This window comes from Streptomyces sp. NPDC058674, assembly GCF_042716505.1.
Classification (GTDB): domain Bacteria; phylum Actinomycetota; class Actinomycetes; order Streptomycetales; family Streptomycetaceae; genus Streptomyces.
On sequence record NZ_JBHXSC010000019.1, the window covers coordinates 1 to 56,692 of the forward strand.

Below are 56,692 nucleotides of genomic sequence, written 5' to 3' on the forward strand. Positions count from 1 at the left end.
GCCCGCGGGGCCCTCCCCGGCGCCCCCGGCGCGGCGGCGGGGGGGGGCCCGCGCGCCGCCCCCGCGGCCCCCCCCCCCCCCCGGGGGGGGGGGCCCCCCCCCGGGGGGCCCCCCCCCCCCCGCCGGTAAACGTTTCTGCTGAGACTGGGGCCGGGGCCCGGAGGACTCAGGCGTCCTCGTGCGCCACCGCGCGACGGGCATCCGCGTCCAGGACGCCCCAGCTGATCAGCTGCTCGGTCAGGACCGAGGGCGACTGGTCGTAGATGACGGCGAGGGTGCGCAGGTCGTCCTGGCGGATCGAGAGCACCTTGCCGTTGTAGTCGCCGCGCTGGCTCTGGATGGTCGCGGCGTACCTCTGGAGCGGGCCCGCCTTCTCGGCGGGCACGCCCGCCAGCCGCTCCAGGTCCAGGCGCAGCTTCGGCGGCGGCTCGGCCGCTCCGCCGGGAGTCGTGCCGGGCAGCAGCTCCTGTACCGGAACCCCGTAGAAGTCCGCCAGCTCGGCGAGGCGCTGGACGGTCACGGCACGGTCCCCGCGCTCGTAGGAACCGACCACCACGGCCTTCCACCGGCCCTGGGACTTCTCCTCGACACCGTGGAGGGAAAGGCCCTGCTGGGTGCGGATGGCGCGGAGCTTGGCCCCGAGCTGTTTGGCGTATTCGCTGGACATAACGCTCCCGGACGCTGTGACGCTGTGACGAACATGGACAACGTGCGGCTCCGCCGCGCGGCTGGTAACTCACTGTGAGGTTACGCAGCGTTACTTGGATGCGTCAAGCCGAATGGCCCCCACGCCGCACGCACGAGGGGCCCCGGCAGCCCCGTGCGTGCCCCCGGCGCCGGCCCGGTGTCGGGCCGCCGGGATGCCCCTGGTACGGTGGGAGGCGTACATCAGACGTCCTTTAAGGTCCGTCCCGTGAGGCGGAGAAGGAGGTCCTTTTCATGGACACTCAGCAGCATCCCGATGCCATGCGCCCCGTCCTGGACGCGCAGGACATCGCCCGGGTCCTGACCCGTATCGCCCACGAGATCGTCGAACGCGCCAAGGGCGCCGACGACGTGGTGCTCCTCGGCATTCCCACCCGCGGTGTGTACCTCGCCCGCCGGCTGGCCGCCAAGCTCGAAGAGATCACCGGCACGAAGATCCCGGTCGGCTCGCTCGACATCACCATGTACCGCGACGACCTGCGGCTGAAGCCTGCCCGCGCCATCGGCCGCACCGAGATCCCCGGCGACGACATCGACGGCCGCCTCGTGGTCCTCGTCGACGACGTGCTCTTCTCCGGCCGCACCATCCGCGCGGCCCTCGACGCCCTCGGTGCCATCGGCCGCCCCCGCGCCGTGCAGCTCGCCGTCCTCGTCGACCGCGGCCACCGCGAACTGCCGATCCGCGCCGACTACGTCGGCAAGAACCTCCCCACGTCGCTGCGGGAGACCGTGAAGGTCCAGCTCCAGGAGGAGGACGGCCGAGACGCCGTGCTGCTCGGCCAGCGGACCCCCCAGGCAGCCGGGCAGCAGTAGCCCGTGCCGGTCCGGGCCCCTCCTCGGGGTCCGTGCCGCGGTCCGCCCTGCCCGCACGCCAGCCAGCCCGTCCGCCTGCCTGCCCTCCCGACCTACGGAGCCATCCAGATGAAGCGCCACCTCATCTCGGCCGCCGACCTCACGCGCGACGACGCCGTCCTGATCCTCGACACCGCCGAGGAGATGGCCCGCGTCGCGGACCGGCCGATCAAGAAACTGCCCACCCTGCGCGGCCTCACCGTCGTCAACCTCTTCTTCGAGGACTCCACGCGGACCCGGATCTCCTTCGAGGCGGCCGCCAAGCGGCTCTCCGCGGACGTCATCAACTTCTCCGCCAAGGGCTCCTCCGTTTCCAAGGGCGAATCCCTCAAGGACACGGCGCTGACCCTGGAGGCCATGGGCGCCGACGCGGTCGTCATCCGCCACCACGCCTCCGGCGCCCCCTACCGCCTGGCGACCTCCGGCTGGATCGACTCCGCCGTGGTCAACGCCGGCGACGGCACCCACGAGCACCCCACCCAGGCCCTGCTGGACGCCTTCACCATGCGCCGCCGCCTGGTCGGCCGCGACGCGGGCCTCGGCAAGGACCTGAACGGCCGCCGCATCACCATCGTCGGCGACGTCCTGCACAGCCGGGTGGCCCGCTCCAACGTCCAGCTGCTCCACACCCTGGGTGCCCAGGTGACCGTGGTGGCCCCGCCCACCCTGGTGCCCATCGGCGTCGACAGCTGGCCGTGCGACGTCAGCTACGACCTCGACGAGGTGCTGCCGAAGTCCGATGCGGTGATGATGCTGCGTGTGCAGCGCGAACGCATGAACGCCGCCTTCTTCCCGACCGAGCGCGAGTACTCCCGCCGGTACGGGCTCGACGGCGACCGCATGGCCAAGATGCCCGGGCACGCCATCGTGATGCACCCCGGCCCGATGAACCGCGGCATGGAGATCACCGCCCAGGTCGCCGACTCCGACCGCTGCACGGCCGTCGAACAGGTCGCCAACGGCGTCTCCACCCGGATGGCCGTGCTGTACCTGCTGCTCGGAGGCTCCGAGCCCGCCCTCACCACCACCCCCGCTGCCCGCACCGAGGAGAGCAAGTAAAGATGAGCAAGATCCTGATCCGTGGCGCGAAGGTACTCGGCGGCGAGGCGCAGGACGTCCTGATCGACGGCGAGACCATCGCCGAGGTCGGTACGGGCCTGTCGGCGGACGGCGCGACCGTCATCGAGGCCGAGGGCCGGGTCCTCCTCCCCGGGCTCGTCGACCTCCACACCCACCTGCGCGAGCCCGGCCGCGAGGACAGCGAGACCGTCCTCACCGGCACCCGCGCCGCCGCGAGCGGCGGCTACACCGCCGTCTTCGCCATGGCGAACACCTTCCCCGTCGCCGACACCGCCGGCGTCGTCGAGCAGGTCTGGCGCCTGGGCAAGGAGTCCGGCTACTGCGACGTGCAGCCCATCGGCGCCGTCACCGTCGGCCTGGAGGGCAAGCAGCTCGCCGAGCTGGGCGCCATGCACGACTCCGCCGCCCGCGTCACCGTCTTCTCCGACGACGGCAAGTGCGTGGACGACGCCGTGATCATGCGCCGCGCCCTGGAGTACGTGAAGGCGTTCGGCGGCGTCGTCGCCCAGCACGCCCAGGAGCCCCGCCTCACCGAGGGCGCCCAGATGAACGAGGGCGTCGTCTCCGGCGAGCTCGGTCTCGGCGGCTGGCCGGCCGTCGCCGAGGAGTCGATCATCGCCCGCGACGTGCTGCTCGCCGAGCACGTCGGCTCCCGCGTCCACATCTGCCACCTCTCCACCGCCGGCTCGGTGGAGATCGTCCGCTGGGCCAAGTCCCGCGGCATCGACGTCACCGCCGAGGTCACCCCGCACCACCTCCTGCTCACCGAGGAGCTCGTCCGCTCCTACGACGCGGTCTACAAGGTGAACCCGCCGCTGCGCACCGAGGCCGACGTACTGGCCCTGCGCGAGGCCCTCGCGGACGGCACGATCGACATCGTCGCCACCGACCACGCCCCGCACCCGCACGAGGACAAGGACTGCGAGTGGGCCGCCGCCGCCATGGGCATGGTGGGCCTGGAGACCGCGCTCTCCGTCGTCCAGGAGACGATGGTGGAGACCGGACTGCTCGACTGGGCGGGCGTCGCCCAGCGGATGTCCTTCGCACCGGCGCGCATCGGCGGGCTGGAGAACCACGGCCGTCCCGTCTCGGCAGGTGAACCCGCGAACCTGACCTTGGTCGACACCTCGTACCGTGGTGTCGTGGACCCCGCACGCTTCGCCTCCCGCAGCCGCAACACGCCCTACAGGGGCCGTGAGCTGCCGGGGCGCGTCACTCACACCTTCCTGCGGGGCCGGACAACGGTCGTGGACGGGACGCTGGCGTGACACCTGCAGTAATCCAACTGGCCGCCGAGGCCGCCGAGCGACGGTCGGCGGAGGTGACGGACTGGGGCGCGCGCATCGCGTGGGTCGTCGGCCTGCTCGTCTTCATCGCCTTCGTGTACTGGCTGATGCGGCAGGGCTGGAAATGGCGCGGCGCCCTGCAGAACGATCTGCCGGAGCTGCCCGCCGCCCCCGACGGTCTCCCCGAGCACCGGCTGGCCCTGACCGGCCGGTACCACGGGTCCACCACCGCCGGGCAGTGGCTCGACCGGATCGTCGCCCACGGCCTGGGAGTCCGCAGCCGGGTCGAGCTCACGCTCACCGACGCGGGCCTCGACGTGGTGCGACCCGGAGCCACGGACTTCTTCGTACCGGCCGCGCAGCTGCGCGGCGCCCGCCTCGACAAGGGAATCGCGGGCAAGGTACTCACCGAGGGCGGTCTGCTCGTCGTCACATGGGCGCACGGCGACAGGCTGATCGACTCCGGATTCCGCTCCGACCGCGCGGCCGAGCACGCCGCGTGGGTCGACGGGATCAACGCGTTGACCACACAGAACTCATCCATCACGACGGAAGGCGCCGAACGATGACGACCTCCACCAGGGGAGCAGCCAAAGCTCCCGCCGTACTCGTCCTGGAGGACGGTCGGATCTTCCGCGGCCGCGCCTACGGCGCTGTGGGTGAGACCTTCGGCGAGGCCGTGTTCTCCACCGGAATGACCGGCTACCAGGAGACCCTCACCGACCCGTCGTACCACCGCCAGGTGGTCGTCATGACCGCCCCGCACGTGGGCAACACCGGCGTCAACGACGAGGACCCCGAATCCTCCCGCATCTGGGTGGCCGGGTACGTCGTGCGCGACCCCGCCCGCGTCCCGTCCAACTGGCGCTCGCGGCGCTCGCTGGACGAGGAGCTGGCGCAGCAGGGTGTCGTCGGGATCTCCGGCATCGACACCCGCGCCCTGACCCGCCACCTGCGCGAGCGCGGCGCCATGCGCGTCGGCATCTTCTCCGGCGCGAGCATCGGCGAGGACGCGGCCCTGCTGGCCCGCGTCCAGGACGCCCCGCAGATGAAGGGCGCGGACCTCGCCGCCGAGGTCGCCACCAAGGAGGCGTACGTCGTCCCCGCGATCGGCGAGAAGAAGTTCACGGTCGCCGCCGTGGACCTCGGCATCAAGGGCATGACCCCGCACCGGATGGCCGAGCGCGGCATCGAGGTGCACGTCCTGCCCGCCACCGCCACCGTCGAGGACGTCTACGCGGTCTCCCCGGACGGCGTCTTCTTCTCCAACGGCCCGGGCGACCCGGCCACCGCCGACGGGCCCGTCGCCGTCATGCGGGGCGTGCTGGAGCGCAAGACCCCGCTCTTCGGCATCTGCTTCGGCAACCAGATCCTGGGCCGCGCGCTCGGCTTCGGCACGTACAAGCTGAAGTACGGCCACCGCGGCATCAACCAGCCGGTGCAGGACCGCACCACCGGCAAGGTCGAGATCACCGCGCACAACCACGGCTTCGCCGTGGACGCGCCCCTCGACAAGGTCACCGACACGGCCTACGGCCGCGCCGAGGTCTCCCACGTCTGCCTGAACGACCAGGTCGTCGAAGGCCTCCAGCTGCTCGACCAGCCGGCCTTCTCCGTCCAGTACCACCCCGAGGCGGCTGCCGGCCCGCACGACGCCGCGTACCTCTTCGACCGTTTCACGTCTTTGATGGAAACCGCCCAGATGGAGGCCGAGCGTGCCTAAGCGCACCGATATCCAGTCCGTCCTGGTCATCGGCTCCGGCCCGATCGTCATCGGCCAGGCCGCCGAATTCGACTACTCCGGCACCCAGGCCTGCCGCATCCTCAAGGCCGAGGGCCTGCGGGTCATCCTGGTGAACTCCAACCCCGCGACGATCATGACCGACCCGGAGATCGCCGACGCCACGTACGTCGAGCCGATCACCCCCGAGTTCGTCGAGAAGATCATCGCCAAGGAGCGCCCCGACGCGCTGCTGCCGACCCTGGGCGGCCAGACCGCGCTCAACACCGCGATCTCGATGCACGAGCAGGGCGTGCTGGAGAAGTACGGCGTCGAGCTCATCGGCGCCAACGTCGAGGCCATCAACAAGGGCGAGGACCGCGACCTCTTCAAGGGCGTCGTCGAGGCCGTCAAGGCCAAGATCGGCTACGGCGAGTCCGCCCGCTCCGTCATCTGCCACACCATGGACGACGTCATCGCCGGCGTCGACACCCTCGGCGGCTACCCCGTCGTCGTGCGCCCCTCCTTCACCATGGGCGGCGCCGGCTCCGGCTTCGCGCACGACGAGGAGGAGCTGCGCCGGATCGCCGGCCAGGGCCTCACGCTCTCCCCGACCACCGAGGTGCTCCTGGAGGAGTCCATCCTCGGCTGGAAGGAGTACGAGCTGGAGCTGATGCGCGACACCAAGGACAACGTGGTCGTCGTCTGCTCCATCGAGAACTTCGACCCGATGGGCGTCCACACCGGCGACTCGATCACCGTCGCGCCGGCGATGACGCTCACCGACCGCGAGTACCAGCGGCTGCGCGACATCGGCATCGCGATCATCCGCGAGGTCGGCGTCGACACCGGCGGCTGCAACATCCAGTTCGCGATCGACCCGGCCGACGGCCGCGTCATCGTCATCGAGATGAACCCGCGCGTCTCGCGCTCCTCGGCGCTCGCGTCGAAGGCCACCGGCTTCCCGATCGCCAAGATCGCCGCCAAGCTGGCCATCGGCTACACGCTCGACGAGGTGCCCAACGACATCACCGAGAAGACCCCGGCCTCCTTCGAGCCGTCCCTCGACTACGTCGTCGTCAAGGCCCCGCGCTTCGCCTTCGAGAAGTTCCCGCTCGCCGACGCCACCCTCACCACCACCATGAAGTCGGTGGGCGAGGCCATGGCCATCGGCCGCAACTTCACCGAGGCCCTCCAGAAGGCCCTGCGCTCCCTGGAGAAGAAGGGCTCGCAGTTCACCTTCGTCGGCCCGGTCGGCGACAAGGACGAGCTGCTCGCCACCGCGGTCCGCCCCACCGACGGCCGCATCAACACCGTCATGCAGGCCATCCGCGCCGGCGCCACCCAGGAGGAGGTCTTCGAGTTCACGAAGATCGACCCCTGGTTCGTCGACCAGCTCTTCCTCATCAAGGAGATCGCGGACGAGCTCGCCGCCGCCGAGAAGCTCCACCCCGAGCTCCTCGCCGAGGCCAAGCGCCACGGCTTCTCCGACGTCCAGATCGCCGAGATCCGCGGCCTGCGCGAGGACGTCGTGCGCGAGGTCCGCCACGCGCTGGGCGTCCGCCCGGTCTACAAGACCGTCGACACCTGCGCCGCCGAGTTCGCCGCGAAGACCCCGTACTTCTACTCCTCGTACGACGAGGAGTCCGAGGTCGCCCCGCGCACCAAGCCCGCGGTCATCATCCTGGGCTCCGGCCCGAACCGCATCGGCCAGGGCATCGAGTTCGACTACTCCTGCGTCCACGCCTCCTTCGCGCTGCACGACGCCGGGTACGAGACCGTCATGGTCAACTGCAACCCGGAGACCGTCTCCACCGACTACGACACCTCCGACCGCCTGTACTTCGAGCCGCTGACGCTCGAGGACGTGCTGGAGATCTTCCACGCCGAGTCCCTGGCCGGACCCATCGCCGGCGTCATCGTCCAGCTCGGCGGCCAGACCCCCCTCGGTCTCGCCCAGGCGCTCAAGGACAACGGCGTCCCCGTCGTCGGCACCTCCCCGGAGGCCATCCACGCCGCCGAGGACCGCGGCGCCTTCGGACAGGTCCTCGCCGAGGCCGGCCTGCCGGCCCCCAAGCACGGCACGGCCACGACCTTCACGGGTGCGAAGGCCATCGCGGACGAGATCGGCTACCCGGTCCTGGTGCGCCCGTCCTACGTGCTCGGCGGCCGCGGCATGGAGATCGTCTACGACGAGACCCGGCTGGAGTCCTACATCGCCGAGTCCACCGAGATCTCCCCGACCCGCCCCGTGCTGGTCGACCGCTTCCTCGACGACGCCATCGAGATCGACGTGGACGCCCTCTACGACGGCCACGAGCTCTACCTCGGCGGCGTCATGGAGCACATCGAGGAAGCCGGCATCCACTCCGGCGACTCGGCCTGCGCCCTGCCCCCGATCACCCTCGGCGGCCACGACATCAAGCGCCTGCGCGCCTCCACCGAGGCCATCGCCAAGGGCGTCGGAGTCCGCGGCCTGATCAACATCCAGTTCGCGATGGCGGGGGACATCCTCTACGTGCTGGAGGCCAACCCGCGCGCCTCCCGGACCGTCCCCTTCACCTCGAAGGCGACCGCGGTCCCGCTGGCCAAGGCCGCCGCGCGCATCTCGCTGGGCACCACCATCGCCGAACTGCGCGCGGAGGGCATGCTGCCCAAGACCGGCGACGGCGGCACCCTCCCGCTGGACGCGCCGATCTCCGTCAAGGAGGCCGTGATGCCCTGGTCGCGCTTCCGCGACATCCAGGGCCGCGGCGTCGACACCGTCCTCGGCCCGGAGATGCGCTCCACCGGCGAGGTCATGGGCATCGACTCCGTCTTCGGCACGGCGTACGCCAAGTCGCAGGCCGGCGCCTACGGCCCGCTGCCCACCAAGGGCCGCGCCTTCATCTCCGTCGCCAACCGCGACAAGCGCTCGATGATCTTCCCGGCGCGCGAGCTCGTCGCCCACGGCTTCGAGCTGATGGCCACCGCCGGCACCGCCGAGGTGCTGCGCCGCAACGGCATCAACGCCACCGTGGTGCGCAAGCTCAGCGACGGCGAGGGTCCCAACGGCGAGAAGACCATCGTCCAGCTGATCCACGACGGCCAGGTCGACCTGATCGTCAACACCCCGTACGGAACCGGCGGCCGCCTCGACGGCTACGAGATCCGCACGGCGGCCGTGGCGCGCAGCGTGCCGTGCCTGACCACGGTCCAGGCGCTCGCCGCGGCCGTGCAGGGCATCGAGGCGCTCGGCCACGGCGACGTGGGCGTCCGCTCGCTCCAGGAGCACGCGGAGCACCTGACCGCGGCCCGCGACTAGCAGCCCGTACAGGGGAGGGGGACACCGGATTCGCTGATGCGACGGGTGTCCCCCTCTTCATGAGCGCAGAGGGACCTTCAAGACAGTGACGACGTACCGACTCTTCTTCAACCTGGTCTTCAAGCGGATGGACCCGGAGCGGGCCCACCACGCGGCCTTCCGCTGGATCCGCCTCGCCGCCCGCATCCCCGTGCTGCGGACCTTCCTCGCGGCGTGGCTCGCCCCCCGCCACGAGTCGCTGCGCACCGAGGCCCTGGGCCTGCGGATGCACGGCCCCTTCGGGCTCGCGGCGGGCTTCGACAAGAACGCCGTCGCCATCGACGGCATGTCCATGCTCGGCTTCGACCACGTCGAGATCGGCACGGTCACCGCGCAGCCCCAGCCCGGCAACCCCGCGAAGCGGCTCTTCCGCCTCGTCCCGGACCGCGCGCTGATCAACCGGATGGGCTTCAACAACGAGGGCTCGGCGGCCGTGGCGGAGCGCCTGGCCGCCCGCGAGGCGGTCTTCCGCACGGTCGTCGGCGTCAACATCGGCAAGACGAAGGTCGTGCCCGAGGACGAGGCCGTCGCGGACTACGTCGCCTCGACCGAGCGGCTCGCCCGCCACGCCGACTACCTGGTCGTCAACGTCTCCTCGCCCAACACCCCGGGCCTGCGCAACCTCCAGGCCACCGAGTCGCTGCGCCCGCTCCTGACCGCCGTGCGCGCGGCCGCGGACCGGGTGGTCACCGACCGCCGGGTCCCGCTCCTGGTCAAGATCGCGCCCGATCTGGCCGACGAGGACGTGGACGCGGTCGCGGACCTGGCGCTGGAGCTCGGCCTGGACGGCATCATCGCCACGAACACCACCATCGCTCGGGAGGGCCTCGGCCTGAAGTCCCCGGCCTCGCTGGTGGAGGAGACCGGCGGCCTGTCCGGCGCCCCCGTCAAGGAGCGCTCGCTGGAGGTCCTGCGCCGGCTGTACGCCCGCGTGGGCGACCGGCTCGTGCTGGTCGGCGTCGGCGGCATCGAGAACGCCGAGGACGCCTGGCAGCGAATCCTGGCCGGGGCCACCCTGATCCAGGGCTACAGCGCCTTCATCTACGAGGGCCCCTGCTACGCCCGCGCCATCCACCAGGGCCTGGCCGCACGCCTGGCCGACAGCCCGTACGCCACGCTCGCCGACGCGGTGGGCGCCGAGACCCGGAAGGCCGCTCTGTGAGCACCGTGACCCCCTTCGGCACCCGCCTGCGCACGGCGATGGACGAGCGCGGCCCGCTGTGCGTCGGCATCGACCCGCACGCGGCACTGCTCGACTCCTGGGGCCTGGCGGACGACGTCGCCGGCCTGGAGAGGTTCTCCCGCACAGTCGTGGAGGCGCTGGCCGAGTCGGTGGCGGTCTTCAAGCCCCAGGCGGCCTTCTTCGAGCGCTTCGGGTCGCGCGGCGTCGCCGTGCTGGAGCGGACCGTGGCGGACGCGCGGGCGGCGGGAACCCTGGTCGTGATGGACGCCAAGCGCGGGGACATCGGCTCGACCATGGCGGCGTACGCCTCGGCCTTCCTCGACCCGGCGTCCCCGCTCTTCTCCGACGCGCTGACGGTCTCCCCGTACCTCGGCTACGGCTCGTTGAAGCCCGCCGTCGACCTGGCCCGCGCGTCGGGGGCGGGCCTCTTCGTCCTGGCCCTGACCTCCAACCCGGAAGGCGCGGAGGTCCAGCGCGCGGTCCGCGAGGACGGCCTGACCATCGGGGCGACCATGCTGGCCCACCTGGCCGCGGAGAACGCGGGCGCCGAGCCGATGGGCTCCTTCGGCGCGGTGGTCGGCGCCACGCTCGGCGACCTGTCCTCCTTCGACCTGGACATCAACGGGCCGTTGCTGGCCCCCGGCATCGGCGCCCAGGGCGCCACCGCCGCCGACCTCCCGGCGGTCTTCGGCGCGGCCGTGCGCAACGTGGTGCCGAACGTCTCGCGGGGCGTGCTGAAACACGGCCCGGACACCGCGGCCCTGCGCTCGTCGGCGCGGCGTTTCGCGGACGAGGTCCGCGCGGCCGTCTCGGCCTAGCGGGCCCCGTGTGACCCGTATCACCACCGCGGCGGCCGCCCGCGCCGGCACGGCCGGTCCGGGCGCCGCCCGCGGGCCGCGCTGCTCACGGGCCCGATCGGGCCCGTGCCCGTACGCGGCGGGCCCTGTGCGGGGGTGACCGCGTACGGGAACGCGGCCGTTCGGGGGCGCCGCCGGACGCGGACTTCGCACGGACTGACGAAATTCGAACGGCTTTCGCCGGACAAAACCGGGGTAGTTTGTCCCTGATGTACGGTTCAGTGGAGGCTGACCAGGACTTTTCGTCCGTTCTCGCTGACTGGAGCGGTCATGGCCGCTAGTCTCCGACCAGAGTGAACGCGCAGCGAACGAGTTCCATCGCTGTTCGGGACCTCGCCTGGTGTGGTGCCTCCGTGTTCCCCACCGGTCCGTATCCGACAGTTCGACATCCGAGGTGACGTAGGCGTGGCTCTTCCGCCCCTTACCCCTGAACAGCGCGCAGCCGCGCTCGAAAAGGCCGCCGCGGCTCGCCGGGAGCGGGCCGAGGTGAAGAATCGACTCAAGCACTCCGGCGCCTCGCTCCAAGAGGTCATCAAGACGGGCCAGGAGAACGACGTCATCGGCAAGATGAAGGTCTCCGCCCTGCTGGAGTCCCTGCCTGGCGTGGGCAAGGTGCGCGCCAAGCAGATCATGGAGCGCCTCGGCATCTCCGAGTCCCGGCGTGTTCGAGGTCTCGGCTCCAACCAGATCGCTTCTCTGGAGCGTGAGTTCGGCACTCCTGCCGGCTGACGCACTGCCCGAAGTGCCTCCGGCGTTCTCAGGCAGTCCCGAGAGGCTGGATAATCGCTTTATGGCAGCAGAGGTTCGTCCGCGGCTGACCGTGCTCTCCGGCCCTTCAGGGGTCGGCAAGAGCACGGTCGTCGCGCATATGCGCAAGGTTCACCCCGAGGTGTGGCTCTCGGTGTCGGCCACCACCCGCAAGCCGCGGCCCGGTGAGCGGCACGGGATCCACTACTTCTTCGTCAGTGACGACGAGTTCGACAAGCTGATCGCCAACGGCGAGCTGCTGGAGTGGGCCGAGTTCGCGGGCAACCGCTACGGCACACCGCGCGGCGCGGTGCTGGAACGCCTGGACAGCGGCGAGCCGGTACTGCTGGAGATCGACCTCCAGGGCGCACGGCTCGTCCGCGAGTCGATGTCCGACTCCCAGCTGGTCTTCCTGGCTCCGCCCAGCTGGGACGAGCTGGTCCGCCGGCTCACCGGCCGGGGCACCGAGTCGGCGGATGTCATCGCGCGCAGGCTCGACACCGCCAAGATCGAACTGGCTGCCGAGTCCGAGTTCGACACCACCCTGGTGAACACCTCCGTCGAGGACGTGGCCCGCGAGCTGCTAGCCTTGATGGAAGTTGTCTGATCGTTGATCGATGTTTATGAATCGGTCGATCAATGTTTGATCTTTCACCCATCTTCGGAAGGTAGAGCGTGTCCTCTTCCATCACTGCGCCCGAGGGCATCATCAACCCGCCGATCGACGAGCTGCTCGAGGCTACTGACTCGAAGTACAGCCTCGTGATCTACGCGGCCAAGCGTGCGCGTCAGATCAACGCGTACTACTCGCAGCTCGGTGAGGGCCTGCTCGAGTACGTCGGCCCGCTGGTGGACACCCACGTCCACGAGAAGCCGCTTTCGATCGCGCTGCGCGAGATCAACGCGGGTCTGCTGACCTCCGAGGCCATCGAGGCCCCGGCTCAGTAAGGCACCGAGAATTCTTTTCACCACGGGCCCGGCAGAACATCTGCCGGGCCCGTGGTGTGTCATGGGTGGGTACGGCGATCAGCGCCGAAGGCGTCGGACGGGTCGAAGGGGAGTGCGCGGTGGACAAGCCGAAGGTCGTGCTGGGGGTCAGCGGCGGGATCGCCGCGTACAAGGCGTGCGAGCTGCTGCGCCGACTGACCGAGTCCGGGCACGAGGTGCGCGTGGTGCCCACGGCCGCCTCCCTCCACTTCGTCGGTGAGGCGACCTGGTCCGCCCTCTCCGGGAACCCGGCCTCCACCGAGGTGTGGGAGAGCGTCCACGAGGTCCCGCACGTGCGGATCGGGCAGTCCGCCGACTTGGTCGTGGTCGCTCCGGCCACCGCCGACATGCTCGCCAAGGCCGCCCACGGCCTGGCCGACGACCTCCTGACCAACACCCTGCTCACCGCCCGCTGCCCGGTGGTCTTCGCTCCCGCGATGCACACCGAGATGTGGGAGCACCCCGCCACCCAGGAGAACGTGGCCACGCTCCGGCGCCGCGGGGCCGTCGTCATCGAGCCCGCCGTGGGCCGACTGACCGGCAAGGACACCGGCAAGGGGCGGCTGCCCGACCCCGAGGAGATCTTCGAGGTGTGCCGGCACGTCCTGAGGGGGCGCGGCCGTACCGGCGGCGGGTCCGGACAGGACCTCGCCGGACGGCACGTGGTGGTCAGCGCCGGAGGGACCCGGGAGCCGCTGGACCCCGTCCGCTTCCTCGGCAACCGCTCCTCCGGCAAGCAGGGCTACGCCCTCGCCCGCACCGCCGTGGCACGCGGCGCCCGGGTCACCCTGGTGGCGACGGAGACCGCGTTGGCCGACCCGGCCGGTGTGGACGTCGTACGGGTGGGGACGGCGCTGCAGCTGCGGGAGGCCGTGCTCAAGGCGGCCCCGGACGCGGACGCCGTGGTGATGGCCGCGGCCGTGGCCGACTTCCGCCCCGCCGCGTACGCCGACGGGAAGATCAAGAAGAAGGACGGCCAGGAGCCCGCGCCCGTCGCCCTCGTGCGCAATCCGGACGTCCTCGCGGAGGTCTCGGCCGACCGGGCGCGCGAGGGCCAGGTCGTGGTGGGCTTCGCCGCCGAGACCGACGACGTCCTGGCCAACGGCAGGGCGAAGCTGGCCCGCAAGGGCTGCGACCTCCTGGTGGTCAACGAGGTCGGTGCGTCCAAGACCTTCGGTTCCGAGGAGAACGAGGCGGTCATCCTGGCCTCCGACGGCTCCGAGGTCCAGGTGCCCCACGGTCCCAAGGACGTGCTCTCCGACGTGATCTGGGACCAGGTGGTCCTCCGGCTGGGTGCCCGACGCGCCTGAGCGGAGTGCCTTCTCCTCGTCCGGTCCGTACGCAAGAATGGAGTGCCGCAGGTCACACGGCTCCCACAAGGCGAGACGGGTGGTCCGGCGAACGGTGGCGACCGATAAACTGCATCCGGAACGTGATCGGGCGCAGCCTCCGATGTGGTTCCGCCAATGATCAGCCAGCAGCCGCTGCAACCCCAGGGAGCGTTGTGTCCCGTCGTCTGTTCACCTCGGAGTCTGTGACCGAGGGCCACCCCGACAAGATCGCTGACCAGATCAGCGACACGATCCTCGACGCCCTCCTCACCGAGGACCCCACCTCGCGCGTTGCGGTGGAGACCCTCATCACCACGGGTCTCGTGCACATCGCGGGCGAGGTGACGACGAAGGCCTACGCGCCGATCGCCCAGCTCGTGCGCGACAAGATCCTCGAGATCGGCTACGACTCCTCGAAGAAGGGCTTCGACGGCGCCTCCTGTGGCGTCTCGGTGTCCATCGGCGCCCAGTCCCCGGACATCGCGCAGGGCGTCGACACCGCCTACGAGAAGCGCGTCGAGGGCGACGAGGACGAGCTCGACAAGCAGGGCGCCGGCGACCAGGGCCTGATGTTCGGCTACGCCTGCGACGAGACCCCCGAGCTCATGCCGCTCCCGATCCACCTCGCGCACCGGCTCTCCAAGCGCCTGTCCGAGGTCCGCAAGAACGGGACCATCCCCTACCTGCGCCCCGACGGCAAGACCCAGGTCACCATCGAGTACGACGGCGACAAGGCCGTGCGCCTCGACACCGTGGTGGTGTCCTCGCAGCACGCGTCGGACATCGACCTGGACTCGCTGCTCGCGCCCGACATCCGCGAGTTCGTCGTGGAGCACGTCCTGAACCAGCTGGTCGAGGACGGCATCAAGCTCGACACCGAGGGCTACCGCCTGCTGGTCAACCCGACCGGGCGCTTCGAGATCGGCGGCCCGATGGGCGACGCCGGCCTCACCGGCCGCAAGATCATCATCGACACGTACGGCGGCATGGCCCGTCACGGCGGCGGCGCCTTCTCCGGCAAGGACCCGTCCAAGGTCGACCGCTCCGCCGCCTACGCCATGCGCTGGGTCGCCAAGAACGTCGTCGCGGCCGGACTGGCCTCGCGCTGCGAGGTCCAGGTCGCGTACGCGATCGGCAAGGCCGAGCCCGTCGGCCTGTTCGTGGAGACCTTCGGCACCGCCAAGGTGGACGTCCAGAAGATCGAGGACGCGATCGGCGAGGTCTTCGACCTCCGCCCGGCCGCCATCATCCGCGACCTGGACCTGCTGCGGCCGATCTACGCCCAGACCGCCGCCTACGGCCACTTCGGCCGCGAGCTGCCGGACTTCACCTGGGAGCGCACCGACCGCGTGGACGCGCTGCGCGCGGCCGCGGGCCTGTAGGACCTCCCGCCGAACGGCCCCCGACCACACGGTCCGGGGCCGTTCGCACGTCCGGCCGATCCGTCGGCTGTCAGCGGGGTTTGGTAAGAATGCGGGTGTGAGCAGCGCGAACGATTCCCCGCCGGAGCAGCTCGCGCTGATCCGGGAGATGGTCGCCGAGGCGAAGGCCAAGGCGCCCAAGGCGAAGCCGCGCACCTGGCGCGGGGCCGCCCTCGCGGAGGAGCTGCCCGTCGCCCGCATCCTCGTGAACAAGGGCGTCCTCCACCTCGACCAGCTCTGGGACTACGCCGTCCCGGCCGAACTGTCGGACGCCGCGCAGCCGGGCGTCCGCGTCCGGGTCCGCTTCGGGGCCGGCGCGCACCACGTGCGGGGCGGCCGCAGGGAGGGCGGCGGCCTCATCGACGGGTTCGTCGTCGAGCGCCGGGCCGAGTCCGACTACGAGGGAGCGCTGGCCGCCCTCGCCCAGGTGGTCTCGCCCGAGGTGGTCCTCGCCCCCCGGACGCTGGCCCTCGCACGCGCCGTCGCCGACCGGTACGCCGGCAGCCTCGCCGACGTCCTCCAGCTCGCCCTGCCCCCGCGCAACGCCAGGGCCGAGGCCAAGCCCTCACCGGAGCCGCTGCCGCCGTCCCCCGCGCCCGCGCCGGGCGGCTGGGAGCGGTACGGGTCCGGGCCGGCCTTCCTGCGCGCCCTGGCCGGCGGCGGCACACCGCGCGCGGTGTGGACGGCCCTGCCCGGTCCCGGCTGGGCCGACGAGCTCGCCCGCGCCGTGGCCGCCACCCTCGCCTCCGGCCGCGGGGCCCTCGCCGTCGTCCCCGACGGGCGGACCGCCGCCCGGGTGGACGCGGCGCTCACCGCCCTGCTCGGCGAGGGACGCCACGCCCTGCTCACCGCCGAGTCCGGGCCCGAGAAGCGCTACCGCCAGTGGCTCGCCGTCAGCCGGGGCTCGGTCCGGGCCGTCGTCGGCACCCGGGCCGCGATGTTCGCACCCGTACGGGACCTCGGGCTCGTCGCCGTCTGGGACGACGGGGACTCCAGCCACAGCGACGACCGCGCCCCCTTCCCGCACGTCCGGGAGGTGCTGGAGCTGCGCGCGGTCACCGACGGCTGCGCCTTCCTGGCCGGGAGCACCAGCTGCACCGTCGAGGCCGCGCAGCTCGTCGAGTCGGGCTGGGCGCGGCCGCTGGTCGCGAGCCGCGAGACGGTGCGCGCGTGCGCTCCCCGGATCCGCACCGTGGGCGACGAACTGCTGGCCCGCGACGAGGCGGCCCGCGCCGCGCGGCTGCCGAGCCTGGCGTGGGAGACCGTACGGGAGGGGCTGAAGACCGGGCCCGTGCTCGTCCAGGTGCCGCGCCGGGGGTACGTGCCCCGGCTGGCGTGCGAGCGGTGCCGCACCCCGGCCCGGTGCACGGTCTGCGCGGGCCCGCTGGAGGCCCCCGACGAGCGCGAGCTGCAGTGCGGCTGGTGCGGGCGCGGTGAGCCGTCGTGGCACTGCGAGGAGTGCGGCTCGTTCCGGCTGCGGGCCCAGGTCGTGGGCGCCCGGCGGACCGCCGAGGAGCTGGGGCGGGCCTTCCCGGCCGTGCCCGTACGGACCTCCGGGCGCGACCACGTGCTGGACGAGGTGCCGGACCGGCCGGCGCTGGTGGTGTGCACCCCGGGCGCCGAGCCGGTCGCGGCGGACGCCGGCTACGCGGCGGCGCTGCTGCTGGACGGCTGGGCGATGCTGGGCCGGCCCGACCTGCGGGCCGGCGAGGACGCACTGCGGCGGTGGATCGCGGCCGCCTCGCTGGTCCGGGCGGAGGGACAGGTCGTGGTGGTGGCGGAGCCGACGCTGCGCCCGGTGCAGGCGCTGGTGCGCTGGGACCCGGTCGGCCATGCGGTCCGGGAGCTGGCGGAGCGGGCCCAGCTCGGTTTCCCGCCGGTGTCGCGGATGGCGGCGGTGGCCGGCCGGGGCGAGGCGGTCGAGGCCTTCCTGGCGGGCGCCGGACTGCCGGCGGACGCGGAGGTCCTGGGACCGGTGCCGCTTCCGGGGCGCCGGGGTGAGCCCTCCGCCGGGGAGCGGGCGCTGGTCCGGGTCCCGCCGGGCAGCGGCGCCGCCCTCGCGGCGGCCCTGAAGTCGGCGCAGGCCGCGCGGATGGCGCGGGGCGTCCCGGCGGCGGAGGCGGTCCGGGTCCGGATCGACCCCCTGGACATCGGCTGACCCCCGGCCGGGCCGGGCAGCCGGACGCCCCCGGTCGGGGCGACCGGTCGGTCGTCCGCCGGAGGCGGGTCGTACGGCTCGGAGGAGCGGGCCGGTTCCGTCGGGGGTCGGCGACCCGGCGGCAGGCGCTCCGGATCAGCCGTTGCGCGGGCCGGGGAAGGTCGACGGGCGGGGTGCGGCGCCCACCACGACCTGAGCCTCCTCGCGCAGGGGCTGCGGGGGCGCCGAGCGGGCCGCCGGGACGGTGGGCAGCGGGCCCAGCGTGCGGGTGGCCGTCCCCTCGGACGGCGGCTCCGCGGACTCCGCGCTCTGCGCGCGCCGGGCACCGTACCTGCGGTGCACGGCCTGTTTGGTGACACCGAGCGCCGAGCCGACCGCGTCCCACGAGAAGCCGAGCGAGCGGTCGAAGTCCACCGCGGCGGTGACCAGCGTCTCGACGCTGTCCCGCAGCTCCTGCGCGAGGCGGACGGTGGGCGCGGGCGCCCGCCCGTAGACGACGAAGCCCGTGGAGGGCCCGGAGCGGCGCGGACGGTACACATTGCCGAGCTGGGCGGTGAGCGTACGCAGGGCATCCACCTGACGGCGAACCCGCTCGATGTCCCGCACCAGGAGGTGCAGGCTGGCCCGGGCTTGGGCGTCGTGAGTGGCGTGGTCGGCCATGAAGAAGCCTCTCGAACCGGTGCTGGAGGGCGGATCGGGCCGCAGACACCGTTCACGCGCGGCCCGTTTCGGTCAATCTCTCTTGACCAACGCGTCACCCGACGCCCAGGTCACGCAACGGGGGCGTGTCGGCATATGCGAGGGGCGCGCGCGTGTGCGTACGCCCCCTCGTGACCGCAGGCGGGGGAGGGGGGTGCCGCCCCATAGACTGGTGCGCTGCTGACAGCCGAGATAGCGAGGTAGGACCCAGTGAAGCTCGTCTTCGCAGGCACCCCCGAGGTCGCCGTGCCCGCCCTGGACGCCCTCATCGCCTCCGGGCGGCACGAGGTCGCCGCCGTCGTCACCCGGCCCGACGCACCGGCCGGCCGCGGCCGGCGCCTCGTCGCCAGCCCGGTCGCCGAGCGCGCGGAGGAGGCCGGCATCGAGGTGCTCAAGCCCGTCCGGCCCCGCGATCCGGACTTCCAGGCCCGGCTGCGCGAGATCGACCCCGACTGCTGTCCCGTCGTCGCCTACGGCGCGCTGATTCCCAAGAGCGCCATCGAGATCCCCCGGCACGGCTGGGTCAACCTGCACTTCTCCCTGCTGCCGGCCTGGCGCGGGGCGGCTCCCGTCCAGCACTCGATCATGGCGGGAGACCAGGTCACCGGCGCCTCCACCTTCCAGATCGAGGAGGGCCTGGACTCCGGTCCGGTCTACGGCATCCTGACCGAGGAGATCCGCCCCACCGACACCAGCGGCGACCTGCTGACCCGGCTGGCCTTCGCCGGGTCCGGGCTGCTGGTCGCCACCATGGACGGCATCGAGGACGGGACCCTGCGCGCCGTCGCGCAGCCCCTCGACGGGATCTCGCTCGCACCCAAGATCACCGTGGAGGACGCCCGCATCGACTGGACGGCCCCGGCGATGCGCGCCGACCGCGTGGTGCGCGGCTGCACCCCCGCCCCGGGCGCGTGGACCGTCTTCCGCGGGGAGCGGCTCAAGCTGATCTCCCTGGGCCCGGTGCCCGACCGGACGGACCTGGAGCCGGGGGAGCTGTCCCCCGCCAAGAACAACGTGTACGCGGGCACCGGCTCGCACGCCGTGGAGCTGCTGTGGGTACAGCCCCAGGGCAAGAAGCCGATGCGCGCCGCCGACTGGGCGCGCGGGGTGCGCATCGCCCCCGGCGAGCGGCTCGGCGGGGCCGACGTAGGCTGATCCGTGCGGGCGCGGCCCGCGCGGGCCCGCCCGCCGCCCTCCCGCCCCCTCTCGTCGTACTCGCAGCACTCGTACATCCGGAGCACCTTTCACGTGAGCGAACAGCCCCGCCGTCGTCCCGCCGCCGCAGCAGGCGCCGGAGGCAAGCCGGCCAAGTCGGCCAGGCCGTACCGCCGGCCCCAGAAGGACCCGGTCCGGATGCTGGCCTTCGAGGTGCTGCGGGCGGTGGACGAGCGCGACGCGTACGCCAACCTCGTGCTGCCGCCGCTGCTGCGCAAGGCCCGCCAGGACGAGAGCTTCCAGGCCCGGGACGCGGCGCTCGCCACCGAGCTGGTCTACGGGACGCTGCGCCGCCAGGGCACGTACGACGCCGTCATCAAGGCGTGCGTCGACCGGCCGCTGCGGGAAGTCGACCCGCCGGTGCTCGACGTGCTGTCGCTGGGCGCCCACCAGCTGCTGGGCACCCGCATCCCCACGCACGCCGCGGTCTCGGCCACGGTGGAGCTGGCCCGGGTGGTGCTCGGCGACGGGCGCGCCAAGTTCGTGAACGCCGTGCTCCGGAAGATCTCCGCGCACGACCTCGACGGCTGGCTGGAGCGGGTCGCCCCGCCGTACGAGGATGACGCCGAGGCCCACCTCGCCGTCTACCACTCGCACCCGCGCTGGGTCGTCAGCGCCCTGTGGGACTCGCTGGGCGGCGGCCGCGCGGGCATCGAGGACCTGCTGGAGGCCGACAACGAGCGGCCCGAGGTCACGCTGGTCGCCCGGCCCGGGCGGTCCACCCCGCAGGAGCTGCTGGAGGCGGTGGGCGAGGACTCGGCGCTGCCGGGCCGCTGGTCGCCGTACGCCGTACGGATGGCCGAGGGAGGCGAGCCGGGCGCCCTGGAGGCGGTGCGCGACGGCCGCGCCGGGGTCCAGGACGAGGGCAGCCAGCTCGTGGCGATGGCCCTGGCGGCCGCACCGGTCGAGGGCCGCGACGAGCTGTGGCTGGACGGCTGCGCGGGCCCCGGCGGCAAGGCGGCGCTGCTCGCGGCGCTGGCGGCGCAGCGCGGGGCCTTCCTGCTGGCCTCCGAGAAGCAGCCGCACCGGGCCCGCCTGGTGGAGAAGGCGCTGGCCGGCAACCTCGGTCCGTACCAGGTCATCGCGGCGGACGGCACCCGCCCGCCGTGGCGGCCGGGATCCTTCGACCGCGTCCTGATGGACGTCCCGTGCACGGGACTGGGGGCGCTGCGCCGTCGCCCGGAGGCCCGCTGGCGCCGCCGCCCCGAGGACCTGGAGGGCTTCGGCCCGCTCCAGCGCGGGCTGCTGCGGGAGGCCCTCGCGGCGGTCCGGGTGGGCGGGATCGTGGGGTACGCGACGTGCTCCCCGCACCTGGCGGAGACCCGGGTGGTCGTGGACGACGTCCTCAAGGGCCGCGGTGCGGGGCACGCGCCGGTGTCGGCCGAGCTGGTCGACGCCCGCCCGTACATGGGCGGCGTACCGGCGCTGGGAGACGGCCCGGACGTCCAGCTGTGGCCGCACCTGCACGGCACGGACGCGATGTACCTGGCGCTGCTGCGGCGCACCGCGTAGCACCCGACGGCTGGCGCCCCCTCGAATCCGTAGATCACTTCACATCTTTTACCGGGAGAACCCGTGACCGTGAGCAAGAACATCAACAACCCCGTCGGCATGGGCGGCGGCCAGCGCAAGAAGCTGTCCCGCGCCGAACGGCAGAACAACGGCCCGCACCGCAACCTCGACCGCCAGGGCGCAGCCGACCAGAAGGCGGAGCTGGTGCGCAAGATGCGCGAGAAGGCGGACGCGGCCGAGGACGCCGGGCAGGCGGGCGACGACACCGCACAGAGCTGACGACAGCGCTCAGAGCTGACGCGCGGCCGCCGCAGGGCGGCGCCGCACGGGGCAGGGCGCGGACCGCGACGCGCGGCCCGCGCCCTGCCGCCGTAACGGGTCCCCGCTGCCTGCGGGAGCCGGGAACTCCCGCCGCCGCACCGCGCCGCCGGACGATCACCGGCGGGTCGCCCGTGGGCACGCGGTGTTCCGGACTTCCGGGGTCGTGGCCGGAACCGGGCGGGGGCATGGCACGCTTGGGGGATGGCCGCTCAGATCAACCCCAGCATCCTGTCCGCAGACTTCGCCCGCCTCGCCGAGGAGGCCAGGGCCGTCGAGGGCGCCGACTGGCTGCACGTCGACGTCATGGACAACCACTTCGTCCCGAACCTGACGCTCGGCGTGCCGGTCGTCGAGTCCCTCAGCCGGGCCACGGACATCCCGCTGGACCTGCACCTGATGATCGAGAACCCGGACCGCTGGGCCCCGCAGTACGTGGAGGCCGGCGCCGGCTCCGTCACCTTCCACGCCGAGGCGGCGGCCGCCCCCGTACGGCTGGCGCGGGAGATCAGGGCGAAGGGCGCGCGGGCGTCGATGGCGCTCAAGCCCGCGACGCCGGTCGAGCAGTACGAGGACATCCTCGGCGAGCTCGACATGGTGCTGATCATGACGGTCGAGCCCGGCTTCGGCGGCCAGTCCTTCCTCGACATCATGCTGCCGAAGATCCGCCGCACCCGGGAGCTGATCGCCAAGCACGGCCTGGAGGTGTGGCTCCAGGTGGACGGCGGGGTCTCGGCCTCCACCATCGAGCGCTGCGCCGACGCCGGAGCCGACGTCTTCGTGGCGGGCAGCGCGGTCTACGGGGCGGCCGACCCGGCCGCCGCGGTGCGCACCCTGCGCGAGCAGGCCGGTGCCGCGATCGCCGCTGCGCCGTGGGCTTGCGACCACTGAGGCGAGGGTTGGTGGACCGGTGGTGGACAGCTCGGTGAACGGAAGCCGTCCGGGCTGATCAACGGCCGTCGGATCTGACAGGATGAACGGCGAGTCGAGAGTGTGAACACGACAGTGTGAACAGCAGTGAGGAGAACGCGGTGTCTGCAATGTCGGCGGGACGGTCAGCCCTGCGGATGGGACCCGCGGAGCTGGTTCAGGCGGCGGCCATGGCCCGCCGCTTCTACCTGGAGGGCAAGTCCAAGATCCAGATCGCCGAGGAGTTCGGCGTGAGCCGCTTCAAGGTGGCCCGGGTCCTGGAGACCGCCCTCGAACGCGACCTCGTGCGCATCGAGATCCGCGTACCGGCCGAGCTGGACGCGGAGCGCTCCGACGCCCTGCGCGCCCGCTACGGGCTGCGGCACGCGGTGGTCGTGGAGTCGCCGGCCGACGCCACCGAGGACGCTCCCGACCCGGAGAACCTCGGCGCGGTCGCCGCCGACCTGCTGGGCGAGCTGGTCAACGAGGGCGACGTACTGGGCCTGGCCTGGGGCCGCTCGACCATCCACATGGCCGCCTCCCTGCACCGGCTTCCCCCGTGCACCGTGGTGCAGCTGACGGGCGTCTACGACGCCGGGACGGCCGAGCGCGGCTCCGTCGAAGCCGTCCGCCGGGCCGCCCAGGTCTCGGGGGGCGACGCGCACCCGATCTACGCGCCGATGCTGCTCCCGGATCCGGCGACCGCGGCGGCGCTGCGGAGCCAGACCGGGATCGCGCGCGCGTTCGAGTACTTCGACAAGGTGACCGTCGCGGCCGTCTCCATCGGGTCGTGGGAGCCGGGGATCTCGACCGTCCACGACATGCTGAGCGACGACGAGCGGGCCCACTACGCCTCGCTGGGCGTCGCGGCCGAGATGTCCGCCCACCTCTTCGACGCCGAGGGGCGGCGCGTGGGCCGGGACCTCGGCGAGCGGTGCATCACCGTCGAGGCGGACCGGCTGCGGCGGATCCCCGAGGTCGTGGCGATCGCGGGCGGGCTGCGCAAGGCCGCCGCCATCGGGGCCGTGCTGCGGTCGGGCCTGGTGACCAGCCTGGTCACGGACACGGCGGTCGCGGACTACCTGCTGACGGAGTCGGAGCCGGGGCTGCGTCCGGCGCTCGACCGGGCCGACCCCGACGACTGAGGCGCCCGGACCCCGCCGGACCTGCCCCTGAGCGGCCCCGAGACCCGTTCCGCCGCGGATGGTGCCGGAATTGAGATCCGAACGGCGGACCGCGCGGCGGCCTGCTGGGCGCATACTGGTTCCAATGACAAAGTCAGCAGTACCTCGCCGCCATTTGCCGTCCAGCCCGTTCAAGGCCCCCGTGGAACCGCCGCTCCGGCAGTTCAGCGTCGGCGACCGGGTTACCCACGATGAGCACGGTCTCGGCCGTGTCGTCGGAATCGAGGAGGGGATCGCCGTTCTCGTCGACTTCGGGTCGGTCCAGAAACGAATCCTGAGTCCGTACACCAAGATGGCCGCGCTCTGAGGCCACCGGACGATTCGCGAGCGAATCGGATATTTGGCACGATCGGTGCATGATCTTCGGGAATGTGCCCCGATCGTTGCTGCGTCTGCTGGGGGCCGTGTTCCTCTGTGCCGCGCTGGTCGGTGCGGCGGGCTGCGGAGGGAAGACACCCGCGCCTGCCGCCGCCAGCACCGGTGCCGAAGCGACCGTGGTCGCGCCCGCCGATCCGACCGCCGATCACCGTGACGCGCCCGGTGAGGCCCCCGGATGGGCGAAGGGCCTGGCCACCGTGCGGGCGGACGCGCTGCCGCAGCAGGCCCGGGACGTACTCGCGCTCATCGACGAGGGCGGCCCGTACCCGTACCGGCAGGACGGGACGGTCTTCGGGAACTTCGAGAAGGCCCTGCCCCGGCAGAAGCGCGGTTACTACCGCGAGTACACGGTGCGCACGCCCGGGGAGCGGGACCGCGGAGCCCGCCGGATCGTGACGGGCGACGGCGGGGAGTTCTTCTACACGGACGACCACTACGAGACCTTCAAGGCGGTTGTCCGATGACCCTGGACCCGCAGCCGCTCGCCCCCGCGCTCGCCGCCGCCGAGGAGGCGGGCTGGACGACCGTACGGCTGGACCTGGACGGCGTGCGCACCAAGGCCGAGCTGATGCGGCGGGCCGGGGACGCCTTCGGCGTGCCGCGGTGGTTCGGCGGGAACTGGGACGCGCTGGCGGACGCGGTGCGCGACCTGTCGTGGCTGCCGGACACGGCGGGGCGGCTGGTGGCGGTGACCGCCTGGCGCGGCTTCTCCGCCGCGCGGCCCGGGGACTGGGAGACGCTCCGGGAGGTCCTGGAGGAGGCCGTCGACTTCTGGCGGGAGCAGCAGGAGAAGGACGGGGCGCCGCCGCTGACGGTGCTGCTGGCCGAGCCGGGCGCTGCGCGGGGGCGGCGGCGCGGACAGGGCGGCTGAGCGCCGCCGCGGGGGAGGGGCACCGCTCCCGCGGTGCCCGCGCCTCACCGTGGTCGCGCGGCCTCCCGCAGTGTCCGCGCCCTCATCGTCGTCGCGCGGCCCCGGCCGTGCGGGATCGTGCCCGGATGGGGGGCCGGCCGCTCATCCGGGATCGGAGGGGGCGGTGTCCGGCTCCCCGGAGACGTCGGGGCCCTGGGCGCGGACCCGGTGGACCTCGGCGAGGGAGCCGCGCAGGTCCGCCAGCCAGGCCTCGGTGTTGCGCCCGACCAGGCGCACGCACCAGGCCAGGGCGTCGGCGCGGCTGCGGGCCACCCCGCCGGCCACGAGGGTGTCGAGGACCTGGCGCTCCGACTGGCGCAGGCGGGTCATCACCGGGACGGCGAGGTGGGTGAAGAGCGTGGTCTCCCCGCCCGTGCGGACGCCCCAGGCGACCTTGCGGCGGTAGAGCTCCTCGGCCTCCCGGGCCACCTCGATGCGCCGGTCCCGGGTGCGCTCGCGGAACTCCCCGACGGACTCGGTCGCCGCGACGGTGCCGACGACGGTGATCTCCTCGCGGTCGGCCGTGACCGAGACGAGGGACTCGTACACGTCCACGGGCAGGCGCTCGGCGAACCACGCGCGGAGCTGCTCGCCCTGTTCGGCTGTAATCATGTAATCAACGGTGCCTCCGATCCCCTCTTGATCGCAAGGGCCGTGCCGTGCCCGCAACCGGCCTCGACGGGCGAGCGGAGCGCGCTTCCGGGACAGTTGTCACCCGCAGTGACCGGACCCGGCGCCGGAACCGGCGCCGGACCCGGAGGGCAGCGGTTCGCCCTCCGTGCGCCCGCCGGGGCCATGGTCCCGTAGGAAAGGACCAGGCGGGCCGGTATGTCCTGGACGTTCGGCCGGGGCGGTGCGAACGCCAGCACGTGGGAGAATGAAGTACGTGCGTTTCCTCGGCTGCCCTGTCAGCCATCTAGAAGGATCCTTCGATCGACTGGGATGTTCAGCACGTGCGTTTCCTCAATGACCTGAAGCCGCCGTACGACCTGACGTACGACGATGTGTTCATGGTGCCGAGCCGCTCCGCGGTCGGTTCCCGCCAGGGCGTCGACCTCTCCGCGCCCGACGGTACCGGCACCACCATTCCGCTGGTCGTGGCCAACATGACCGCCATCGCGGGCCGCCGGATGGCCGAGACCGTCGCCCGCCGCGGCGGCATCGTCGTCATCCCGCAGGACATCCCGATCGAGATCGTCACCGACGTCATCTCCTGGGTGAAGACCCGCCACCACGTGCTCGACACCCCGATCACCCTGGCGCCCACCCAGACCGTCGCCGACGCGCTGTCCCTGCTGCCCAAGCGCGCCCACGGCGCCGGCGTCGTCGTCGACGACGAGGGCCGCCCGATCGGCGTCGTCACCGACCACGACCTGACCGGCGTGGACCGCTTCACCCAGCTCTCCGAGGTCATGTCGAAGGAGCTGCTGCTCATCGACGCGGACATCGACCCCCGCGAGGCCTTCAACAAGCTCGACGCCGGCCACCGCAAGCTGGCCCCGGCCGTCGACAAGGACGGCAAGCTCGTCGGCATCCTCACCCGCAAGGGCGCCCTGCGCGCGACCCTCTACACCCCCGCCACCGACGCGAACGGCAAGCTGCGCATCGCGGCGGCCGTCGGCATCAACGGCGACTTCGCGGCCAAGGCCAAGCAGCTGCTCGACGCGGGCGTCGACACCATCGTCATCGACACGGCCCACGGGCACCAGGAGTCGATGATCAACGCGATCAAGGCCGTCCGCGCCCTCGACCCCCAGGTCCCGATCGTGGCCGGCAACATCGTCGCCGCCGAGGGCGTCAAGGACCTCATCGAGGCCGGCGCCGACATCATCAAGGTCGGTGTGGGCCCCGGCGCCATGTGCACCACCCGCATGATGACCGGCGTGGGCCGCCCGCAGTTCTCGGCCGTACTGGAGTGCGCCGCCGAGGCCAAAAAGTACGGCAAGCACGTGTGGGCCGACGGCGGCGTCCGTCACCCGCGCGACGTGGCGATGGCGCTGGCAGCCGGCGCCTCGAACGTCATGATCGGCTCCTGGTTCGCCGGTACGTACGAGTCCCCGGGCGACCTCCAGCAGTCCGCCGACGGCCGCTTCTACAAGGAGTCCTTCGGCATGGCCTCGGCGCGCGCCGTGCGCAACCGGACCTCCGAGGAGTCCGCCTACGACCGCGCCCGCAAGGCGCTCTTCGAGGAGGGCATCTCCACCTCGCGCATGTTCCTCGACCCGGCCCGCCCCGGCGTCGAGGACCTGATCGACTCGATCATCGCGGGCGTCCGCTCCTCCTGCACCTACGCCGGCGCCGGCTCCCTCGCGGAGTTCGAGGAGAAGGCCGTGGTCGGCATCCAGTCCGCCGCCGGCTACGCCGAGGGCAAGCCGCTGCACGCCAGCTGGAGCTAGGCCGCCTCTTTCGGATCCTGCCGGGCCCGGACCGGCACGGTCCGCCCGCACGCGCCGCTCACCGTGGCCCCGGCCGTCCCCCCGCGGGGCCGCCCGGGGCCACGGGCGCACCCGGGGGCGGAGGCCTCCCGGCCCCGGGCGGCCCGCCTCCCCGCCGGAGTCCTCAGGGCCCGGAACGGCCGTCCGCGGGAAGGGAACTGTGCACCCCCGCACGGTACTTGGGGATTCGCACCGTGACCTTCATGCCCGCGCCGACCCCCGTCTCCACCACCAGGCCGTAGGGGTCCCCGTACACCTGCCGCAGGCGCTCGTCGACGTTGGGCAGCCCGATGCCCGACGAGGAGCCGACCCGCTCCCCGGCCAGAATCCGGCGCAACAGGGCGGGGTCCATCCCGACGCCGTTGTCCTCCACCGTGATCACCGCCTCCGGGCCCGCGTCCCGGGCGGCGATCGTGATCCGGCACTCCTCGGTGGAGTCCTCCAAACCGTGCTTCACGGCGTTCTCCACCAGCGGCTGCAGGCACAGGAACGGCAGCGACACCGGCAGCACCTCCGGCGCCACCTGCAAGGTCACCTTCAGCCGGTCCCCGAACCGGGCACCCGCCAGGGCGAGGTACTGCTCGATGGAGCGCAACTCGTCCGCGAGGGTGGCGAAGTCCCCGTGCCGGCGGAAGGAGTACCGGGTGAAGTCCGCGAACTCCAGCAGCAGTTCCCGGGCCCGCTCCGGATCGGTCCGCACGAACGAGGCGATCGCCGCCAGCGAGTTGAAGATGAAGTGCGGCGATATCTGCGCCCGCAGCGCCTTGATCTCCGCTTCCATCAGCCGCGTCCGCGAGCGGTCCAGCTCCGACAGCTCCAGCTGTACGGAAACCCACCGCGCGACCTCGGTCGCCGCCCGCACCAGCACCGCGGACTCCCGCGACCCGTAGGCCACCAGCGCGCCCAGCATCCCGTCCTCGCCGGTGAGCGGCGCCACCACCGCCCACTTCAGCGGGCACTCCGGCCGCTCGCAACCGGTCCGCGCGCTCTGGCTGCGGCCCGAGTCCAGCATCACCGCGACCCGGGCCATCGCCCGCCGCTCGTGATGGTCGGCGCCCGGCCCGTCCCAGGCCAGTACGGCCTCCCGGTCGGTCAGGCACAGCGCCTCCGTACCCAGCAGCGAGCGCAGCCGCCGGGCGGCCTTGCGGGCGGCGTCCTCGGTCAGCCCCGCGCGCAGCGGGGGAGCGGCCAGCGAAGCCGTGTGCAGCGTGTGGAAGGTGGCCCGCTCCACCGGGGTCCCGAGGTCCAGCGCCGTCCCCCGGCCGCCCCGCCGGGCGTGCCGCCGGCCCGCCGCCCAGCCCGCGCCGAGCAGCAGGGCCGCGCCCGCCGCCGCCAGCACGGCGAGGACCGCCGCCGTCACCGGACACCGCCCGCCCGGCTCCCGGCCACGTCCTCCGGCAGGTGCAGCCGCGCCAGGACGGCCGCCGTGCCCCCCGGTACGCGCGAACGGGTGCCCAGGGACACCAGCACCATCGTCAGGAACCCCAGCGGCACCGACCAGGCCGCCGGCCATGCCAGGAGCGTGTGCACCCAGCCCGCCGGGGCCAGCCCCGCCCGCGTCGCCAGCACCGCGCCCAGCGCCGCCCCGCCCCCGGCGACCAGCCCCGCCACCGCACCCGGCGGCGTCAGCCCGCGCCACCAGATCCCCAGCACCAGCAGCGGGCAGAACGACGAGGCCGACACGGCGAACGCCAGCCCCACCGCATCCGCCACCGGCACGTCCCGGGCCGCCGCGCTCCCGGCCAGCGGCACCAGGACCGCCACCGGCACCGCCCAGCGGAAGCTGCGCACCGACCGCGCCGGCAGCACGTCCTGGTGCAGCACCCCGGCCACCGCCATGGTGAGCCCCGACGCCGTCGACAGGAACGCCGCGAAGGCGCCCCCGGCCAGCAGCGCCCCCAGCAGCTCCCCGAGCAGCCCGCCCAGCATCCGCTCCGGCAGCACCAGCACCGCCGCGTCCGCGTCGCCGGTCAGGGCCAGTTCGGGAGCGTAGATCCGGCCCAGCGCCCCGTACACCGGCGGCAGCAGGTAGAAGACGCCGACCAGGGCGAGCACCACCAGCGTGGTGCGGCGCGCGGCCCGCCCGTTGGGGCTCGTGTAGAAGCGCACCGCCACGTGCGGCAGCCCCATCGTCCCGAGGAAGGTCGCGAGGATCAGCCCGTACGTCGCGTACAGCCGGTGCTCGCGGCGGTCCCCGGACAACGGCTCCGACCAGCTGGACACGCCCGGCCCGGCCTCCGCCCGGGTCTCGGGGACGGGGGTGCCGGGCGCGAACTCCAGCCGTGCGCCCGCCCGTACGGCGTGCGGTCCGGCGTCGAGGACCAGCGGGGCCGCGTCGTGCTCACGGCCGTCCACCTGCCCCGTGACCGTCAGCGCGAGCGGCGCGTCCACCGACAGCCGGACGTCCTCGGCCACCGTGACGGTGGTCTGCCCGCGGAAGACGGCCGCGGCGTCGAAGGAGGCGCGCGGGGCGCCGTCCCCCGCCCAGGCGGCGACCAGGAAGAAAGCCGGGACCAGCAGCGCGGTCAGCTTGAGCCAGTACTGGAAGGCCTGGACGAAGGTGATGCTGCGCATCCCGCCGGCGGCCACGGCGCAGCTCACCACGACGGCGACGACCACCCCGCCCACCCAGTGCGGGGCCCCCGTCAGGACCTCCAGGGTCAGCCCGGCGCCCTGCAACTGCGGCAGCAGGTACAGCCAGCCGACACCGACCACGAACAGCACCGCGATCCGCCGCACCGCCCGCGACTCCAGCCGGGCCTCGGCGAAGTCGGGCAGGGTGTACGCGCCCGAGCGGCGCAGCGGCGCCGCCACCAGGACGAGCAGCACCAGGTACCCGGCGGTGTAGCCCACCGGGTACCAGAGCATCTCGGGGCCCTGGAGCAGCACCAGCCCGGCCACCCCGAGGAAGGAGGCCGCGGAGAGGTACTCCCCGCTGATGGCGGCCGCGTTCAGCCGGGGCCCCACCGTGCGCGAGGCGACGTAGAAGTCCGAGGTGGTCCGCGAGATCCGCAGCCCCAGCGCGCCCACCAGGACGGTCACCAGGACGACGCCGGCGACCGCGGTCAGCGCGTACGTCTGGTTCACCTGGCGGTCCTTCGACTGGGGAGGTGACCGGAGTCTATGCACGCCCGCGCCCGGGCGACAGGCGTGGGTCAGAGCGCCGGATCGCGGTGCTCGGCGCAGTCGCGCAGGGCGATCTCCAGCTCCACGTACGACTCCTCCGCGCGCCGGAAGGCCAGCGTCAGCGCCGCCTCCGCCCGGGGCGGCACCTGGTCGCGAACGCCCTCGCCCGCCTCGTACAGGAGGTCGGCCCAGCGGGCGGCGGCGCTCCGCAGCCGGGCCAGCAGCGCCTCCGCCTCGGCGGGGCCGCAGGGCCGGGTGCGGGGCAGCCCGGTCAGGGCGTCGAGCAGCGCGTGGATGTCGGACATCTCGCTCCTCCCGCGCCGGACGAGCCACGATACGCGCGGGCGGCGGGGCCGCCCGTCGGCCGCCCCGGCGGTGCGGCCGCCGGCGCCGACGCGTCGCCGGACGCCCGCCCGCGCACGACGAACGGCACGTCCCGCCGCGGCGGGCGGTCGCTCCCGCGGCGGGCGGTCGCCTCCCCACCGGGCGGTCGGTCCCGCAGCGGCCGGCCGGCCGGGCGGGGTCCGGTCCGCCTCAGCCGGTCGCCCGGCGCATGAGCAGCTCCCGCAGCTCCCGCGCGTGCCGTCGGCTCACCTGCAACTCCGCGGCCCCGACCCGGACGCTGGTGGTGCCCGCGTCCAGCCGGAGCTCGTCTATCCGGGCCAGCGCGACGAGGTGCCTGCGGTGGATCCGGACGAAGCCGCGGGCCGCCCAGCGCTCCTCCAGCGTGGACAGGGGGATGCGGACCAGGTGGCTGCCCCCGTCGGTGTGCAGCCGGGCGTAGTCGCCCTGCGCCTCCACGTGGGCGATGTCGGCGATGGCCACGAAGCGGGTGACCCCGCCCAGTTCCACCGCGATCTGGTCCGGGGCCCGGTCGGCCACGGCGACCTCGGCGCCCGGACGCCGCGGTGCCGCAGCGGCCGGCGGGGGCTGGGGCTGGGGCCCGTACGGGCCGCCCGCGAAGGACGCGCCGGGCGGGGGCCCGGCGTCGGCCGGGTCCGCCCCGGTCCGGCCCGACAGGGCGCACGCGCGCCGTACGGCCTCGGCCAGCCGTTCCGGGCGTACGGGCTTCAGTACGTAGTCCACGGCCTTGAGGTCGAAGGCCTGTACGGCGAAACCCTCGTGGGCCGTGACGAACACGATCAGCGGCGGACGGGCGAACCCGGCCAGCAGCCGGGCGATGTCCAGACCGGTCAGCCCGGCCATGTGGATGTCGAGGAAGACCACGTCGATGCCGTCGGCCCCGTCGGGTCCGCCCTCCAGGGCCCGGGTGATCCTGCGCAGGGCCCCGGTGGCGTCCGAGGCGCCCTCCGCGCTGTGCACCCGGGGGTCGGAGCGCAGCAGGAAGAGGAGCTCCTCCAGCAGCGGCTTCTCGTCGTCGACGGCCAGTACGCGCACCATGCGGCCGAGTGTAGGCACCGGCCCGCCGGGACGGAACGGTGCGCGACCCCCGCCCGGGGGGAGGGGGAGGGGGGCGGGGGCCGCGCGGTCCGGTCGGTGGGGGGAGGGAGCGGGACGGGGAGGGAGCCGCGGTTCGGCTCCCGTGCCGCGGTGGGAGCCGTACTCGCGGGGCGTGGGCCGGGGCTACGGGACGGCAGCCGGGCCCACAGGGCGTGAGCCGGGCTACGGGACGGCAGCCGGGTCCTTCGGGACGGCAGCCGGGGCTACGGGACGTTGATCAGCTTGCCGTCGGGGGAGACCGCGTACCAGGTGCCGCCCACGCCCTGGCCGTTGGTGTCGCCGGGCTCCTTGTCACCGGTGAAGGTGTAGACCGGCCAGCAGTCGACGGTCTGCTGCTTCTTGCCGTCCGGCCGGTCCATGACCCGGTAGTTCCGCTCGGTGATCCCCTTCGCGTTCGCCTTGTCCACCGGGGGCACCACCGGCCACTTGGCCAGGCAGTCGCCGGTGCACTTGGAGACCATCGGCCACGCCGTGTCCGGCTTGAACCGGTACACGGTCATGCCCTTGCCGTCGACGATGTGCTCGCCCAGCTCGGGGTCCTTGGCCACGGACAGCGCCGCGTCCGCCGCGACCGGGTCCGCACCGCCCGCACCGCCCGCACCGTCCGAGCCGCCCGCGTCCGGGGCCGGAGCGGGCGCCGGGGCGTCCTTCGCCGCCTTCTTGCCGTCCGCGGCGAGCGCGAACCACACGCCGCCGACGCCCTGGCCGTTGAGGTCGCCCGGCTTGGCGTCCTTGTTGAAGCGGTACGCGGGCCAGCCCCCCACCGTCAGCTGCTTGGTGCCGTCGGTGCGCACCACCTCGCCCAGCACCGCCGGGTCCATACCGGCCGCGGCGGTGACGTCGCCGGCGGCGACCACCGGCCAGGTCTTGGCGCAGTCCCCGTCGCAGTTGGACTTCGGCGGCTTCGCGGTGTCCTTGTCGAAGCGGTAGAGCGTCAGCCCGGCGCTGTCGGTGAGGACCGACCCGAGCCGGTCGCTCGCGGCGAGGGCCAACTGCCCGGCGGGCACGGCCCCCGCGGCCCCGGCGCCGCCGGCGGCGTCAGCCGCCGCGTAGGCGTCCTGGGAGGAGGCGGCACCGGCGGGCGCGGTGGTGTCGGAGGCCTTGTCGTCCGTCGGGCCGCAGGCCGTCACCGCCAGGGCGACGGCGATCGCTGCCGCTGCAAGGGTGGTTCCGCGCTTCATGCCCATCTTGATCTCTCCCACGTGTGTGTCCGTCGTGTCGCCCCCCGCCGGAGCGGCGGCAACTGTGCTCAGGACACGCGGTGGTGGCAGGGATACGTTCAAGGCGGCCGGTGTGGGCTCTTTCACTCACCCCGGGGCGAACCCGGCGCGCCTCAGGGCCGTGACCACAGCGAGGCCGAGGACCTGGTGTCCGGCGTCGTTGGGGTGGAGCCCGTCCGCCAGGTGCTCGGGACCGAGCAGGTCCCGGCCCGGGAGCACGGCGAGCCGCTCGTCCCCGGCGGCGATCCGGTCCCGGGCGGCGCGCTCCATCGCGTCGCGCAGGGCGCCCAGGGTGGCGCCGAGCCGGTTCGGGGTCCGCTCGGCATCGGGCCGCAGGACGGGGGAGACCAGCAGCAGCGGGGTCCGGGGGTGGCCCTGGCGGACCAGGTCGAGGAACGCGCGGGTGGTCTCGTACAGCAGGGGCGCGGAGAAGGGCACCCGGGACCAGCAGTTGGTGCCGAAGGCGAGGGTGAGGACGTCGGCGGGCAGCCCGGCGAGCTGCTCGGCCGTGGCCAGCTCGCCCCGGGCGGCCCCCGCGTACCCGAGGTTCACGGTGTCCCATCCCAGCGCCCGGCCGGTGACCGCGGGCCAGCCGTGGGCGGGGCGGGTGGACCACCAGCCCTCGGTGATGGAGTCGCCGTGCACCACCCAGCGCGGGGCGGGCGGCGCCGGGGCCAGCGCGCCGCCGATCCCGCGCAGGCCCAGGACCAGGGGGGACTGCGTCTCGGGCGGGTGGATGGTGAAGGGGCCCGCCCCGCCGCGCAGTTCGATCCGTACGACGGACTCCGCGGACGGCTCGGTGAACACCTCCGATACCACCCCGTGCCGGTCCCACAGGGCGAAGCCGTGGGCGAGGTCGCGCAGCGCGTCGGTGGGGCCGGGCAGCGTCGCCCGGTAGCGGACCTCCACCGCCCGCGCGCTCTCGGTGGTGAACTCCAGCCGGACCCCGATGGGCAGGGTGGCGCGCTCGCCCGTGTCCCACGGCAGCCGCATGGTGTCCGCCGGGTCGGCCCGCACCGGGCGCCCCTCGTCCAGCCAGGAGACGCCGCGCAGGAACGGTTCGGGATCCTGCCACCCCTCGTCTGTGCCCGTCGGGCTCACTCTTCGCCTCCGATCGTCGGATACGGGAACGCCGTGCCGGCCCCGCCGTCCACCACCGGCGCCCGCCCGCCCTCCGGGAGGCCGGCGGGCGTGCCGGAGCGCGCTGCCCCCGACGGCCGGTGTGCGCCCTCCGCGGGGCCCGCACCGCCCCCGGGGGCGCCGCCTTCACTCGTACCCCGCCGGGGTGCTTTCCACCGCCCGCCGTGCCGGGCGGAGCGCCCGGGACGGCCTGCCGGTACCCGGACCGTGTCCCCGTCCACGGCGGAACGCCGCGGCACGTCTGACGAGGTGTCAAGGAAGGCCTTCGAGGGGTGCAGCGCAGCGATCGATCATCCGCGCGCAACAAAGGACCATCCAGGACAGATCCGCGCAACGATTGTGCGCCAACGTGCAAGGATGGTGCATTACGGGCGGTATCACTCAGCTCGTAGGCTCACTCGCTGTACGTGGAGTGGCGTGGACCGCCTGCTCGGCGGTCCCCCATGCCCAGGCTCTGCCTGCTCCTGCTCCGGACCGCTGCGGTCGACGCCTGAATCCCCACCCGCAGTGACAAAGGAGTCCCCTCGTGCTCGATCACGGCCAGGCGCCGACGCTCACGTCCGAGCCCCGCAGGCCCGCGCACCCGCTGCTGCGCCGCAAGCCCGTCGAGCAGCTGGTCGCCGAGGGCGGCCAGGGTGAGGGCGGAGCGCTCAAGCGCTCGCTCACCATGTGGCAGCTGACGATGATCAGCATCGGCGCCACCCTGGGCACCGGCATCTTCGTCGTCCTCGGCGAGGCCACCCCGATCGCCGGCCCCGCCGTCTTCATCGCCTTCATCGTGGCCGGCCTGACGGCGCTGTTCTCGGCGCTCTCCTACGCCGAGCTCGCGGGCTCCATCCCGGTCTCGGGGTCCTCGTACTCCTACGCCTACGCCACGATGGGCGAGCTCGTCGCCTGGGTCTGCGGCTGGTGCCTGATCCTGGAGTACGGCGTCTCGGTCGCGGCCGTCGCCGTCGGCTGGGGCCAGTACCTCAACGAGCTCCTCGACGGCACGATCGGCCTGACCATCCCCGAGGGCTTCTCCGCCCCGCTCGGCGAGGGCGGCTACATCAACCTGCCGGCCCTGGTCGTGGTCCTGCTGTGCATGGTCTTCCTGCTCCGCGGGGCCAAGGAGAGCGCCCGGATCAACTCGATCATGGTCGGCGTCAAGATCGTCACGCTCGTGCTCTTCTGCGTCATCGGCTTCATGGGCATCAAGGCGGGCAACTACACCCCCCTCGCCCCGCTCGGCGTCACAGCGATCAGCACCGCCGCCTCCATGCTCTTCTTCTCGTACATCGGCTTCGACGCCGCCTCCACCGCCGGTGAAGAGGCCAAGAACCCGAAGAAGGACCTGCCCCGCGCGATCATGCTCTCGCTGGGCATCGTCACCGCGCTGTACTGCCTGGTCGCCCTGGTCGCGGTCGGCGCCATGCCGTGGCAGGACTTCGAGGGCAGCGAGGCCGCCCTGGCCAAGATCATGGAGAACGTCACCGGACACGCCTTCTGGAGCGTCGTCCTCGCCGCCGGCGCGGTCGTCGCCATCGCCAGCGTCGTCTTCGCCGTCCTCTACGGCCAGACCCGCATCCTCTTCGCGATGTCCCGCGACGGCCTGATGCCGAAGGCCTTCGCCAAGGTCGACCCGAAGACCGGCACCCCGCGCGTCAACACGATCATCGTCTGCCTCTTCTGCGGCATCCTGGCCGCCACCATCCCGCTCGGCGAGCTGGCGAACGCCACCAGCATCGGCACCCTCTTCGCCTTCGGCCTCGTCAACGTCGCGGTCGTCATCCTGCGCTACACCCGCCCCGACATGAACCGCACCTTCAAGGTGATGCTCTTCCCCGTCACCCCGATCCTCGGCTTCCTCTTCTGCGGCTACCTGATGACGGAGCTGCCGGCGGTCACCTGGGCCGTGTTCGGTGGCTGGATGGCGGTCGGGCTCGTGCTCTACTTCTTCTACGGCATGCGCCGCTCCAGCCTGGCCACTGTCGCCTCCCTGGCCGCCACGGCCGTGGAGGCCGCTGAAGAGAAGTGATCCACCCTCTGTGCGACTGAACGATCTCGACGAACGCATCGTGCACGCCCTCGCCGAGGACGCCCGCCGCTCCTACGCGGACATCGGCTCGGAGGTCGGGCTCTCCGCCCCCGCCGTGAAGCGGCGCGTGGACCGGCTCCGCGCCGAAGGCGCCATCACCGGCTTCACCGTCCGGGTGGACCCGGCGGCCATGGGCTGGGAGACCGAGGGCTTCATCGAGATCTACTGCCGCCACAACACCTCGCCGGACGACATCCGGCGAGGCCTGGAGCGCTACCCCGAGGTGGTGTCCGCGTCGACCGTCACCGGCGACGCGGACGCCCTGGTGCAGGTCTTCGCCTCCGACATGCGGCACTTCGAACGGGTGCTGGAGCGGATCGCCGGGGAGCCCTTCGTCGAGCGCACCAAGTCGGTACTGGTGCTGTCGCCGCTCCTGCGGCGGTTCACCTCGGGGGCGCCGGCCTGAGCGGACCCCCGCGGACCCCCGCGGGCCCCGGCGGCCCGTGGGACGGCCCGGCGGGAGCGGCGCGCGAAGTGGGGCCCGGCCGGAGCCCCGGGGGCCGGAGCCGGTCAGCGACGGCCCGCGAGGGCGGGCCGCCCGTCCTCCAGGAGGGCCCGGCGCTCCTCCTCCGTCAGACCGCCCCAGACGCCGAACGGCTCCCGGGTGCTCAGCGCGTGCTCCAGGCAGGCCGTCCGGACCGGGCATCCTCCGCAGACCCGCTTGGCGGCGGCATCCCGCTCCTCGCGGTCGTCGCCCCGTTCACCGGCCGGGTGGAAGAACCGGGCGGAGCCGAGCTCCCGACAGGCGGCACGGGCCTGCCACTCCCAGGAGTGGTGCGTGGAGCCGGGAAGGCGTGCGACGTCGGTCATGGCAGTTCCTCTCCGTGGGTTGACCCCGCGTGTGACCGCTGGGCGGTCCGCGAAACCCCGCCGCAGCAAACCCGGCGCGGGTCGGGGTGCCTCCGCCTCCTTGACGGCACCCGGCCGCCCGACGAAACTGCGGGAGACGGCCACGACGGCCTGCGCGGTCACCGCGCGAGGACAGGAACGGGGGGCGCGGCCGGTGCGAACGGCTCCTCCCGCGACACCCACCCCGGCTCCCTCCCCGGTACGCACCCCGGCGCAGGCGCTGCGCCGCTGGTGGCTCACCCGGCGCCTGCACATCGACCTCCTGCGCGTGTGCAGCGCGTTCGGCCCGCGCGGCTGATCTCCGGACCCGTACCCGACCGGCCCGCACCCGGCCCCGCCCGCACCGGGGGCCCCGCGCCGCCACCCCGTACCCGGTACGCCGAGGAGACGACCGCCCCGGCCGCGCGCCCGCCGCGCCGCCGCGCGCCGGTGTGTCCCGGCGGCCCCGCGCCAGACCCTGGAGAGCCATGCCGCCCACCGTCCTGCCCCGCACCGTCCTGCCCCGCCCCGCTCCGGCCCCCGCCCCGCGCGGCCGGATCGGGGCCGGCTTCTGCCCGGCCCCGTACCGCTACCACCTGTACCTCGCCGCCGGCTGTCCCCGCTCCGAGCAGGTCGCCGAGGCCCACGCCCGGCTGGGCCTGCAGGACACCCTGGCCGCCACCGTCCTCGGCGCCGACAGCCGGGCCCCCGGACACACCGCCCTGCGGCGGGCCTACGAGGCGGCCGGCCACCACTACGGCGGCACCCTGACGGTCCCCGCCCTCTGCGACACCTGGAGCGGCCGCGTCGTCTCCAACCACACCCCCGACATCCTCGAAGACCTGCACTTCCTGAGCGCCCACCCGGCCTTCCGCGCGGTCCGCTGAAGGGGCTCCCCGGGAGGTCCACGAGGGGTCCACGAGGGGTCCACGAGGGGTCCACGAGGGGTCCACGAGGGCCAAGGAAGGCCGTACGCAACGAATCGCCGGACAAGCCGCACAACACGCAACGAATCGATGCGCCCAGCGCAACGGTCACGGCTTGTCCCCGTCGAACGCGCGAACGTACCGTCGTAGGACCCCACCCCTCCTGCCACAGAGGTAGTCCATGCCCCCGCTGCGCACCGCCCTCCTCCAGAGCTCCGGACGGCTCGGTGACACCGCCGACAACCTGAAGACGCTCGACGAGGCCGCAGAGCGTGCCGCACAGCGCGGGGCCGGTCTCCTGGTGACCTCGGAGATGTTCCTCACCGGCTACGCCCTCGAGGTCCAGGACATCGCCGATCTCGCCGAACCGGCCGACGGCCCGTCCGCCCGCGCCATCGGCGAGATCGCCCGCCGCCACGGGGTCGCCGTCCTGTACGGCTACCCCGAGCGCGCCGCGGGTGCCGTGTTCAACGCGGCGCAACTCGTCGGCCCCGACGGCGCCCGGCTCGCGAACTACCGCAAGACCCACCTCTTCGGCAGCTTCGAGCAGGGGGCCTTCACCCCCGGCGACGCCCCCGTCGTCCAGGCCGACCTCGGCGGCCTCCGCGTCGGCATCATGATCTGCTACGACGTGGAGTTCCCCGAGAACGTCCGGGCCCACGCCCTCGCCGGCACCGACCTCCTCCTGGTGCCGACGGCGCAGATGCATCCCTTCCAGTTCGTCGCCGAACAGCTCGTCCCCGTACGGGCCTTCGAGAACCAGATGTACATCGCGTACGTCAACCGCACCGGCCCGGAAGGCGAGTTCGAGTTCGTCGGACTCAGCTGCCTGGCGAGCCCCGACGGGATCACCCGCACCCGGGCCGGACGCGGCGAGGAGCTGGTGTTCGGCGAGGCCGACCCCGAGCTGCTGAACGCCTCGCGCACGACCAACCCGTACCTGCGCGACCGTCGCCCCGGGCTCTACGCCTCCCTCGTCTGAGACCACTTCCCCCCAGCCTGCCGCCCGCAAGGAGCCGTACCCCATGACGTCCACGGTGCCCACCACCGCCGTCCCGCACAGCGACGGACAGCCGCCGATCACCATGTTCGGCCCGGACTTCCCGTACGCGTACGACGACTTCCTCGCCCACCCGGCGGGCCTGGGCCAGATACCGGCCACCGAGCTCGGTACCGAGGTCGCCGTCATCGGCGGCGGGCTGTCCGGCATCATCTCCGCCTACGAGCTCATGAAGATGGGCCTCAAGCCCGTCGTCTACGAAGCCGACCAGATCGGCGGCCGGCTGCGGACCGTCGGCTTCGAGGGCGCCGGAACCGAGGAGCTCACCGCGGAGATGGGCGCCATGCGCTTCCCGCCGTCCTCCACGGCCCTGCAGCACTACATCGACCTCGTCGGCCTCGTCACCGAGCCCTTCCCGAACCCGCTGTCCGAGGCCACCCCCTCCACGGTCGTGGACCTCAAGGGCGAGTCCCACTACGCCGAGACCATCGCCGACCTCCCGCAGGTCTACCGCGACGTCGCCGAAGCGTGGAACGCCTGCCTCGACGAGGGCGCCGACTTCTCCGACATGAACACCGCGATGCGCGAGCGGGACGTCCCGCGCATCCGCGAGATCTGGGCGAAGCTCGTCGAGAAGCTCGACGACGAGACCTTCTACGGGTTCCTCTGCAAGTCCGAGGCCTTCCAGTCCTTCCGCAAGCGCGAGATCTTCGGCCAGGTCGGCTTCGGCACGGGCGGCTGGGACACCGACTTCCCCAACTCCATCCTGGAGATCCTGCGCGTCGTCTACACCGAGGCCGACGACCACCACCGCGGCATCGTCGGCGGCTCGCAGCAGCTGCCCCTGCGCCTGTGGGAGCGCGAGCCCGAGAAGATCGTCCACTGGGCCCAGGGCACCTCGCTGTCCTCCCTGCACGACGGCGCCCCGCGCCCGGCGGTCACCCGCCTGCACCGCACGGCCGGCAACCGCATCACGGTCACCGACTCCTCCGGCGACATCCGCACCTACCGCGCCGCGATCTTCACGGCGCAGTCGTGGATGCTGCTGTCGAAGATCGAATGCGACGACACGCTCTTCCCGATCGACCACTGGACGGCGATCGAGCGCACCCACTACATGGAGTCCAGCAAGCTCTTCGTCCCCGTTGACCGGCCGTTCTGGCTGGACAAGGACGAGGAGACGGGGCGCGACGTCATGTCGATGACCCTCACCGACCGCATGACCCGCGGCACCTACCTGCTGGACAACGGCCCGGACAAGCCGGCCGTCATCTGTCTCTCGTACACCTGGTGCGACGACAGCCTGAAGTGGCTGCCGCTGTCGGCGAACGAGCGGATGGAGGTCATGCTGAAGTCCCTCGGCGAGATCTACCCGAAGGTCGACATCCGCCGCCACGTCATCGGCAACCCGGTGACCGTGTCCTGGGAGAACGAGCCCTACTTCATGGGCGCGTTCAAGGCCAACCTGCCGGGCCACTACCGCTACCAGCGCCGCCTGTTCACCCACTTCATGCAGGACCGCCTCCCCGAGGACAAGCGCGGCATCTTCCTCGCGGGCGACGACATCTCCTGGACGGCCGGCTGGGCCGAGGGCGCGGTCCAGACCGCCCTGAACGCGGTCTGGGGCGTCATGCACCACCTCGGCGGCTCCACCGACGCCGCCAACCCGGGTCCGGGCGACCGCTACGACGACATCGCCCCGGTCGAACTTCCGGAGGACTGACCCCGAAGGGGACCCGCCCCCCCCGCAGACCACGGGCCGCCACCGCGCACGAACGCGGCGGCGGCCCGTTCCCGTGCCGCGGCCCCGCCACGACCGGGGGCGGGACCGGGCCCACGACCGGAACGGGCGGACACGGGGCCGCGCCCGGCACGGGACCCTGGCGGTCAGCCGTGGCCGGCCTGGTCAGCGGCCGCGCGCGGCCGCCGGACCGCCGTGGTCAGCGGCAGGCCGCGGCGAGGGACCTCAGCGGGGCCGGGGGCCGCAGCGGCGCCGGTGTCAGCAGACAGCGGCCGACCAGGCCGACTCCCGCGTCGAGGGAGTCGCGGAACTCCTCGGCCAGGCCGGGGGAGCGGCGCAGGGCCCACAGCAGCCGGGCCGCCGCCCAGGCGCCCGCGCGGGCGCGGTCCAGGCTCCAGGAGCCGACCAGGTGGGTCAGGGGGTCGGCGACCTCCAGGAGGTCCGGGCCCGGCATCAGCTCCTCGCGGATGTGCTCCTCCAGCGCGACCAACGTGTCGCCCACCCGGTCGAAGTCCGCTTCGAGAGCCGCCGGTTCGCACTCCAGGACGCGGCAGGTCGACACCACCGCCACCGCCAGGTCGTGGCCGATGTGCGCATTGATCCCGGCCAGGGCGTGCTGGAGCGGGCGGACCCCGGGGTGGCGCCGGTACTGCAGGAGCGGGCGCCAGCAGGCCGGCGCCCGGTCCGACTCCACCGCCGCCAGGTACCGCTCGGCGAAGCGGACGCTCAGGGTCTGCGCCCGCGCCGGGGCGGGGAAGGCGCCGCCCTCGATGCGCCGGTACAGGGTTTCGGTCACGGTCAGGTAGACCCGGTTGAAGACGGCGACACCGTCCTGCGGCGGGAGCCGCTCGTCCAGGGCGCGCATCCGCGCCAGCACCGCTTCCATGGGAGGCAGGGTCGCAGGCGCCGACCCGGATGCGGGGAACTTGGCCGTGCGCTTCGCCGGTTCGGGCGAAAGCCCGTCAACGCGGCGTGTCCCGCCCGTCCTGATCGTCGTACGTCGACGTGCCCGCGTCGAGCAGCGGCTCCTGCTGCTTGAGGTGCGCGGGGGCGAAGTACCGCAGCGCGTGGTAGCCCGTGATCACCACGATCGTGCCCAGCGCGATGCCGCCGAGCTCGAAGCTGTCGGTGATCTGGAGCTTGACCCCGCCGATGCCGATGATGATGCCCGCCGCGGCGGGCACCAGGTTCAGCGGATTGCGCAGGTCCACCCGGCCGTTCAGCCAGATCTGGGCGCCGAGGAGGCCGATCATGCCGTACAGGATGACGGTGATGCCGCCGAGGACCCCGCCCGGGATCGCGGCGACGACCGCGCCGAACTTCGGGCACAGGCCGAAGAGCAGGGCGAAGCCCGCCGCCGCCCAGTACGCCGCAGTGGAGTAGACGCGGGTGGCGGCCATGACGCCGATGTTCTCGGAGTACGTGGTGTTCGGCGGGCCGCCGACGGCCGTGGACAGCATCGACGCCGCGCCGTCGGCCGCGATCGCGGTGCCGAGCTTGTCGTCGAGCGGGTCGCCGGTCATCTCGCCGACCGCCTTGATGTGCCCGGCGTTCTCCGCGATCAGCGCGATCACCACCGGCAGGGCGATCAGGATCGCCGACCACTCGAAGGCCGGGGCGTGGAAGGCGGGCAGCCCCACCCAGTCGGCCCTGCCGACCCCCGAGAGGTCCAGGCGCCAGTGGTCCACGGCCTCCGCCCCGCCCGCCGGGGAGTGGATCTTGCCGAAGACGAGGTCGAAGACCCAGGAGATCCCGTACCCGAAGACCAGCCCGAGGAAGATCGCGATGCGCGACCAGAATCCGGGCAGGCACACCACGGCCAGTCCCGTGAACGCCATGACCAGCAGCGCCGTCCACTGGTCCTGCGGCCAGTACGTCGAGGCCGTCACCGGCGCCAGGTTGAAGCCGATCAGCATCACGACCGCGCCGGTCACCACCGGCGGCATCGCCGCGTGGATGATCCGCGCCCCGAAGCGCTGCACGGCCAGGCCGACGAGGAAGAGCGCCACACCGACGACGAAGACCGCCCCGGTGACCACCCTGCTGTCCCCGCCGCCCGCCCGGATCGCCGCGGCGACGCCGACGAAGGAGAGCGAGCAGCCCAGGTACGACGGCACCCGGCCGCGCGTCGCCAGGAGGAAGACGATCGTCGCGACGCCGGACATCATGATGGCGAGGTTCGGGTCCAGGCCCATCAGGACCGGCGCCACGAAACTCGCGCCGAACATCGCCACCACGTGCTGGGCGCCCAGACCGGCGGTCCGCGGCCACGACAACCGCTCGTCCGGCCGGACCACCGCGCCGGGGGCGGGGGTCCGCCCGTCTCCGTGCAGGGTCCAGCGCACGCCGAGGCCCATGTTCCACCACTTCCGTTCCGCCGTGTGATCAAGCATCCGGGCCGCCGGGCGGCCAGCGGTATTTTACGGCTGGATTCCGGCAGGTTCGTCCCGATTGGTCTTGGCGGTCCCCGCTGCGGCCGCCTTCGGCCGCAGCACGGCGGCCCCCACGACCAGTGCGAAGGCCAGCACGGTGACCAGACCGAAGGAGACCACGAGCGAGGTGGCGTCCGCCACCGCGCCGATGGCCGACGGCGCGATCAGACCCGAGGTGTACGTGATCGTCGCGACGCCGGCGATGGCCTGCGCCGGGGCCGGGCCGCTGCGTGCCGCGGCCGCGAAGGCCAGCGGGACCACGACCGCGATGCCCAGCCCGATCAGCCCGAAGCCGGCCATCGCCGCCGCGGGATGCCCCGCCGAGACCACCAGCAGTCCGCCCGCGGTGGCCAGCACCCCGCCCGCCCGGACCGTGGGCACCGGGCCGAAGCGGTCCACCACCCGGTCCCCGACGAGCCGGGCGACCGCCATGGTGAGCGCGAACGCCGTGGTGGAGGCCGCGGCCAGGCCGGCGTCCGTGTCCAGCACGTCCCGCAGGTACACCGCAGACCAGTCCAGGCTCGCGCCCTCGGCGAAGACCGCGCAGAAGCCGACGGCGCCGATCAGCAGCGCGGACCTCGGCGGCAGCGCGAAGTGCGGCGGCGCCTGCGCCCCCTGGTCGCTCCTCAGGTCCAGGACCCCTTGGACGGCGACCAGCCCGGCCGCGGTGAGCGCGAGCGCGGCGATCAGGTGGTGCAGCCGCGCGTCGGCGCCCGCGTGCGCCGCGACCGTACCGGCCGCCGAACCGAGCAGGGCTCCCACGCTCCACATGCCGTGCAGCGAGGACATGACCGAGCGGCCGAGCCGGTTCTCCGTCTCCACGCCCAGCGCGTTCATCGCCACGTCCGACATCCCCGACGTGGCCCCGTAGACGAAGAGCGCTAAGCAGAGCGTCGGCAGGTTCGGGGCGAGGCTCGGCAGGATCAGCGACAGCGTCCACATCGCGAGCAGCGCCCGCAGCGCCGCGCGCGCCCCGAAGCGGTGGTTGACCCGTCCGGCCAGCGGCATCGCCAGCGCCGCGCCGAGGGCGGGGAAGGCGAGCGCGAGCCCCAGGGTGCCCGCGCTGAGCTGCGCATGGTCCTGGATCCAGGGGATGCGGGTGGCGAAGGAGCCGGTCACGGCGCCGTGGGCGCAGAAGACGGCGGCGATCGCGAAGCGGGCGTGGCGCAGGCGCGCCGGGCTGAGGTCGGTTTCCCCGGTCATGGCGCATAAACTATCAGGGACCCTGCCTGATGGTTAGTGAGTTCGACTCCCTAGGATGACGCCGTGACCCCTGCCCCCACCCCGGCCCCGTCTCCGTCGCCCACCCCGGCGCCGTCTCCCGCCTCGCCCAGCACGGCACGCGCCATCAACGACCGGCTCGCCCTGCAACTCCTCCAAGAGGCCGGGGCGCTGACGGCCACCCAGCTCAAGACCAGGACCGGCCTCTCCCGACCCTCGGTCGCCGACCTCGTCGAGCGGCTCACCGAAGCCGGGCTCATCCAGGTCGTGGGGGAGTCCGGGGAACAGCGCCGCGGCCCCAACGCCAAGCTGTACGGGATCGTCGCCCACCGCGCCCACCTCGCCGCCCTCGACGTACGGACCGACAGCGTCACCGCCGTCATCACGGACCTGCTCGGCCGACCCCTCGCCGAGACGGCCCTCCCCGTCGGCCACCCCGACGACGCCGTGGCCGCCCTGCTGCGCACCGCCGGCGACGCGGGCGCCGCGGCCCTGCACACCGTCGTCATCGGCGCCCCGGGGCTCGTCGCCCCCGCCACCGGAGAACTGCGCGACACCACCGGGCTGCCCGCCTGGCACCGCGACCTGGTGACGGCCCTCCAGCGGAGCCTGCCCGCCGTGGTGGTCGTGGAGAACGAGACCAACCTGGCCGCCCTCGCCGAGCAGCGCCTCGGCGCCGCCCGCGACCTGGACTCCTTCGTCCTGCTGTGGCTGGGCGCGGGCGTCGGCGCGGCCGTGGTGCTGGACGGCCGGCTGCGCCGCGGCGCCTCGGGCGGGGCCGGCGAGATCGGCTTCCTCCCGGTCCCCGGCACCGGCGGCCTGCCGTCGGCCACCGACTGCGGCGGCGGCTTCCACGCACTGGCGGGCCGGGACGCGGTGACGGCACTCGCCCGCGAGCACGGCTTCGACGGCCCGGCGGAGCAGGCCGTGGCGGGGGCGGCGGGGGAGGGGTTCCTGGACGCCCTGGCCGAGCGGCTGGCGCTGGGCGCGGCGGCGGTCGCGGCGATCCTGGACCCCGGCTGCGTGGTGCTGGCCGGTGAACTGGGCCTGGCGGGCGGCCCGCCGCTGGCGGCCCGAGTCTCCCGCCGCCTGACGACGCTCACCCCCCTCCCGACGGAGGTCCGCGCCACGGCCCTGGGCGGCCCGGCGGTCCTGGCGGGAGCCAGACTGGCGGCGCGGGAGTCGGCGCAGGAGGTGCTGTTCGGGGGGTGAGGGGGCGGGGGGCTTCGGCGGGGCGGGGGCTTTGAGGGTGGGGCGGGGGTGGTGGGGGCGGGGGCTTCGGCGGGGCGGGGGTGGGCGGGTGTGGGGGTTTCCCGTCAGTCTCATCGTCTCTCCGGGTCGGGCCGGTCCCTCAAGGGCGCTCCTCCTTCGTCGTCGCGTCGCTTCGCGATGTCGCTGCGCTCCACCCTTGACCGACCGTCCCGCCCCGGACATACGAAGACTGTCGGGAACCCCCCAAAGGAACGGGCCGGGGGGAGCAGTCCACATCGGCCCTGGCCAGGGAAGGGCGGGCCGGCTTCGGGGCGCGTCAGATCGCTACGCGCTTCTCTTTGCTTGGCGGCTGCGGTCCGTCTGGGGCTCATGTAGCGGGCAGGTAGTCCAGGCGGGGCCCAGGGCACGCCTTTCCGGACCGGGCAGCCGGGTACCTGCGCCAAACAGCGGTGAGATGACCCTGGCGGCAGTCCGGCCGGGCCTCACGCAACAGATCGCTACGCGCTTCCCTCGGTCGAGCGTCCGACCGCCGTCCCCCCACCCAAGACCCCGCCAGCGGGTCACTACCCCGCCGCAGGCGTCCGTTTGGGTTGGGAATGGGCTGTGTTGGAGCGTGAGGTTAATGAATCCGACCTCACGCTCCACCATCTGATCGCTTACCTCTCGCCCGGCCGAAGCCCCGCCCCCACACCCCCGCCCCGCCCCCGAAGCCCCACCCCCACCCACCCCTTGACCCAGTTAGTGATTGAGCACTAACTTTGAACCATGGCAAGGATGAGCGCAGACGAGCGGCGTGAGAGCGTCATTCGCGCGGCGATGCACGAGTTCGCGCGCGGGGGTTACTACGGGACCTCCACCGAGGCGATCGCCAAGCGGGTGGGTGTCTCGCAGCCGTACCTCTTCCGGCTCTTCCCCAACAAGCAGGCGATGTTCCTCGCCGCCGCCGCGCGCTGCATGGAGGACGTGCGGGTCGTCTTCGAGGAGGCCGCGAAGGGGATCGGGGACCAGGATGCGGTGCAGGTCATGGGGGCGGCGTACATGCAGCTCATCACCGAACAGCCCGACAAGCTCCAGATGCAGCTCCAGATCTACGTGACCGTGGCCGCCGCCGAAGCCGCCGGCGAGCCCGAGTTCGGGGAGATGGTGCGCGCCGCCTGGATGGAGCTGTGGGACACCGTGCACCTGCCCCTCGGGGCCGATGTCGGGGAGACCACCACCTTCCTGGCGTACGGGATGCTCATCAACACCCTCGCCGCCATGGGCTTCCCACCGGGCCACCGGGTGTGGGACGGCTGCTACCCGTCGGTCCAGCCCCAGCCCCAGCCCCAGCCCCAGCCCCGGCCCGCGCCCGCGTCCGCGCCCGAGCCGCACGTCAAGGAGTAGCGGCAGCAGTAGTAGTGCGCGGGGCTTCCCGTGCCGTAGCGGCGGCTGTCCACGCAAGTTAGTCAGCACTAACTAACAACCTGTAGGGGGAACCGTGAACACGCAAGGCACCCAGAGCACCGACACCAGACTGCGGGCACCCGCCGTCTGGGCCCTGATCCTCACCGGCGTCGCCAGTTTCATGGCCGCCCTCGACAACCTCGTCGTCACCACCGCCCTGCCCGCCATCCGCACCGACCTCGGCGGCGGGCTGGAGGACCTGGAGTGGACGGTGAACGCCTACACGCTCACCTTCGCCGTGCTCCTGATGTTCGGCGCCGCCCTCGGGGACCGGTTCGGTCGCCGCAGGCTCTTCATCATCGGTCTCACCGTCTTCACCGGGGCGTCCGCGGCGGCCGCCCTCTCGCCCGGCATCGACGCGCTCATCGCCGCCCGCGCCGTCCAGGGCGTCGGCGCCGCGATCATGATGCCGCTCACCCTCACCCTGCTCACCACCGCCGTCCCGGCCGCGCGCCGCGGCATGGCCCTCGGGATCTACGGGGCCGTCACCGGTCTCGCCGTCGCGAGCGGCCCCCTCATCGGCGGCAGCCTCACCGAGCACATCTCCTGGCAGTGGATCTTCTGGCTCAACGTGCCGGTGGGCCTGGCCCTCATACCGCTCGCCCGGCTGCGCCTCGCCGAGTCCACCGCCCCCGGATCCCGCCTCGACGTCCCGGGCACCCTCATGATCAGCGGCGGCCTCTTCGGCATCGTGTACGCCCTGGTCAACGCCAACGCGGAGGGCTGGACCAGTGCTCCCGTGCTCACCGGCCTGACCGTCGGCACCGCCCTCGTCGGCGGCTTCGTCCGCCACGGCTTCCGCCACGCCGATCCGATCCTCCCGATGCGCCTCTTCCGCGACCGGGGCTTCCTCGGGATCAACCTCGCCAGCCTGCTGATGTTCCTCGGCATGTTCGGCTCGATCTTCCTGCTCAGCCAGTTCCTCCAGGGCGTCGCCGGCTACTCGCCCACCGAGGCCGGACTGCGCATGCTCCCCTGGACCGGCATGCCGATGATCGTCGCCCCGATCGCCGGAATCCTCTCCGACCGCATCGGCGGACGCCCGGTCGTCGCCGCCGGGCTGGCGTTCCAGGCACTCGGCCTCGGGTGGTTCGCCGCGGTCCTGAGCACGGACCTCTCGTACGCCGCCCAGCTGCCCCCGCTGATCCTCAGCGGCATCGGGATGGCCCTGTACTTCGCCCCCGCCGCCAACGTCCTGATGTCCACGGTGGCCCCCGCCGACCAGGGCAAGGCCTCCGGCACCAACAACGCCCTGCGCGAGGTCGGCGGAGCCCTCGGTGTCGCCGTCCTGGCCTCCGTCTTCTCCGCCCAGGGCGGATACGAGACCCCGCAGGCCTTCACCGACGGCACCGTCCCCGCCCTGTGGATCGGCGCCGGGGCGGTCGCCGTCGCCGCCGTCCTGGCCCTGCTCCTCCCGCGGAAGCCGAAGGCCACCCCGGCCGTCCCCGCCGACCTCGCGGCCCCGGCCCCGGCATCGGCGCCGCAGAAGGTCCCCGCCGCCCACTGACCCGACCGAATCCCGGTCCCCGACCCCGGGCCCCGACCCCCGACCCGCGACCCACCGTTCCGCGAGGAGTGCACGCCATGCCCGACATCCCCTGGTCCACGCCCACTCCGGCCGCGCCCGGCGCCGAGGTCTACGTGATGGCCTCCCGCTTCGAGACCACCACCCTGGTCGGCGCCGTCCGGTTCCTCCTCAAGGCCCCCGGCATCATCCGCCAGATCCGCAAGGCCCCCGGCGCCCACGGCTCCGCACTGCGCGCCCGCGTCCTCGGGCGCACCTTCCTCACCCTCTCCGCCTGGGAGGACCGCGACGCGCTCTACCGCTTCGCCGCCGGCGAGCCCCACCGCTCCGACTCCCGCGCCGCCGCGGCCTTCATGAAGGAATCCGCCTTCACCTTCTGGACCGCCCCCGCCTCCGCCCTGCCCATCGGCTGGGCCGAGGCGGAGCGCCGCCTGGCCGAGCAGGGGCCGGGACGCTGAGACACCGGTCGAGCCACGGTCCGTGGCCCCGCAGGGATGCGGGAGGCACGGACCGTACTCTTGTCCACGTGCAGGAACTCCACGATGCCCCCCTCGCCCCGCTGACCACCTTCCGTCTCGGTGGTCCCGCCGCCCGTCTGATCACCGCGACCACCGACGCCGAGGTGGTCGCCGCCGTCCGCGCCGCGGACGAGAGCGGCACCCCGCTCCTGGTCATCGGCGGCGGCAGCAACCTGGTCATCGGAGACCGCGGCTTCGACGGCACCGCCCTGCGCATCGCGACCACCGGCTTCACCCTCGACGGGACCACCCTGGAGCTCGCCGCGGGCGAGAACTGGAGCGACGCCGTCGCCCGTACCGTCGACGCCGGCCTCGCGGGCATCGAGTGCCTGGCCGGCATCCCGGGCTCCGCCGGCGCCACCCCGATCCAGAACGTCGGGGCGTACGGACAGGAAGTCCGCGACACCATCACCGAGGTCGTCGCCTACGACCGCGCGAGCGGCGAGACGGTCACCCTGACCGCCGCCGAGTGCGCGTTCTCGTACCGCGACAGCACCTTCAAGCACCAGCCCGAGCGGTACGTCGTCCTGCGCGTGCGCTTCGCCCTGGAGGACGCGGGCGGGCTCTCCGCGCCGATCAAGTACCCGGAGACCGCCCGCGCCCTCGGCGTCGAGGCGGGCGACCGGGTGCCCGCCGCCGCGGCCCGCGAGACCGTACTGCGGCTGCGCGCCGGCAAGGGCATGGTCCTCGACCCCGCCGACCACGACACCTGGTCCGCCGGCTCCTTCTTCCACAACCCGATCCTGACGGAAGAGGCGTACGCCGCCTTCCTCGCCCGCGCCCAGGACCGCCTCGGCCCCGACACGGCCCCGCCCGCCTACCCGGCCGGCGAAGGACGTACGAAGACCAGCGCGGCCTGGCTGATCGACAAGGCCGGCTTCACCAAGGGCTACGGCACCGGCCCCGCGCGCATCTCCACCAAGCACACCCTGGCCCTCACCAACCGCGGCGGGGCCACCACCGAGGACCTCGTCTCCCTGGCCCGCGAGGTCGTCGCGGGCGTCCACGCGGCCTTCGGCGTCACCCTGGTCAACGAGCCGGTGACGGTCGGCGTCAGCATCTGAGGAGTCCCGGCCGCCCATGCTCTGTCCCCTCCACGGGGCCGGTACGGACCCCACCCGCCTCGTGGGGCGCACGCTCAGCAGAGTCGTCGCGTCCTGGCACATCAGCGAGGGCGAGCGGTCCGAGGCCCCCCTCGACGTCTGGCTGATCGACAGCGTGGGCGACTCCATCCGGATCACCACCGGGTCCGACCAGTGCCTCATCGTCGAGTCCGCGGCCCCGCACGCGCCGTACGACACGGGGGAGTGGGGCCGCGTCGAGGTCGGCGAGGACCTCGGCGACCACCCCTTCCTGCGGCACCTCGGCGAGACCGTCACCTCGGTCGCCGAGTACGCCCTGCCCGAACAGGGCCGCACCCACCTGGAGATCGGCTTCCCGGACGGCGCCCGGGTGCGCGCCGACTGCTACGAGGGGGACCTGCGGCTCACCCGGTGAGCCACTGGTCGATCCCCGCGAGCAGCTTGGCCTGCACCTCCTCGGGCGCGGCCGAGCCGCGCACCGACTGGCGGGCCAGCTCGGCGAGCTCCGCGTCCGTGAAACCGTGGTGCGTCCGGGCGATCTCGTACTGCGCCGCCAGCCGGGAGCCGAAGAGCAGCGGGTCGTCCGCGCCCAGCGCCATCGGGACCCCGGCCTCGAAGAGGGTGCGCAGCGGCACGTCCTCGTGCCGCTCGTATACCCCGAGGGCGACGTTGGAGGCCGGGCAGACCTCGCAGGTGATCTGCCGGTCGGCGAGCCGCTTGAGCAGCCGCGGATCCTCGGCGGCCCGGACGCCGTGCCCGATCCGGGAGGCGTCCAGGTCGTCGAGGCAGTCGCGGACGGAGGCGGGGCCGGTGAGCTCGCCGCCGTGCGGTGCGGCGAGGAGGCCGCCTTCGCGCGCGATGGCGAAGGCCCGGTCGAAGTCGCGGGCCATGCCGCGGCGCTCGTCGTTGGAGAGCCCGAAGCCGACGACGCCGCGGTCGGCGTAGCGGACGGCGAGGCGGGCCAGGGTGCGGGCGTCGAGGGGGTGCTTCATGCGGTTGGCGGCGATGACCACGCGCATGCCGAGACCGGTCTCGCGGGAGGCGGAGTCGACGGCGTCGAGGATGATCTCTACGGCCGGGATCATGCCGCCCAGCAGGGGGGCGTAGGAGGTGGGATCCACCTGGATCTCCAGCCAGCCGCTGCCGTCCCGTACGTCCTCCTCGGCGGCCTCGCGGACCAGACGGCGGATGTCGTCGGGCTCCCGGAGGCACGAGCGGGCGGCGTCGTAGAGCCGCTGGAAGCGGAACCAGCCGCGCTCGTCGGTGGCGCGCAGCTTGGGGGGCTCCCCGGCGGTGAGGGCGTCGGGGAGGCGGACGCCGTACTTGTCGGCGAGCTCCAGCAGGGTCGATGGTCGCATCGAGCCGGTGAAGTGCAGGTGGAGGTGTGCCTTCGGCAGAAGCGTGAGGTCGCGTGCGTGCTCCATTTGGTGATCCTGCCGTACGCACGCGCTGAGCGGGAGGGCGTTTTACCTTTCGGGGGCTTGCTCGAACGCGCGAGCGGGTGCGGAGGCGGCGGCTCGGTCCGCTGCGCGCGGCCTCCCGGGCTCCGCCCGGACCCGCGCCTCAAACGCCGACGGGGCTGAACATCGGGCTCCGCCCGGGCCCCGCGCCGCAGACACCGGCGGGGGTGAGGGGGCTGCGGCGGGGAATGACGAGTGGCGGCCGTCCTTGGGGGGAGGCCGCCACTCGGGGGTTCGCTGCCGGCCGCTCTAGGCCTTGGCCTCCGCCAGGAGCTTCTGGATTCGGGAGACGCCCTCCACCAGGTCCTCGTCGCCCAGGGCGTACGAGAGGCGCAGGTAGCCGGGGGTGCCGAAGGCCTCGCCCGGGACGACCGCGACCTCGGCCTCGTCGAGGATCAGGGCGGCCAGTTCGACGGAGGTCTGCGGGCGCTTGCCGCGGATCTCCTTGCCCAGCACGTCCTTGACCGACGGGTACACGTAGAACGCGCCCTCGGGGGTCGGGCACAGGACGCCGTCGATCTCGTTCAGCATCCGCACCATCGTCCGGCGCCGCCGGTCGAAGGCGGTGCGCATCTCGTGGACGGCCTCCAGGTCGCCGGAGACGGCGGCCAGCGCCGCGACCTGGGCCACGTTGGAGACGTTGGAGGTGGCGTGCGACTGCAGGTTCGTCGCGGCCTTGACCACGTCCTTGGGGCCGATGATCCAGCCCACGCGCCAGCCGGTCATCGCGTACGTCTTGGCGACGCCGTTGACGATGATGCACTTGTCGGCCAGCTCGGGGACGATCGCCGGCAGCGAGACGAACTTCGCGTCGCCGTAGACCAGGTGCTCGTAGATCTCGTCGGTCAGGACCCACAGGCCGTGGCCCGCGGCCCAGCGGCCGATGGCCTCGGCGTCCGCCTCGCTGTAGACGGCGCCCGTCGGGTTGGACGGGGAGACGAAGAGGACGACCTTGGTGCGCTCGGTGCGCGCGGCCTCCAGCTGCTCGACGGAGACCCGGTAGCCGGTGGTCTCGTCGGCGACGACCTCGACCGGGACACCGCCGGCGAGACGGATGGACTCCGGGTAGGTGGTCCAGTACGGAGCCGGGACGATGACCTCGTCACCCGGGTCCAGGATGGCCGCGAAGGCCTCGTAGATCGCCTGCTTGCCGCCGTTGGTCACCAGCACCTGGGACGCGTCGACCTCGTAGCCGGAGTCGCGCAGCGTCTTCGCGGCGATCGCGGCCTTCAGCTCCGGGAGGCCGCCGGCCGGCGTGTAGCGGTGGTACTTGGGGTTGCGGCAGGCCTCGACGGCGGCCTCGACGATGTAGTCCGGGGTCGGGAAGTCGGGCTCGCCCGCGCCGAAGCCGATCACCGGGCGTCCGGCGGCCTTGAGGGCCTTGGCCTTGGCGTCGACGGCGAGGGTGGCGGACTCGGAAATGGCGCCGATGCGGGCGGACACCCGGCGCTCGGAGGAAGGCGTTGCAGAGGTCATGCGGCCAATCGTCCCAGACGGCCCACAAGGGCCGCACACCGTTTCAGTCACCGGACCGCGGCGACGCCGGACGGGGTTCTGTTCGACGTCAGGGCCGGGTTCACGTACACTCACCTGTCGTTGGACCTCGCCAGCCGCTCCAGAGCGTGAGCACTCCGTGCACTCGCCCGGATGCGGTAGGTTGGGGGACGCAAAGGGTCGTAGCTCAATTGGTAGAGCACTGGTCTCCAAAACCAGCGGTTGGGGGTTCGAGTCCCTCCGGCCCTGCTCCACACTCCTCCTCGGACGTGTGTGCGCAGGTACGTACTTATGCAACGCCGTGCGGCGCAACCGGGCGCGGTACGGCCACGACCCGGATTCAGGTGAGAGACGTGACGGACGCCCTGGGCTCCATCGACATGCCTGACGCCGAGGACGAGACGCGCGAGAAGAAGGCCCGCAAGGGCGGTAAGCGCGGCAAGAAGGGCCCTCTGGGTCGTCTCGCGCTCTTCTACCGCCAGATCGTCGCGGAACTCCGCAAGGTTGTATGGCCCACTCGCAATCAGCTCACGACGTACACCACCGTGGTGATTGTCTTCGTGGTCATCATGATCGGTCTGGTGACCGTGATTGACTATGGGTTCCAGGAAGCCATCAAGTTCGTCTTCGGCTGATCCCCGCGGAGGGCGGCGCCTTGATGGGTGCCGCCCGTTTTCGCATGTTCCACCACCTTTTGTATCCAGGAAGAAGCAGCCACCGTGTCTGACCCGAACCTGAACGCGAGCGACGAGTCCGTCGAGTCCGTCGAGTCCGTTGAGGACCAGCTCGACATCGTCGAGGCTGCCGACGCCGTGGACCCCGACGAGGCCGAGCTCGCCGACGCCGAGGCGGGTGTCGCAGCCGAGGAGGCCGCGCTGCACGTCGAGGCCGAGGTCGAGGGCGACGCCCGGGTCGAGGACGACGCAGAGGTCGAAGAGGCCGCTGACGACGAGGCTGGCGCCGAAGAGGTCGAGGGCGCGGTCGAGGCCGACGCCGACGCCGAAGAGGAGGCCGAAGAGGCCGCCCCGGTCGAGCCCGCGGAGCCCGTGGACCCGGTCCAGGCCCTGCGCGAGGAGCTGCGCCTCCTGCCCGGCGAGTGGTACGTGATCCACACCTACGCCGGCTACGAGAAGCGCGTGAAGGCCAACCTGGAGCAGCGCGCCGTCTCGCTGAACGTCGAGGAGTTCATCTACCAGGCCGAGGTGCCCGAGGAAGAGATCGTCCAGATCAAGAACGGCGAGCGCAAGAACGTCCGGCAGAACAAGCTGCCCGGTTACGTTCTCGTCCGCATGGATCTGACGAACGAGTCCTGGGGCGTCGTCCGCAACACGCCTGGTGTCACCGGCTTCGTCGGCAACGCCTACGACCCGTACCCGCTGACGCTGGACGAGATCGTCAAGATGCTCGCCCCGGAGGCGCAGGAGAAGGCCGCCAAGGCCGCCGCGGAGGAGGCCGGCCTGCCCGCGCCCTCCGTGAAGCGCACCATCGAGGTCCTCGACTTCGAGGTCGGCGACTCGGTCACCGTCACCGACGGCCCGTTCGCGACGCTCCAGGCGACCATCAACGAGATCAACCCGGACTCGAAGAAGGTCAAGGGACTCGTCGAGATCTTCGGTCGCGAGACCCCGGTCGAGCTCAGCTTCGACCAGATCCAGAAGAACTGATCCAGCTCTTCTGGGCAACAGCTTCGAACAGGTCAGACCGCCCCGAAAAGGACGGTCTGACCTGCTCGGTTTTCAGCCTCGCACCGATACCCGTTATCGTGGTGCGGTATGCCTCCATCCGGATGACCGGATTGGCGGCGAAACACTCTCACTAGGACCCGGAGAGAGCAATGCCTCCCAAGAAGAAGAAGATCACGGGGCTCATCAAGCTCCAGATCAAGGCCGGCGCGGCCAACCCGGCTCCGCCGGTCGGCCCCGCGCTCGGTCAGCACGGCGTCAACATCATGGAGTTCTGCAAGGCCTACAACGCCGCGACCGAGTCGCAGCGCGGCATGGTCGTGCCGGTGGAGATCACGGTCTACGACGACCGCTCCTTCACCTTCATCACCAAGACTCCGCCGGCCGCGCGCCTCATCCTCAAGAGCGCGGGCGTGGAGAAGGGCTCCGGCGAGCCGCACAAGACCAAGGTCGCGAAGCTCACGCGTGACCAGGTCCGCGAGATCGCCACGCTGAAGATGCCCGACCTGAACGCCAACGACATCGACGCGGCCGAGAAGATCATCGCCGGCACCGCGCGCTCGATGGGCATCACGGTCGAAGGCTGATCCAGCCTCACCGCCCGGCACCACCAGTGGTAGGACCAAGCGCTGGTCCGCACCACGACTCCACACCTGAAGTCACAACACAGGAGCAGAAGTGAAGCGCAGCAAGACTCTCCGCGCTGCGGACGCCAAGATCGACCGGGAGAAGCAGTACGCCCCGCTCGAGGCCGTCCGTCTCGCCAAGGAGACCTCCGCGACCAAGTTCGACAGCACCGTCGAGGTCGCCTTCCGCCTGGGTGTAGACCCGCGCAAGGCCGACCAGATGGTGCGTGGCACCGTGAACCTCCCGCACGGCACCGGCAAGACCGCCCGGGTCCTGGTCTTCGCGACCGGTGACCGTGCTGCGGCCGCGGAAGCCGCCGGCGCCGACATCGTCGGCGACGACGAGCTGATCAACGAGATCGCCAAGGGCAACCGCCTCAACGAGTTCGACGCCGTTGTCGCCACCCCGGACCTCATGGGCAAGGTCGGCCGCCTCGGCCGCGTGCTCGGTCCCCGTGGCCTCATGCCGAACCCGAAGACCGGCACCGTCACGATGGACGTCGCGAAGGCTGTCACCGAGATCAAGGGTGGCAAGATCGAGTTCCGCGTCGACAAGCACTCGAACCTGCACTTCATCATCGGCAAGGTCTCCTTCTCCGATGAGCAGCTGGTCGAGAACTACGGCGCGGCCCTCGACGAGATCCTTCGTCTGAAGCCGTCCGCCGCGAAGGGCCGCTACATCAAGAAGGCCGCCCTGAGCACCACGATGGGCCCCGGCATCCAGCTGGACTCCAACCGCACCCGGAACCTCCTCGTCGAGGAAGACCCGGCCGCGGTCTGAGCCTGACGGCTCACCGAGTGGCTGAACGGGCCCCTCGGCACCCCTTCACGGGGGCGCCGGGGGGCCCGTTTCCGTGTTCCGGCTCACACCGGAGCGGACACGGGCCCGGGCGCCGTGCGCCGCGGGGGCGGAGGGCCGGTACAGTCCATGGAACAAACGATCGATCTAGGGGTGGGGACCTCATGTCCGTGTACCGGAAGAAGACCGTCGGCGCCGTACTGGCCGCCGTACTGCTCGTGGGCGGCGCCACGGCGTGTGAGAACGGCAAGAAGACAGACTCCGGCAAGGCGGGCAGCGCGTCCGCCGAGCCCGCGAAGCCGGCGGCGGCCGTATCCCCCGCCGAGGCGCTGAACGCGGCCTACAAGAAGACCTCGGCCGCGAAGTCGGCCAAGGTCCGCATGACCCTCTCGATGCCCGCCGCGACCGGCGCCGCCACGAACATGGAGATGACGGGCGTACAGGGCTGG

Annotated in this window: 55 protein-coding genes and 1 tRNA gene (1 of these 56 cut by a window edge); 41 read left to right on the plus strand and 15 right to left on the minus strand. The window is 72.8% G+C overall.

Annotated elements, in window-relative coordinates; translation table 11 throughout:
* Positions 1–166: 166 nt before the first annotated feature.
* Positions 167–667 carry a transcriptional regulator BldD gene (bldD, locus tag ACFWU6_RS12585; protein WP_030841550.1) on the minus strand — a complete coding sequence of 167 codons (501 nt, stop codon included), beginning with the start codon at positions 665–667 and terminating at the stop codon, positions 167–169.
* Positions 668–939: 272 nt separating this feature from the next.
* Here bldD and pyrR point away from each other — a divergent pair, with 272 nt between their 5' ends.
* The 14 genes from pyrR (at position 940) to ACFWU6_RS12655 (ending at position 17,670) form a co-directional block, all read left to right on the plus strand.
* Complete coding sequence (gene pyrR / locus ACFWU6_RS12590; protein ID WP_383806441.1) at positions 940–1,518, plus strand: bifunctional pyr operon transcriptional regulator/uracil phosphoribosyltransferase PyrR; 579 nt, start codon at positions 940–942, stop codon at positions 1,516–1,518.
* Positions 1,519–1,626: 108 nt separating this feature from the next.
* A complete protein-coding gene (locus ACFWU6_RS12595) occupies positions 1,627–2,616 on the plus strand; it encodes an aspartate carbamoyltransferase catalytic subunit (protein ID WP_383806439.1) in 990 nt (329 codons plus the stop codon).
* Positions 2,617–2,618: 2 nt separating this feature from the next.
* The gene (locus ACFWU6_RS12600; RefSeq protein ID WP_383806435.1) at positions 2,619–3,905 is read left to right on the plus strand and encodes a dihydroorotase; all 1,287 of its coding nucleotides are present in this window, start codon (positions 2,619–2,621) and stop codon (positions 3,903–3,905) included.
* Positions 3,902–4,492, plus strand: a complete 591-nt coding sequence (locus ACFWU6_RS12605; protein ID WP_383806432.1) for a hypothetical protein — start codon at positions 3,902–3,904, stop codon at positions 4,490–4,492. Before ACFWU6_RS12600 ends, ACFWU6_RS12605 begins: the two co-directional genes overlap by 4 nt.
* Positions 4,489–5,646, plus strand: a complete 1,158-nt coding sequence (gene carA, locus ACFWU6_RS12610) for a glutamine-hydrolyzing carbamoyl-phosphate synthase small subunit (RefSeq protein WP_383806429.1) — start codon at positions 4,489–4,491, stop codon at positions 5,644–5,646. Before ACFWU6_RS12605 ends, carA begins: the two co-directional genes overlap by 4 nt.
* Positions 5,639–8,947, plus strand: coding sequence for a carbamoyl-phosphate synthase large subunit (carB, locus tag ACFWU6_RS12615; RefSeq protein WP_383806425.1), 3,309 nt, complete (start codon positions 5,639–5,641; stop codon positions 8,945–8,947). The genes carA and carB overlap by 8 nt, the downstream gene beginning before the upstream one ends.
* Before the next feature lie 85 nt (positions 8,948–9,032).
* Positions 9,033–10,148, plus strand: a complete 1,116-nt coding sequence (locus ACFWU6_RS12620) for a quinone-dependent dihydroorotate dehydrogenase (protein WP_383806422.1) — start codon at positions 9,033–9,035, stop codon at positions 10,146–10,148.
* Complete coding sequence (gene pyrF / locus ACFWU6_RS12625) at positions 10,145–10,987, plus strand: orotidine-5'-phosphate decarboxylase (protein ID WP_383806420.1); 843 nt, start codon at positions 10,145–10,147, stop codon at positions 10,985–10,987. Before ACFWU6_RS12620 ends, pyrF begins: the two co-directional genes overlap by 4 nt.
* Before the next feature lie 444 nt (positions 10,988–11,431).
* Complete coding sequence (locus ACFWU6_RS12630; protein ID WP_008740406.1) at positions 11,432–11,755, plus strand: integration host factor; 324 nt, start codon at positions 11,432–11,434, stop codon at positions 11,753–11,755.
* A gap of 61 nt (positions 11,756–11,816) precedes the next feature.
* Positions 11,817–12,380 carry a guanylate kinase gene (gene gmk, locus ACFWU6_RS12635; RefSeq protein ID WP_383806418.1) on the plus strand — a complete coding sequence of 188 codons (564 nt, stop codon included), beginning with the start codon at positions 11,817–11,819 and terminating at the stop codon, positions 12,378–12,380.
* A 68-nt stretch (positions 12,381–12,448) separates the two neighbouring features.
* On the plus strand, positions 12,449–12,721 hold the full coding sequence (rpoZ, locus tag ACFWU6_RS12640) for a DNA-directed RNA polymerase subunit omega (protein ID WP_004948662.1): 273 nt from the start codon (positions 12,449–12,451) through the stop codon (positions 12,719–12,721).
* Between the two features lie 119 nt (positions 12,722–12,840).
* Positions 12,841–14,070, plus strand: coding sequence for a bifunctional phosphopantothenoylcysteine decarboxylase/phosphopantothenate--cysteine ligase CoaBC (gene coaBC / locus ACFWU6_RS12645; RefSeq protein ID WP_383806454.1), 1,230 nt, complete (start codon positions 12,841–12,843; stop codon positions 14,068–14,070).
* A gap of 194 nt (positions 14,071–14,264) precedes the next feature.
* Positions 14,265–15,473: a methionine adenosyltransferase gene (gene metK / locus ACFWU6_RS12650; protein ID WP_383806415.1), complete on the plus strand. Its 1,209-nt coding sequence runs from the start codon at positions 14,265–14,267 to the stop codon at positions 15,471–15,473.
* A gap of 97 nt (positions 15,474–15,570) precedes the next feature.
* Positions 15,571–17,670: a primosomal protein N' gene (locus ACFWU6_RS12655; protein ID WP_383980781.1), complete on the plus strand. Its 2,100-nt coding sequence runs from the start codon at positions 15,571–15,573 to the stop codon at positions 17,668–17,670.
* A gap of 135 nt (positions 17,671–17,805) precedes the next feature.
* On the opposite strand, the gene ACFWU6_RS12660 is transcribed toward ACFWU6_RS12655, so the two are convergent.
* Positions 17,806–18,330: a hypothetical protein gene (locus ACFWU6_RS12660; RefSeq protein WP_383980783.1), complete on the minus strand. Its 525-nt coding sequence runs from the start codon at positions 18,328–18,330 to the stop codon at positions 17,806–17,808.
* A gap of 249 nt (positions 18,331–18,579) precedes the next feature.
* Here ACFWU6_RS12660 and fmt point away from each other — a divergent pair, with 249 nt between their 5' ends.
* The 8 genes from fmt to ACFWU6_RS12700 all read left to right on the plus strand — a co-directional run bounded on the left by fmt (position 18,580) and on the right by ACFWU6_RS12700 (position 24,756).
* The gene (gene fmt / locus ACFWU6_RS12665) at positions 18,580–19,524 is read left to right on the plus strand and encodes a methionyl-tRNA formyltransferase (RefSeq protein WP_383806406.1); all 945 of its coding nucleotides are present in this window, start codon (positions 18,580–18,582) and stop codon (positions 19,522–19,524) included.
* 93 nt (positions 19,525–19,617) lie between these two features.
* On the plus strand, positions 19,618–21,096 hold the full coding sequence (locus ACFWU6_RS12670) for an RsmB/NOP family class I SAM-dependent RNA methyltransferase (protein ID WP_383806403.1): 1,479 nt from the start codon (positions 19,618–19,620) through the stop codon (positions 21,094–21,096).
* Positions 21,097–21,159: 63 nt separating this feature from the next.
* Positions 21,160–21,375: a DUF6243 family protein gene (locus ACFWU6_RS12675; RefSeq protein WP_383806400.1), complete on the plus strand. Its 216-nt coding sequence runs from the start codon at positions 21,160–21,162 to the stop codon at positions 21,373–21,375.
* A gap of 243 nt (positions 21,376–21,618) precedes the next feature.
* The gene (rpe, locus tag ACFWU6_RS12680; RefSeq protein ID WP_383806397.1) at positions 21,619–22,305 is read left to right on the plus strand and encodes a ribulose-phosphate 3-epimerase; all 687 of its coding nucleotides are present in this window, start codon (positions 21,619–21,621) and stop codon (positions 22,303–22,305) included.
* 149 nt (positions 22,306–22,454) lie between these two features.
* The gene (locus tag ACFWU6_RS12685) at positions 22,455–23,468 is read left to right on the plus strand and encodes a sugar-binding transcriptional regulator (protein WP_383806451.1); all 1,014 of its coding nucleotides are present in this window, start codon (positions 22,455–22,457) and stop codon (positions 23,466–23,468) included.
* Positions 23,469–23,592: 124 nt separating this feature from the next.
* Positions 23,593–23,814, plus strand: coding sequence for a CarD family transcriptional regulator (locus tag ACFWU6_RS12690; RefSeq protein WP_031145007.1), 222 nt, complete (start codon positions 23,593–23,595; stop codon positions 23,812–23,814).
* Between the two features lie 49 nt (positions 23,815–23,863).
* A complete protein-coding gene (locus ACFWU6_RS12695) occupies positions 23,864–24,349 on the plus strand; it encodes a ribonuclease domain-containing protein (RefSeq protein ID WP_383980785.1) in 486 nt (161 codons plus the stop codon).
* On the plus strand, positions 24,346–24,756 hold the full coding sequence (locus ACFWU6_RS12700; RefSeq protein ID WP_383980787.1) for a barstar family protein: 411 nt from the start codon (positions 24,346–24,348) through the stop codon (positions 24,754–24,756). Before ACFWU6_RS12695 ends, ACFWU6_RS12700 begins: the two co-directional genes overlap by 4 nt.
* Positions 24,757–24,897: 141 nt before the next feature.
* Here the strand turns inward: ACFWU6_RS12700 and ACFWU6_RS12705 are convergent, their stop codons facing one another.
* Positions 24,898–25,407, minus strand: a complete 510-nt coding sequence (locus tag ACFWU6_RS12705) for a hypothetical protein (protein ID WP_383980789.1) — start codon at positions 25,405–25,407, stop codon at positions 24,898–24,900.
* A 341-nt stretch (positions 25,408–25,748) separates the two neighbouring features.
* Here ACFWU6_RS12705 and ACFWU6_RS12710 point away from each other — a divergent pair, with 341 nt between their 5' ends.
* Positions 25,749–27,191: a GuaB1 family IMP dehydrogenase-related protein gene (locus ACFWU6_RS12710; RefSeq protein ID WP_383806385.1), complete on the plus strand. Its 1,443-nt coding sequence runs from the start codon at positions 25,749–25,751 to the stop codon at positions 27,189–27,191.
* 163 nt (positions 27,192–27,354) lie between these two features.
* Here the strand turns inward: ACFWU6_RS12710 and ACFWU6_RS12715 are convergent, their stop codons facing one another.
* The 6 genes from ACFWU6_RS12715 to ACFWU6_RS12740 all read right to left on the minus strand — a co-directional run bounded on the left by ACFWU6_RS12715 (position 27,355) and on the right by ACFWU6_RS12740 (position 34,138).
* Positions 27,355–28,590 (minus strand): histidine kinase, encoded by a 1,236-nt coding sequence (locus ACFWU6_RS12715; RefSeq protein ID WP_383980791.1) that lies wholly within the window; start codon positions 28,588–28,590, stop codon positions 27,355–27,357.
* Positions 28,587–30,317 (minus strand): cation acetate symporter, encoded by a 1,731-nt coding sequence (locus tag ACFWU6_RS12720; protein WP_383980793.1) that lies wholly within the window; start codon positions 30,315–30,317, stop codon positions 28,587–28,589. The genes ACFWU6_RS12715 and ACFWU6_RS12720 overlap by 4 nt, the downstream gene beginning before the upstream one ends.
* 68 nt (positions 30,318–30,385) lie before the next feature.
* Positions 30,386–30,661, minus strand: coding sequence for a hypothetical protein (locus ACFWU6_RS12725; protein ID WP_383980794.1), 276 nt, complete (start codon positions 30,659–30,661; stop codon positions 30,386–30,388).
* Positions 30,662–30,890: 229 nt separating this feature from the next.
* A complete protein-coding gene (locus ACFWU6_RS12730; RefSeq protein WP_383806376.1) occupies positions 30,891–31,757 on the minus strand; it encodes a LytR/AlgR family response regulator transcription factor in 867 nt (288 codons plus the stop codon).
* 263 nt (positions 31,758–32,020) lie between these two features.
* Positions 32,021–33,004, minus strand: coding sequence for an SCO0930 family lipoprotein (locus ACFWU6_RS12735; protein ID WP_383980819.1), 984 nt, complete (start codon positions 33,002–33,004; stop codon positions 32,021–32,023).
* 120 nt (positions 33,005–33,124) lie between these two features.
* Positions 33,125–34,138 (minus strand): GDSL-type esterase/lipase family protein, encoded by a 1,014-nt coding sequence (locus ACFWU6_RS12740; RefSeq protein WP_383980796.1) that lies wholly within the window; start codon positions 34,136–34,138, stop codon positions 33,125–33,127.
* 565 nt (positions 34,139–34,703) lie between these two features.
* Between ACFWU6_RS12740 and ACFWU6_RS12745 the strand changes: the two genes are divergently transcribed.
* On the plus strand, positions 34,704–36,194 hold the full coding sequence (locus tag ACFWU6_RS12745; RefSeq protein ID WP_383806371.1) for an amino acid permease: 1,491 nt from the start codon (positions 34,704–34,706) through the stop codon (positions 36,192–36,194).
* Between the two features lie 10 nt (positions 36,195–36,204).
* Positions 36,205–36,660, plus strand: a complete 456-nt coding sequence (locus tag ACFWU6_RS12750) for an Lrp/AsnC family transcriptional regulator (RefSeq protein ID WP_007262967.1) — start codon at positions 36,205–36,207, stop codon at positions 36,658–36,660.
* Positions 36,661–36,764: 104 nt separating this feature from the next.
* On the opposite strand, the gene ACFWU6_RS12755 is transcribed toward ACFWU6_RS12750, so the two are convergent.
* Complete coding sequence (locus ACFWU6_RS12755) at positions 36,765–37,064, minus strand: WhiB family transcriptional regulator (protein ID WP_383806368.1); 300 nt, start codon at positions 37,062–37,064, stop codon at positions 36,765–36,767.
* A gap of 193 nt (positions 37,065–37,257) precedes the next feature.
* On the opposite strand from ACFWU6_RS12755, the gene ACFWU6_RS12760 reads away from it, so the two are divergent.
* The 4 genes from ACFWU6_RS12760 (at position 37,258) to ACFWU6_RS12775 (ending at position 40,731) form a co-directional block, all read left to right on the plus strand.
* Entirely contained in the window at positions 37,258–37,401 is a 144-nt protein-coding gene (locus ACFWU6_RS12760) for a hypothetical protein (protein ID WP_383806365.1), read from the plus strand.
* 169 nt (positions 37,402–37,570) lie between these two features.
* The gene (locus tag ACFWU6_RS12765; RefSeq protein WP_383806362.1) at positions 37,571–37,969 is read left to right on the plus strand and encodes a hypothetical protein; all 399 of its coding nucleotides are present in this window, start codon (positions 37,571–37,573) and stop codon (positions 37,967–37,969) included.
* A gap of 220 nt (positions 37,970–38,189) precedes the next feature.
* Positions 38,190–38,990 (plus strand): carbon-nitrogen hydrolase family protein, encoded by an 801-nt coding sequence (locus ACFWU6_RS12770; protein WP_383980798.1) that lies wholly within the window; start codon positions 38,190–38,192, stop codon positions 38,988–38,990.
* Positions 38,991–39,033: 43 nt separating this feature from the next.
* Positions 39,034–40,731: a flavin monoamine oxidase family protein gene (locus tag ACFWU6_RS12775; protein ID WP_383806356.1), complete on the plus strand. Its 1,698-nt coding sequence runs from the start codon at positions 39,034–39,036 to the stop codon at positions 40,729–40,731.
* Positions 40,732–40,948: 217 nt separating this feature from the next.
* Here ACFWU6_RS12775 and ACFWU6_RS12780 read toward each other — a convergent pair whose 3' ends face one another.
* The 3 genes from ACFWU6_RS12780 to ACFWU6_RS12790 form a co-directional block, all read right to left on the minus strand.
* Positions 40,949–41,635: a DUF5995 family protein gene (locus ACFWU6_RS12780; RefSeq protein ID WP_383980800.1), complete on the minus strand. Its 687-nt coding sequence runs from the start codon at positions 41,633–41,635 to the stop codon at positions 40,949–40,951.
* A gap of 76 nt (positions 41,636–41,711) precedes the next feature.
* A complete protein-coding gene (locus ACFWU6_RS12785) occupies positions 41,712–43,106 on the minus strand; it encodes a uracil-xanthine permease family protein (protein WP_383806445.1) in 1,395 nt (464 codons plus the stop codon).
* A gap of 63 nt (positions 43,107–43,169) precedes the next feature.
* On the minus strand, positions 43,170–44,384 hold the full coding sequence (locus ACFWU6_RS12790; RefSeq protein WP_383980802.1) for an MFS transporter: 1,215 nt from the start codon (positions 44,382–44,384) through the stop codon (positions 43,170–43,172).
* Positions 44,385–44,447: 63 nt separating this feature from the next.
* Between ACFWU6_RS12790 and ACFWU6_RS12795 the strand changes: the two genes are divergently transcribed.
* The 6 genes from ACFWU6_RS12795 (at position 44,448) to ACFWU6_RS12820 (ending at position 50,597) form a co-directional block, all read left to right on the plus strand.
* Positions 44,448–45,614 (plus strand): ROK family transcriptional regulator, encoded by a 1,167-nt coding sequence (locus ACFWU6_RS12795; RefSeq protein WP_383980804.1) that lies wholly within the window; start codon positions 44,448–44,450, stop codon positions 45,612–45,614.
* 765 nt (positions 45,615–46,379) lie between these two features.
* The gene (locus tag ACFWU6_RS12800; RefSeq protein WP_383980806.1) at positions 46,380–46,997 is read left to right on the plus strand and encodes a TetR/AcrR family transcriptional regulator; all 618 of its coding nucleotides are present in this window, start codon (positions 46,380–46,382) and stop codon (positions 46,995–46,997) included.
* Between the two features lie 94 nt (positions 46,998–47,091).
* Positions 47,092–48,564 (plus strand): DHA2 family efflux MFS transporter permease subunit, encoded by a 1,473-nt coding sequence (locus ACFWU6_RS12805; RefSeq protein ID WP_383980808.1) that lies wholly within the window; start codon positions 47,092–47,094, stop codon positions 48,562–48,564.
* Positions 48,565–48,641: 77 nt separating this feature from the next.
* The gene (locus ACFWU6_RS12810; protein ID WP_383802573.1) at positions 48,642–49,040 is read left to right on the plus strand and encodes a DUF3291 domain-containing protein; all 399 of its coding nucleotides are present in this window, start codon (positions 48,642–48,644) and stop codon (positions 49,038–49,040) included.
* Between the two features lie 68 nt (positions 49,041–49,108).
* Positions 49,109–50,164: a UDP-N-acetylmuramate dehydrogenase gene (locus ACFWU6_RS12815; RefSeq protein ID WP_383980810.1), complete on the plus strand. Its 1,056-nt coding sequence runs from the start codon at positions 49,109–49,111 to the stop codon at positions 50,162–50,164.
* Between the two features lie 16 nt (positions 50,165–50,180).
* Positions 50,181–50,597, plus strand: coding sequence for a hypothetical protein (locus tag ACFWU6_RS12820; RefSeq protein WP_383802569.1), 417 nt, complete (start codon positions 50,181–50,183; stop codon positions 50,595–50,597).
* On the opposite strand, the gene ACFWU6_RS12825 is transcribed toward ACFWU6_RS12820, so the two are convergent.
* Both ACFWU6_RS12825 and ACFWU6_RS12830 read right to left on the minus strand, forming a co-directional pair.
* Positions 50,587–51,606, minus strand: coding sequence for an adenosine deaminase (locus tag ACFWU6_RS12825; protein WP_383802566.1), 1,020 nt, complete (start codon positions 51,604–51,606; stop codon positions 50,587–50,589). The two genes, ACFWU6_RS12820 and ACFWU6_RS12825, sit on opposite strands and share 11 nt — an antisense overlap.
* Positions 51,607–51,891: 285 nt before the next feature.
* Complete coding sequence (locus ACFWU6_RS12830) at positions 51,892–53,118, minus strand: pyridoxal phosphate-dependent aminotransferase (RefSeq protein WP_383802563.1); 1,227 nt, start codon at positions 53,116–53,118, stop codon at positions 51,892–51,894.
* Between the two features lie 194 nt (positions 53,119–53,312).
* Here ACFWU6_RS12830 and ACFWU6_RS12835 point away from each other — a divergent pair.
* The 6 genes from ACFWU6_RS12835 to ACFWU6_RS12860 form a co-directional block, all read left to right on the plus strand.
* Positions 53,313–53,385, plus strand: a tRNA-Trp gene (locus ACFWU6_RS12835).
* A gap of 104 nt (positions 53,386–53,489) precedes the next feature.
* Positions 53,490–53,771 (plus strand): preprotein translocase subunit SecE, encoded by a 282-nt coding sequence (gene secE / locus ACFWU6_RS12840; RefSeq protein WP_030825982.1) that lies wholly within the window; start codon positions 53,490–53,492, stop codon positions 53,769–53,771.
* Between the two features lie 84 nt (positions 53,772–53,855).
* A complete protein-coding gene (nusG, locus tag ACFWU6_RS12845) occupies positions 53,856–54,800 on the plus strand; it encodes a transcription termination/antitermination protein NusG (protein WP_383980812.1) in 945 nt (314 codons plus the stop codon).
* 170 nt (positions 54,801–54,970) lie between these two features.
* Positions 54,971–55,405, plus strand: coding sequence for a 50S ribosomal protein L11 (gene rplK, locus ACFWU6_RS12850; protein ID WP_053682632.1), 435 nt, complete (start codon positions 54,971–54,973; stop codon positions 55,403–55,405).
* 91 nt (positions 55,406–55,496) lie between these two features.
* Complete coding sequence (gene rplA, locus ACFWU6_RS12855) at positions 55,497–56,225, plus strand: 50S ribosomal protein L1 (RefSeq protein ID WP_266996557.1); 729 nt, start codon at positions 55,497–55,499, stop codon at positions 56,223–56,225.
* 182 nt (positions 56,226–56,407) lie between these two features.
* Positions 56,408–56,692 carry the beginning of a hypothetical protein gene (locus tag ACFWU6_RS12860; protein WP_383980814.1) on the plus strand. 672 nt of this gene lie beyond the right edge of the window, so the window shows 285 of its 957 coding nt (coding positions 1–285); it begins with the start codon at positions 56,408–56,410; its stop codon lies beyond the right edge, outside the window.

Coding starts and splice junctions, on each gene's coding strand:
- bldD (WP_030841550.1), bottom strand. CDS start 667: ATGTCCAGCGAATACGCCAAACAGCTCGGGGCCAAGCTCCGCGCCATC.
- pyrR (WP_383806441.1), top strand. CDS start 940: ATGGACACTCAGCAGCATCCCGATGCCATGCGCCCCGTCCTGGACGCG.
- ACFWU6_RS12595 (WP_383806439.1), top strand. CDS start 1,627: ATGAAGCGCCACCTCATCTCGGCCGCCGACCTCACGCGCGACGACGCC.
- ACFWU6_RS12600 (WP_383806435.1), top strand. CDS start 2,619: ATGAGCAAGATCCTGATCCGTGGCGCGAAGGTACTCGGCGGCGAGGCG.
- carA (WP_383806429.1), top strand. CDS start 4,489: ATGACGACCTCCACCAGGGGAGCAGCCAAAGCTCCCGCCGTACTCGTC.
- gmk (WP_383806418.1), top strand. CDS start 11,817: ATGGCAGCAGAGGTTCGTCCGCGGCTGACCGTGCTCTCCGGCCCTTCA.
- ACFWU6_RS12660 (WP_383980783.1), bottom strand. CDS start 18,330: ATGGCCGACCACGCCACTCACGACGCCCAAGCCCGGGCCAGCCTGCAC.
- rpe (WP_383806397.1), top strand. CDS start 21,619: ATGGCCGCTCAGATCAACCCCAGCATCCTGTCCGCAGACTTCGCCCGC.
- ACFWU6_RS12685 (WP_383806451.1), top strand. CDS start 22,455: ATGTCGGCGGGACGGTCAGCCCTGCGGATGGGACCCGCGGAGCTGGTT.
- ACFWU6_RS12690 (WP_031145007.1), top strand. CDS start 23,593: ATGACAAAGTCAGCAGTACCTCGCCGCCATTTGCCGTCCAGCCCGTTC.
- ACFWU6_RS12695 (WP_383980785.1), top strand. CDS start 23,864: ATGATCTTCGGGAATGTGCCCCGATCGTTGCTGCGTCTGCTGGGGGCC.
- ACFWU6_RS12700 (WP_383980787.1), top strand. CDS start 24,346: ATGACCCTGGACCCGCAGCCGCTCGCCCCCGCGCTCGCCGCCGCCGAG.
- ACFWU6_RS12705 (WP_383980789.1), bottom strand. CDS start 25,407: ATGATTACAGCCGAACAGGGCGAGCAGCTCCGCGCGTGGTTCGCCGAG.
- ACFWU6_RS12725 (WP_383980794.1), bottom strand. CDS start 30,661: ATGTCCGACATCCACGCGCTGCTCGACGCCCTGACCGGGCTGCCCCGC.
- ACFWU6_RS12730 (WP_383806376.1), bottom strand. CDS start 31,757: ATGGTGCGCGTACTGGCCGTCGACGACGAGAAGCCGCTGCTGGAGGAG.
- ACFWU6_RS12735 (WP_383980819.1), bottom strand. CDS start 33,004: ATGGGCATGAAGCGCGGAACCACCCTTGCAGCGGCAGCGATCGCCGTC.
- ACFWU6_RS12755 (WP_383806368.1), bottom strand. CDS start 37,064: ATGACCGACGTCGCACGCCTTCCCGGCTCCACGCACCACTCCTGGGAG.
- ACFWU6_RS12765 (WP_383806362.1), top strand. CDS start 37,571: ATGCCGCCCACCGTCCTGCCCCGCACCGTCCTGCCCCGCCCCGCTCCG.
- ACFWU6_RS12770 (WP_383980798.1), top strand. CDS start 38,190: ATGCCCCCGCTGCGCACCGCCCTCCTCCAGAGCTCCGGACGGCTCGGT.
- ACFWU6_RS12775 (WP_383806356.1), top strand. CDS start 39,034: ATGACGTCCACGGTGCCCACCACCGCCGTCCCGCACAGCGACGGACAG.
- ACFWU6_RS12780 (WP_383980800.1), bottom strand. CDS start 41,635: ATGGAAGCGGTGCTGGCGCGGATGCGCGCCCTGGACGAGCGGCTCCCG.
- ACFWU6_RS12785 (WP_383806445.1), bottom strand. CDS start 43,106: ATGGGCCTCGGCGTGCGCTGGACCCTGCACGGAGACGGGCGGACCCCC.
- ACFWU6_RS12790 (WP_383980802.1), bottom strand. CDS start 44,384: ATGACCGGGGAAACCGACCTCAGCCCGGCGCGCCTGCGCCACGCCCGC.
- ACFWU6_RS12800 (WP_383980806.1), top strand. CDS start 46,380: ATGGCAAGGATGAGCGCAGACGAGCGGCGTGAGAGCGTCATTCGCGCG.
- ACFWU6_RS12810 (WP_383802573.1), top strand. CDS start 48,642: ATGCCCGACATCCCCTGGTCCACGCCCACTCCGGCCGCGCCCGGCGCC.
- ACFWU6_RS12820 (WP_383802569.1), top strand. CDS start 50,181: ATGCTCTGTCCCCTCCACGGGGCCGGTACGGACCCCACCCGCCTCGTG.
- ACFWU6_RS12825 (WP_383802566.1), bottom strand. CDS start 51,606: ATGGAGCACGCACGCGACCTCACGCTTCTGCCGAAGGCACACCTCCAC.
- ACFWU6_RS12830 (WP_383802563.1), bottom strand. CDS start 53,118: ATGACCTCTGCAACGCCTTCCTCCGAGCGCCGGGTGTCCGCCCGCATC.
- rplK (WP_053682632.1), top strand. CDS start 54,971: ATGCCTCCCAAGAAGAAGAAGATCACGGGGCTCATCAAGCTCCAGATC.